Source organism: Marinobacter sp. 1-3A, assembly GCF_016597775.1.
In the GTDB taxonomy this organism is placed as follows: Bacteria; Pseudomonadota; Gammaproteobacteria; order Pseudomonadales; family Oleiphilaceae; genus Marinobacter; species Marinobacter xiaoshiensis.
On record NZ_VCGZ01000003.1, the window covers coordinates 346,029 to 403,438 of the forward strand.

General features: G+C 54.6%; 56 protein-coding genes and 1 tRNA gene (2 of these 57 cut by a window edge). 16 read left to right on the plus strand and 41 right to left on the minus strand.

The features are described 5' to 3' along the window. Window positions 1-714: the 5' portion of an SDR family oxidoreductase gene (locus tag FE848_RS06740; protein ID WP_200202019.1), read on the minus strand. Its footprint begins 165 nt before the window's first position; the window shows 714 of its 879 coding nt (coding positions 1-714); it begins with the start codon at window positions 712-714; its stop codon lies off the left edge, out of view. Window positions 715-879: 165 nt separating this feature from the next. Between FE848_RS06740 and FE848_RS06745 the strand changes: the two genes are divergently transcribed. Then, window positions 880-1,236: a hypothetical protein gene (locus tag FE848_RS06745; RefSeq protein WP_200202118.1), complete on the plus strand. Its 357-nt coding sequence runs from the start codon at window positions 880-882 to the stop codon at window positions 1,234-1,236. Window positions 1,237-1,241: 5 nt separating this feature from the next. On the opposite strand, the gene alr is transcribed toward FE848_RS06745, so the two are convergent. The 8 genes from alr to rnr form a co-directional block, all read right to left on the minus strand. Then, window positions 1,242-2,318: an alanine racemase gene (gene alr, locus FE848_RS06750; RefSeq protein WP_200202020.1), complete on the minus strand. Its 1,077-nt coding sequence runs from the start codon at window positions 2,316-2,318 to the stop codon at window positions 1,242-1,244. After that, a complete protein-coding gene (gene dnaB, locus FE848_RS06755; RefSeq protein WP_200202021.1) occupies window positions 2,318-3,724 on the minus strand; it encodes a replicative DNA helicase in 1,407 nt (468 codons plus the stop codon). The genes alr and dnaB overlap by 1 nt, the downstream gene beginning before the upstream one ends. A 231-nt stretch (window positions 3,725-3,955) precedes the next feature. Further along, a complete protein-coding gene (gene rplI, locus FE848_RS06760; protein ID WP_200202022.1) occupies window positions 3,956-4,402 on the minus strand; it encodes a 50S ribosomal protein L9 in 447 nt (148 codons plus the stop codon). 20 nt (window positions 4,403-4,422) lie between these two features. Continuing rightward, a complete protein-coding gene (locus FE848_RS06765; protein ID WP_200202023.1) occupies window positions 4,423-5,289 on the minus strand; it encodes a hypothetical protein in 867 nt (288 codons plus the stop codon). A gap of 25 nt (window positions 5,290-5,314) precedes the next feature. Continuing rightward, on the minus strand, window positions 5,315-5,545 hold the full coding sequence (gene rpsR / locus FE848_RS06770; RefSeq protein ID WP_007154918.1) for a 30S ribosomal protein S18: 231 nt from the start codon (window positions 5,543-5,545) through the stop codon (window positions 5,315-5,317). A gap of 25 nt (window positions 5,546-5,570) precedes the next feature. Further along, complete coding sequence (gene rpsF / locus FE848_RS06775) at window positions 5,571-6,014, minus strand: 30S ribosomal protein S6 (protein ID WP_200202024.1); 444 nt, start codon at window positions 6,012-6,014, stop codon at window positions 5,571-5,573. Between the two features lie 231 nt (window positions 6,015-6,245). Next, window positions 6,246-6,983 carry a 23S rRNA (guanosine(2251)-2'-O)-methyltransferase RlmB gene (gene rlmB, locus FE848_RS06780; protein WP_200202025.1) on the minus strand — a complete coding sequence of 246 codons (738 nt, stop codon included), beginning with the start codon at window positions 6,981-6,983 and terminating at the stop codon, window positions 6,246-6,248. A 15-nt stretch (window positions 6,984-6,998) separates the two neighbouring features. Continuing rightward, on the minus strand, window positions 6,999-9,503 hold the full coding sequence (gene rnr, locus FE848_RS06785; RefSeq protein WP_200202026.1) for a ribonuclease R: 2,505 nt from the start codon (window positions 9,501-9,503) through the stop codon (window positions 6,999-7,001). Between the two features lie 254 nt (window positions 9,504-9,757). Here rnr and FE848_RS06790 point away from each other — a divergent pair. Beyond that, window positions 9,758-9,844, plus strand: a tRNA-Leu gene (locus FE848_RS06790). 585 nt (window positions 9,845-10,429) lie between these two features. On the opposite strand, the gene FE848_RS06795 is transcribed toward FE848_RS06790, so the two are convergent. The 5 genes from FE848_RS06795 to mpl form a co-directional block, all read right to left on the minus strand. Beyond that, complete coding sequence (locus tag FE848_RS06795; RefSeq protein ID WP_200202027.1) at window positions 10,430-11,065, minus strand: hypothetical protein; 636 nt, start codon at window positions 11,063-11,065, stop codon at window positions 10,430-10,432. Window positions 11,066-11,302: 237 nt separating this feature from the next. Then, complete coding sequence (locus FE848_RS06800) at window positions 11,303-13,183, minus strand: hypothetical protein (protein WP_200202119.1); 1,881 nt, start codon at window positions 13,181-13,183, stop codon at window positions 11,303-11,305. Window positions 13,184-13,327: 144 nt separating this feature from the next. Further along, window positions 13,328-14,467: an acyl-CoA dehydrogenase family protein gene (locus FE848_RS06805; protein ID WP_200202028.1), complete on the minus strand. Its 1,140-nt coding sequence runs from the start codon at window positions 14,465-14,467 to the stop codon at window positions 13,328-13,330. Between the two features lie 85 nt (window positions 14,468-14,552). After that, window positions 14,553-15,224 carry a flavin prenyltransferase UbiX gene (locus tag FE848_RS06810; RefSeq protein WP_200202120.1) on the minus strand — a complete coding sequence of 224 codons (672 nt, stop codon included), beginning with the start codon at window positions 15,222-15,224 and terminating at the stop codon, window positions 14,553-14,555. A gap of 36 nt (window positions 15,225-15,260) precedes the next feature. Beyond that, window positions 15,261-16,655 carry a UDP-N-acetylmuramate:L-alanyl-gamma-D-glutamyl-meso-diaminopimelate ligase gene (gene mpl / locus FE848_RS06815; protein WP_200202029.1) on the minus strand — a complete coding sequence of 465 codons (1,395 nt, stop codon included), beginning with the start codon at window positions 16,653-16,655 and terminating at the stop codon, window positions 15,261-15,263. 155 nt (window positions 16,656-16,810) lie between these two features. Between mpl and FE848_RS06820 the strand changes: the two genes are divergently transcribed. Further along, entirely contained in the window at window positions 16,811-18,073 is a 1,263-nt protein-coding gene (locus tag FE848_RS06820; protein ID WP_200202030.1) for a 6-phosphofructokinase, read from the plus strand. 119 nt (window positions 18,074-18,192) lie between these two features. Here FE848_RS06820 and FE848_RS06825 read toward each other — a convergent pair whose 3' ends face one another. Both FE848_RS06825 and FE848_RS06830 read right to left on the minus strand, forming a co-directional pair. Next, window positions 18,193-18,651 carry an SRPBCC family protein gene (locus FE848_RS06825; protein ID WP_200202031.1) on the minus strand — a complete coding sequence of 153 codons (459 nt, stop codon included), beginning with the start codon at window positions 18,649-18,651 and terminating at the stop codon, window positions 18,193-18,195. 38 nt (window positions 18,652-18,689) lie between these two features. Continuing rightward, on the minus strand, window positions 18,690-18,932 hold the full coding sequence (locus tag FE848_RS06830; protein WP_200202032.1) for a GrxA family glutaredoxin: 243 nt from the start codon (window positions 18,930-18,932) through the stop codon (window positions 18,690-18,692). A gap of 196 nt (window positions 18,933-19,128) precedes the next feature. Between FE848_RS06830 and FE848_RS06835 the strand changes: the two genes are divergently transcribed. Then, window positions 19,129-19,572: a YqaA family protein gene (locus FE848_RS06835; RefSeq protein WP_200202121.1), complete on the plus strand. Its 444-nt coding sequence runs from the start codon at window positions 19,129-19,131 to the stop codon at window positions 19,570-19,572. Here the strand turns inward: FE848_RS06835 and FE848_RS06840 are convergent. Continuing rightward, entirely contained in the window at window positions 19,512-20,957 is a 1,446-nt protein-coding gene (locus FE848_RS06840; protein WP_200202033.1) for an ABC1 kinase family protein, read from the minus strand. The genes FE848_RS06835 and FE848_RS06840 overlap by 61 nt on opposite strands. Window positions 20,958-21,299: 342 nt before the next feature. Between FE848_RS06840 and FE848_RS06845 the strand changes: the two genes are divergently transcribed. After that, the gene (locus FE848_RS06845; protein ID WP_200202034.1) at window positions 21,300-22,394 is read left to right on the plus strand and encodes a GGDEF domain-containing protein; all 1,095 of its coding nucleotides are present in this window, start codon (window positions 21,300-21,302) and stop codon (window positions 22,392-22,394) included. On the opposite strand, the gene lipB is transcribed toward FE848_RS06845, so the two are convergent. The 10 genes from lipB to FE848_RS06895 all read right to left on the minus strand — a co-directional run bounded on the left by lipB (window position 22,373) and on the right by FE848_RS06895 (window position 31,444). Beyond that, window positions 22,373-23,032: a lipoyl(octanoyl) transferase LipB gene (gene lipB, locus FE848_RS06850; RefSeq protein WP_200202035.1), complete on the minus strand. Its 660-nt coding sequence runs from the start codon at window positions 23,030-23,032 to the stop codon at window positions 22,373-22,375. The two genes, FE848_RS06845 and lipB, sit on opposite strands and share 22 nt — an antisense overlap. 5 nt (window positions 23,033-23,037) lie before the next feature. Further along, window positions 23,038-23,307, minus strand: coding sequence for a YbeD family protein (locus FE848_RS06855; RefSeq protein WP_200202036.1), 270 nt, complete (start codon window positions 23,305-23,307; stop codon window positions 23,038-23,040). A gap of 29 nt (window positions 23,308-23,336) precedes the next feature. Continuing rightward, window positions 23,337-24,518 (minus strand): D-alanyl-D-alanine carboxypeptidase family protein, encoded by a 1,182-nt coding sequence (locus FE848_RS06860; RefSeq protein WP_200202037.1) that lies wholly within the window; start codon window positions 24,516-24,518, stop codon window positions 23,337-23,339. Window positions 24,519-24,565: 47 nt separating this feature from the next. Next, complete coding sequence (locus FE848_RS06865; protein ID WP_200202038.1) at window positions 24,566-25,489, minus strand: septal ring lytic transglycosylase RlpA family protein; 924 nt, start codon at window positions 25,487-25,489, stop codon at window positions 24,566-24,568. 101 nt (window positions 25,490-25,590) lie between these two features. Continuing rightward, window positions 25,591-26,733, minus strand: coding sequence for a rod shape-determining protein RodA (rodA, locus tag FE848_RS06870; RefSeq protein WP_200202039.1), 1,143 nt, complete (start codon window positions 26,731-26,733; stop codon window positions 25,591-25,593). After that, window positions 26,733-28,628, minus strand: a complete 1,896-nt coding sequence (gene mrdA / locus FE848_RS06875; RefSeq protein ID WP_200202040.1) for a penicillin-binding protein 2 — start codon at window positions 28,626-28,628, stop codon at window positions 26,733-26,735. Before mrdA ends, rodA begins: the two co-directional genes overlap by 1 nt. A 9-nt stretch (window positions 28,629-28,637) precedes the next feature. Next, on the minus strand, window positions 28,638-29,108 hold the full coding sequence (gene rlmH / locus FE848_RS06880) for a 23S rRNA (pseudouridine(1915)-N(3))-methyltransferase RlmH (RefSeq protein ID WP_200202041.1): 471 nt from the start codon (window positions 29,106-29,108) through the stop codon (window positions 28,638-28,640). A 2-nt stretch (window positions 29,109-29,110) separates the two neighbouring features. After that, complete coding sequence (gene rsfS / locus FE848_RS06885) at window positions 29,111-29,461, minus strand: ribosome silencing factor (RefSeq protein ID WP_200202042.1); 351 nt, start codon at window positions 29,459-29,461, stop codon at window positions 29,111-29,113. Between the two features lie 70 nt (window positions 29,462-29,531). Further along, entirely contained in the window at window positions 29,532-30,182 is a 651-nt protein-coding gene (gene nadD, locus FE848_RS06890) for a nicotinate-nucleotide adenylyltransferase (protein WP_200202043.1), read from the minus strand. 5 nt (window positions 30,183-30,187) lie between these two features. After that, window positions 30,188-31,444, minus strand: a complete 1,257-nt coding sequence (locus tag FE848_RS06895; RefSeq protein WP_200202044.1) for a glutamate-5-semialdehyde dehydrogenase — start codon at window positions 31,442-31,444, stop codon at window positions 30,188-30,190. 134 nt (window positions 31,445-31,578) lie between these two features. Here FE848_RS06895 and FE848_RS06900 point away from each other — a divergent pair, with 134 nt between their 5' ends. From FE848_RS06900 to FE848_RS06910, 3 genes are read left to right on the plus strand one after another with little or no spacing between them, the layout of a single operon-like run. Further along, window positions 31,579-32,595, plus strand: a complete 1,017-nt coding sequence (locus tag FE848_RS06900; protein ID WP_200202045.1) for a GGDEF domain-containing protein — start codon at window positions 31,579-31,581, stop codon at window positions 32,593-32,595. Beyond that, the gene (locus FE848_RS06905) at window positions 32,592-33,590 is read left to right on the plus strand and encodes a GGDEF domain-containing protein (protein WP_200202046.1); all 999 of its coding nucleotides are present in this window, start codon (window positions 32,592-32,594) and stop codon (window positions 33,588-33,590) included. Before FE848_RS06900 ends, FE848_RS06905 begins: the two co-directional genes overlap by 4 nt. Further along, window positions 33,587-35,038 (plus strand): bifunctional DedA family/phosphatase PAP2 family protein, encoded by a 1,452-nt coding sequence (locus tag FE848_RS06910; RefSeq protein ID WP_200202047.1) that lies wholly within the window; start codon window positions 33,587-33,589, stop codon window positions 35,036-35,038. Before FE848_RS06905 ends, FE848_RS06910 begins: the two co-directional genes overlap by 4 nt. A gap of 5 nt (window positions 35,039-35,043) precedes the next feature. Here the strand turns inward: FE848_RS06910 and FE848_RS06915 are convergent, their stop codons facing one another. Then, the gene (locus tag FE848_RS06915) at window positions 35,044-35,622 is read right to left on the minus strand and encodes an LON peptidase substrate-binding domain-containing protein (RefSeq protein ID WP_200202048.1); all 579 of its coding nucleotides are present in this window, start codon (window positions 35,620-35,622) and stop codon (window positions 35,044-35,046) included. Continuing rightward, entirely contained in the window at window positions 35,619-36,872 is a 1,254-nt protein-coding gene (locus tag FE848_RS06920) for an HDOD domain-containing protein (protein WP_200202049.1), read from the minus strand. Before FE848_RS06920 ends, FE848_RS06915 begins: the two co-directional genes overlap by 4 nt. Before the next feature lie 169 nt (window positions 36,873-37,041). Here FE848_RS06920 and ilvD point away from each other — a divergent pair, with 169 nt between their 5' ends. Beyond that, the gene (ilvD, locus tag FE848_RS06925; RefSeq protein ID WP_200202050.1) at window positions 37,042-38,877 is read left to right on the plus strand and encodes a dihydroxy-acid dehydratase; all 1,836 of its coding nucleotides are present in this window, start codon (window positions 37,042-37,044) and stop codon (window positions 38,875-38,877) included. Between the two features lie 83 nt (window positions 38,878-38,960). Here ilvD and FE848_RS06930 read toward each other — a convergent pair whose 3' ends face one another. Together FE848_RS06930 and FE848_RS06935 are read right to left on the minus strand one after the other, a co-directional pair. Further along, complete coding sequence (locus FE848_RS06930; RefSeq protein ID WP_200202051.1) at window positions 38,961-39,353, minus strand: peptidoglycan-binding domain-containing protein; 393 nt, start codon at window positions 39,351-39,353, stop codon at window positions 38,961-38,963. A gap of 123 nt (window positions 39,354-39,476) precedes the next feature. Beyond that, entirely contained in the window at window positions 39,477-40,556 is a 1,080-nt protein-coding gene (locus FE848_RS06935) for an AI-2E family transporter (RefSeq protein WP_200202052.1), read from the minus strand. A gap of 115 nt (window positions 40,557-40,671) precedes the next feature. On the opposite strand from FE848_RS06935, the gene FE848_RS06940 reads away from it, so the two are divergent. Both FE848_RS06940 and FE848_RS06945 read left to right on the plus strand, forming a co-directional pair. Beyond that, window positions 40,672-41,025, plus strand: coding sequence for a hypothetical protein (locus FE848_RS06940; RefSeq protein WP_200202053.1), 354 nt, complete (start codon window positions 40,672-40,674; stop codon window positions 41,023-41,025). 145 nt (window positions 41,026-41,170) lie between these two features. Further along, window positions 41,171-42,070 (plus strand): haloalkane dehalogenase, encoded by a 900-nt coding sequence (locus FE848_RS06945; RefSeq protein WP_200202054.1) that lies wholly within the window; start codon window positions 41,171-41,173, stop codon window positions 42,068-42,070. Between the two features lie 7 nt (window positions 42,071-42,077). On the opposite strand, the gene FE848_RS06950 is transcribed toward FE848_RS06945, so the two are convergent. Then, on the minus strand, window positions 42,078-42,866 hold the full coding sequence (locus FE848_RS06950) for an acyl-CoA thioesterase (RefSeq protein ID WP_200202055.1): 789 nt from the start codon (window positions 42,864-42,866) through the stop codon (window positions 42,078-42,080). 196 nt (window positions 42,867-43,062) lie between these two features. Here FE848_RS06950 and FE848_RS06955 point away from each other — a divergent pair, with 196 nt between their 5' ends. After that, a complete protein-coding gene (locus FE848_RS06955) occupies window positions 43,063-44,595 on the plus strand; it encodes a DEAD/DEAH box helicase (RefSeq protein WP_200202056.1) in 1,533 nt (510 codons plus the stop codon). Here FE848_RS06955 and FE848_RS06960 read toward each other — a convergent pair. The 4 genes from FE848_RS06960 to FE848_RS06975 form a co-directional block, all read right to left on the minus strand. After that, window positions 44,574-45,089: a dihydrofolate reductase gene (locus tag FE848_RS06960; RefSeq protein WP_200202057.1), complete on the minus strand. Its 516-nt coding sequence runs from the start codon at window positions 45,087-45,089 to the stop codon at window positions 44,574-44,576. The two genes, FE848_RS06955 and FE848_RS06960, sit on opposite strands and share 22 nt — an antisense overlap. 189 nt (window positions 45,090-45,278) lie before the next feature. Then, window positions 45,279-46,118, minus strand: a complete 840-nt coding sequence (locus FE848_RS06965) for a thymidylate synthase (RefSeq protein ID WP_200202058.1) — start codon at window positions 46,116-46,118, stop codon at window positions 45,279-45,281. Further along, on the minus strand, window positions 46,115-46,903 hold the full coding sequence (gene lgt, locus FE848_RS06970) for a prolipoprotein diacylglyceryl transferase (RefSeq protein ID WP_200202059.1): 789 nt from the start codon (window positions 46,901-46,903) through the stop codon (window positions 46,115-46,117). The genes FE848_RS06965 and lgt overlap by 4 nt, the downstream gene beginning before the upstream one ends. Window positions 46,904-46,913: 10 nt before the next feature. Then, window positions 46,914-47,711 carry a sulfite exporter TauE/SafE family protein gene (locus tag FE848_RS06975; RefSeq protein WP_200202060.1) on the minus strand — a complete coding sequence of 266 codons (798 nt, stop codon included), beginning with the start codon at window positions 47,709-47,711 and terminating at the stop codon, window positions 46,914-46,916. 103 nt (window positions 47,712-47,814) lie between these two features. On the opposite strand from FE848_RS06975, the gene FE848_RS06980 reads away from it, so the two are divergent. The 4 genes from FE848_RS06980 (at window position 47,815) to dxs (ending at window position 51,810) form a co-directional block, all read left to right on the plus strand. Next, on the plus strand, window positions 47,815-48,588 hold the full coding sequence (locus FE848_RS06980) for an NRDE family protein (protein WP_200202061.1): 774 nt from the start codon (window positions 47,815-47,817) through the stop codon (window positions 48,586-48,588). A 55-nt stretch (window positions 48,589-48,643) separates the two neighbouring features. After that, a complete protein-coding gene (locus tag FE848_RS06985) occupies window positions 48,644-48,898 on the plus strand; it encodes an exodeoxyribonuclease VII small subunit (protein ID WP_200202062.1) in 255 nt (84 codons plus the stop codon). Next, window positions 48,898-49,794, plus strand: a complete 897-nt coding sequence (gene ispA / locus FE848_RS06990; RefSeq protein ID WP_200202063.1) for a (2E,6E)-farnesyl diphosphate synthase — start codon at window positions 48,898-48,900, stop codon at window positions 49,792-49,794. The genes FE848_RS06985 and ispA overlap by 1 nt, the downstream gene beginning before the upstream one ends. Window positions 49,795-49,878: 84 nt before the next feature. Next, entirely contained in the window at window positions 49,879-51,810 is a 1,932-nt protein-coding gene (gene dxs / locus FE848_RS06995) for a 1-deoxy-D-xylulose-5-phosphate synthase (protein WP_200202064.1), read from the plus strand. 101 nt (window positions 51,811-51,911) lie between these two features. On the opposite strand, the gene ribA is transcribed toward dxs, so the two are convergent. The 5 genes from ribA to secA form a co-directional block, all read right to left on the minus strand. After that, window positions 51,912-52,526 carry a GTP cyclohydrolase II gene (ribA, locus tag FE848_RS07000; protein WP_200202065.1) on the minus strand — a complete coding sequence of 205 codons (615 nt, stop codon included), beginning with the start codon at window positions 52,524-52,526 and terminating at the stop codon, window positions 51,912-51,914. A 63-nt stretch (window positions 52,527-52,589) separates the two neighbouring features. Continuing rightward, window positions 52,590-53,072, minus strand: a complete 483-nt coding sequence (moaC, locus tag FE848_RS07005; protein ID WP_200202066.1) for a cyclic pyranopterin monophosphate synthase MoaC — start codon at window positions 53,070-53,072, stop codon at window positions 52,590-52,592. Window positions 53,073-53,179: 107 nt separating this feature from the next. Beyond that, window positions 53,180-54,163 carry a Nudix family hydrolase gene (locus FE848_RS07010; protein ID WP_200202067.1) on the minus strand — a complete coding sequence of 328 codons (984 nt, stop codon included), beginning with the start codon at window positions 54,161-54,163 and terminating at the stop codon, window positions 53,180-53,182. Between the two features lie 2 nt (window positions 54,164-54,165). After that, window positions 54,166-55,383 carry a bifunctional glutamate N-acetyltransferase/amino-acid acetyltransferase ArgJ gene (gene argJ / locus FE848_RS07015; RefSeq protein ID WP_200202068.1) on the minus strand — a complete coding sequence of 406 codons (1,218 nt, stop codon included), beginning with the start codon at window positions 55,381-55,383 and terminating at the stop codon, window positions 54,166-54,168. 121 nt (window positions 55,384-55,504) lie between these two features. Further along, window positions 55,505-57,410: the 3' portion of a preprotein translocase subunit SecA gene (secA, locus tag FE848_RS07020; RefSeq protein ID WP_200202069.1), read on the minus strand. It continues 827 nt past the right edge of the window; 1,906 of the gene's 2,733 nt are visible here — the last part of the coding sequence; the start codon falls outside the window, past its right edge; its stop codon occupies window positions 55,505-55,507.

Here is a 57,410-nt window from a genome sequence, read left to right on the forward strand (position 1 = left end):
CATCTCATCCACAACGTGAATATCTTCCGGAATACCCGGCAAGCCAGCAATGGCAAGTCCCAGCTCATACAGGCTGATTTCTTCGGCGCCAGCATACTGGTATGTCCCCCACACCTCTGCACCGCAATCTAGTTGCTGGATAACAGCGGTCATTACTCTGGCAAGGTCTTTCAGTGATACGGGCTGCCCAACACAGCGTCCTGGCAATGTCAGAGTCTCATTTGCCGCAGTGCTGGCTTGAACCTTGCGAATAAACCGACCCAGACTCCAGCCGGTGCGCAAAATGATGTGCCGGGGTAAAAGTGTGCGCAAGGCTTGCTCACACTCCCACTGCCAGCTGCCCAACTCATTCACCGGCTGACCAGGATTGGAGGCGATATAGCCACTTTGTTTACGACCATCAAAAACATAACACGATGATAACTGGAACAACGCCATGCCTTTGTCGCGGGCAAACTCCGCAATAGCCACCGGAAGTGAAAATGCTGCTTTATGGGTACCTTCGGGGTCGCACTCTGCAGCTTCCGGATCTGCCAGCCAGAGCGCATTGACAATAAGATCGGTGTCTTCCGGAATCCAGCGTTCCAGAGCACTGAGGTTAGCTCCCGCAGGATCACTGACGAGCAAAGGACTGACATGCAGAGAGGTTTCCCTGAGCCGCTCAAGCAGAACTTTCCCCAAAGGGCCGTAATCGTGAACAACAAGTACATGCACTAGGGTTCAATGCCTCCGGATATTACTGATATGACGGGCCAGATGCCCTTTATAGCCAATGGCTTCATTCTGCCGCTTCGTAGAATGATCGCATCTCACGATGCCGCCAGGCGACTCTGCACAGCACTGTCATCTTTATCAGAAGCATACAACACAGGGACTACCATGCTGAAACACCACAGCCATATTGTTGCCCCCATTCCCGACGAGTTGCGCACGCGCGCCCTCTATACAGTGGAAGAACTTCGCAGCCGGGGCAAAGCCGACAAAGAGGCCGTCGACAAGCTCTACAACTTGATCATAGATATGACCGACGCAGGCCTGGACTTTTTTTTCATCGAGCCTCTGCGGCGACTAAGAGCAAGCAAGATGATGTTAAGCATGGCAAAAGTTGGCATTAGCAGCATGCTTAAGGGCAGCAAGATGGTTGTCCACAAAGTACTTAAAAAACTGGATGACCGCAGCCTGGCCGCCATTCTGGATTTCATTGAAGAAATCATCCATGAGCCGGAAAATACCTGACCAGGTTACCGGGAAATCCTCGGAACCCGGCTGGTGAGGCCCGTCAAGAGCTCATAGGAGATAGTGCCAGCACAACTTGCGACCTCATCGATTCCAACAGTGCGACCCCAAAGTTCAACAGGATCTCCCACCATGGCCTCTGGCGCATTACTCAGATCCACCGCCAGCATATCCATCGAAACCCGACCAATCAGCCGGATACGACAGCCAGCAATGGCAGCAGGCGTGTCCGTTCCGGCATGGCGGGGATACCCATCTCCGTAGCCAACGGCAACCATACCCATTCGGGTGTCGCGCTCTGCAACCCAGGCAGCGCCATAACCAACGCTTTCACCTGCCTTAACAACCCGGGTAGTGATTAGCGGCGCCTCAAGGGTCATCACTGGTTCAAGACCAAGTTCGGGCCCCGTTTTCCCGACGATCGGTGAGCCACCATAGAGCATGATGCCAGGTCGACTCCAATCAAACAGCGGCTGACCGGGAATGAAATGGGCTGCAGAATTGCCAACACTTTTCATCATTGAGGGCCAAGGTGAAGTTGCCGCTTCAAAGTTCGCTGTCTGGGCTAGTGTCATTGTGCTCCCGGCATCGTCGGCACAGGCAAAATGGCTTACAAAGCCCAGCAACCTGGAGGTAGCTCCCATTTTTTCCAGCTTGGCCATAACGGCAGGCAGATCCTCTGCACGAAAGCCCAAACGGTTCATACCGGTATTTACTTTCAGCCAGAAGGCAGGCACAGCACCACCCTGCTCCATCCACGCAAGCTGGTGTTCACCATGCAGTACCGGCTCGAAGTTATTTTGTACGCAGTCCGCCAGGTCACCTGCCGCATGTACGCCCTGGAGTAACACTACAGGTTGAACCTGGCCTGCTGCCCGAATAGCCCAAGCTTCTTCAATACAAGCGACCGCGTACTTGGGCACAATATTCGCCAGTGCAGATGCGATCCTGGCGATGCCATGACCATACCCATCAGCCTTCACAACAGCCATAACTTCGGCACCGCCCGCAAGCTCGCAAGCTTTACGGTAGTTGGCACGCAAGGCATCAAGATCAATACGAGCGACGGTACTCCGTGGCATCAGTATTCTCCACCATAGTCCCCGTAGTCACCGCTAGCGAGGTCTTCAAATTTTGTGTATTTACCGATAAACGCAAGGCGTATGGTGCCAATAGGGCCATTACGCTGCTTGCCGATGATAATTTCGGCCACGCCCTTGTCTGGCGTATCTTCGTTGTACACCTCATCACGATAAACAAACATGATGACGTCTGCGTCCTGCTCAATCGCACCCGACTCACGCAAGTCAGAGTTAATCGGGCGTTTGTTGGGGCGCTGCTCAAGACTTCGGTTAAGCTGCGAAAGTGCGACCACCGGGCAACTAAGCTCTTTCGCTATGCCTTTCAGAGACCGGGAAATCTCGGAGATCTCCGCGGTCCGGCCTTCGGTGTTCCCTGGCACCCTCATCAACTGCAGATAATCCACCATAATCAGGCCAATTTTGCCTCCGTTCTCACGGGCAATACGGCGTGCGCGAGAGCGTAGCTCAGTAGGGCTAAGACCCGGCGTATCATCAATATACAAAGGTTTGTCTTTAAGCAGACTGACAGCAGAGGTAAGCCTTGGCCAATCATCTTCTTCCAGCTTTCCGCCGCGAACCTTGCTCTGGTCAATGCGGCCGAGAGAGGAAAGCATACGCATGGCCAGAGCATCTGCTGGCATCTCCATACTGAATACGAGAACCGGAGTACCGGTACTGATCAGTGCATTCTCGACGATGTTCATGGCGAAGGTGGTTTTACCCATAGAGGGTCGCCCCGCCACAATAATAAGATCGGCCGGCTGCATACCGGAGGTTTGCTCATCCAGATCCCGGAATCCGGTAGTAAGCCCTGTGGTTTGCTCACCGGATTCGAACAATTCTTCAATACGGCTCAGGGTTTTGGTCAGAATCGGGTTGATGGATTGGGGGCCCGAACCTTCCTTGACTCTGGACTCGGCAATCTGGAATACATTGCGCTCTGCCTCATCCAGAATCTCGCTGCTGTTGCGCCCTTGAGGGTTAAACGCTGAGTCTGAAATTGTGCCTGAAACTTCCACGAGCTGCCGAAGGATAGAGCGCTCCCGGACGATCTCTGCATAGGCTCGAATGTTGGCAGCACCCGGTGTTTTCTCTGCCAGCTCCGCGAGATAGGACAAGCCACCGGCATCTTCGATATCGCCAGCACGCTCCAGGAACTCAGCCAGAGTGACAACATCCAGCGGCTCGTTTTCGCTAGCCAGCCGCTCCACCGCGCCAAAGATAAGCCGATGGTCCTGACGATAAAAATCGGCAGCGGAGATTATCTCGGTAATTTCATCAAATCGCCGGTTATCCAGCATCAGACCACCCAGCACGGCCTGCTCCGCTTCAGCGGAATGAGGAGGCACCTTGATGCGGCTGGTTTCCGGATCGGTGATTGCAGGTTTCAGATTAGGCTTGGCCATGAACACATCTTCAGTTGAACATCACAGCCACGACAGTGTTTGTGGAAAGTCGCAGCAATGGAGGGGGTTACCGGAGTTAACAGCATACCAGAAAGCAACAGGCCCGAAAGCCGTATTAAACGGTTCGGGCCTGTTGGGTTGACCGCCTGCAAACTCCGAAAAGCTTACACCCGGCCACCAGCGTATTACAGAGACCGGGGCAAGCCCGGCACTGCTTCCGAAGAAGACAGCTTACTCAGCAACAACCGCCAGCTTAACAGTTACTTCAACATCAGAGTGCAGGTGAAGCTCGATTTCGTATTCGCCAGTTGACCGCAGCGGGCCTTCTGGCAAGCGAACTTCGCTCTTCTCTACTTCGGTACCTGCGGCAGTGATTACGTCAGCAATATCACGCACACCGATGGAGCCGAACAGCTTGCCTTCATCGCCTGCTTTGGAGGTTACTGTGAAGGATGCACCTTCCAGAGCCTCAGCGCGGGTCTGAGCTGCTGCCAGCTTCTCGGCTGCTGCTTTCTCAAGCTCGGCACGACGCTCTTCGAACGCCTTCACGTTTGCTTCAGTGGCAGGCGCAGCCTTGCCGTAAGGAAGCAGGTAATTACGGCCGTAACCGGACTTAACTTTTACCTTGTCGCCCAGGGTGCCAAGGTTTGCAACTTTCTCGAGCAGAATAACTTCCATCTCGTTAACCTCTTCGTGCTTTATTCAGCCGGCCCGGCAGGCTTTATTCGCCTCCGGATATCCAGCCAGCTATCCACAAAAGCCAGAACCACTAACAGAATCATCAGGCTTGGGCCCAGAAGCACCAGTGCAACGTAAAACATTGCAAGCCACTGGCCACTCAGATTTTTACGACCAACAATGCCATGAATCAGTGCCAGGCCCGCCAAAAACATCGGCGTTCCGGCTATCCAGACCAGCAACATAGCATTCAACCCGAGAAACGGGCCAACAACCATGGTGGCGATAAGAACCACAGCAACGGCGGGTGACAGCTTGAGGTCATGAAATTCCTTGCGGAAACCGCCAGGATTATATAACCCCGACTGCCACGACCTTGCCAGCATTGTCATGCCCACGCCGACTGCCAGATAACTACCGGCCATACTGGCGTTCATGGTGTCCCGAATAACCGTCTCAAGATCACTCCCAAGAGCACGGGCCACCTCAGCATTGTACTGCTCGTAAAAACTGACCCCGGTGCGAACGAGCTCGTCCATCAAACCGGGATACACCATGGGCAAGACAAGCCCCATGACGATCGCCAGAAAACTCCCTCCGAGAAGGGCTCTTTCCCAGGACAGGGTTGTTCTCAGCATTGATGCCATAAGCATCACCTGCAGTAGCACCGCCAGAGCTGTAGGATCGCCCCCGAACACACTCCAACCAAGAGCTGGAAGCAATGCCCAAAGGCCAATATTAAGCCCCTGACTGATGCCAAGCCTGAGAATAACCAGGCCAACAACCGCTGCGCCAATCCAGAACAACAAAGGTATTGCAGTAGTGACTGCTGCTACCCCGCTGGCCTGCAGGGGACCGCGCATTACAAATTGTGCCAGTGCACGCATGGTCCCAAGTCCTGTCTATCTGTTCTTAGTTATCGTGGCTATCCGAGTACGGCAGCAGTGCCAGGTAGCGGGCGCGCTTGATAGCGGTAGCCAGCTGACGCTGATAACGTGCTTTTGTGCCAGTAATACGGCTAGGCACGATTTTGCCGGTTTCAGTAATGTAGCCTTTCAGGGTGTCCAGATCCTTGTAATCGATCTCTTTAACACCTTCTGCCGTGAAGCGGCAGAATTTACGACGTCTGAAAAAACGAGCCATAACGTAACTCCTCAACTCCGGTTAATTACTCTTCTTCGTCCTGGGAATCCGCTGTCTGAGAATCGTCCTGGCTTTCGCCGTGACGGTCATCAGAAGATTCAGCTGAACGGCGCGGACGATCTTCTCCGCCGGAACGACGGTCCTCGCGGGACTCAGCGGCTTTCATCGGAGACATATCGGTAACAGCTTCATCGCGACGCAGAATCAGGTCACGGATGATGGCATCGTTGAACCGGAAGCTGTGAGTCAGCTCGTCCATTGCTGCCTGTGAACATTCAACGTTCATCAGCACATAGTGAGCCTTGTGAATCTTGTTGATCGGGTATGCCATGTGACGACGGCCCCAATCTTCCAAACGATCTACCTTGCCGCCATCTTCAGTGATGAGGCTGGTATAACGCTCGATCATCGCGGGCACCTGCTCGCTCTGATCCGGGTGTACCATAAATACGATTTCGTAGTGACGCATGAGTTCTCCCTACGGTTTAAACAGCTTTCGCTAATTCCCGGACTGACCAGGAAGCATGAAAGCAAGGAGGTGGCAGCCTGTGCCGCCGGTTTTTTTGCTCTATCAATAAGGCTTTAACAAAAAAGACTTGATCAAAAGCGAAGCCTTGCAAGCCTGATTAAAGGCAATACAAAACCTTCCCCCGGAAAAGGGGTCACGTATTCTAGGCGTACGCAGCCTTCTGTGCAAGAGTTAACCAAGGCGCTGGCGCAAAGCCTCATACAGACAAACACCAGTAGCAACGGAAACGTTAAGACTATCCACATGACCAAGCATGGGGATATTGACCAGTTGGTCGCAGTGCTCACGGGTGAGCCGGCGCATACCTTTGCCCTCTGCCCCCATCACCAGCGCCACCGGCCCCTTGAAGTCTGCTTGATACAGCGTGGCTTCAGCTTCGCCTGCGGTACCAATCAACCAAACCCCTTGATCCTGCAGCGTGCGCAGAAAACGCGCCAGATTAGTCACGCGTACAAAAGGTACTGTTTCCGCCGCACCACAAGCAACCTTTCGGGCGACAGCAGTCAACGAAGCGGACTTATCTTTGGGTACAATTACGGCCTGCACGCCCACTGCATCACAGGTGCGCATACACGCACCCAGATTATGGGGGTCGGTTACGCCGTCCAAAACCAGTAAAAACGGGGGCTTGTCGCTGGCTGCAAGCTGAGCCAGAAGATCACCCTCTGTCCATTCGCGACTTTCACTGACTGCGGCAACAACACCCTGATGAACGCCACCTACCCGCTCATCCAGCTCCCGACGATGTACAACGCCCCACTTCACCCCAAGCTCATCCAGAGTGTCAGTGATACTTTTTACGCGCTTATCCTGACGACCGGTCTGAATCCAGACCTGCTGCAACCTTCCTGGCTCACGCTTGAGAACTGCTTCAACCGCGTGCCAGCCAAATACAAATTCCTGGGACACTGATTCGAATTCCTGTTATTTGCCTGTCTTGCGGGGCTTGCGTGGTTTACTCACCCCATCTGGCTTCGCTGCACCTTTCCTGGGCTTTTTGCCCGCATCACGAGCAGCCTCTGCAACCAACTGCGCTTTCGCACTCGCAGGCTTGCTACTGCGCCCAGATTTACCGGATTTTGCACCAGTAGACGCTCCGCCACGACCACGACCCTTATCGGCCCGCTTGCCATCTTTACCGCGTGTCTCGCGCTTGGACACCCCCAAGGCATCGCGATCTGCTTGCCGACGCTTGGGCTCACTGACCAACTCCAGGTCGATCTTGCGATCTTCCATGCCAACCCGCATGACACGAACGCGCAACTCATCTCCCAGGCGGAAGCTGATAGCCGTGCGCTCACCAATCAGACGATGCTTGGCAGCGTCGTGTTGGAAATAGTCGCCATTGAGGGTAGAAACATGCACAAGGCCTTCAATGTATACGCCCGAAAGCTCGACAAAGAATCCGAAGGGCACAACAGCTGCAATCACCCCATCAAATTCCTCGCCCACGTGGTCGCTCAGGAACTCGCACTTGAGCCACGCCATAACATCGCGGGTAGCATCGTCAGCGCGCCGTTCTGTCATCGACACATGCTCGCCCAGCTGCTCCATTTTGGCGTAATCGTAGGGATACTCTACCAATGCAGCGTCGTGCACAGCCGGTGAAACCACATCCTTGGTCACCTCAGGATTGTGGATTCGGGATTTGATTGCTCTGTGCACAATCAAATCAGGGTAGCGGCGAATCGGCGAGGTAAAGTGAGCGTAGCTTGGAAAACCCAAACCAAAGTGGCCGCTTTCTTCCGGACTGTACACAGCCTGGCTCAGCGACCGCAACATAACGGTCTGGATGACGTTGGCATCCGGCCGATCCACGATCTGGGCCAGCAGCGCCTGGTAGTCAGCCGAACTCGGCTTGTCACTACCACCCAACTGCAGACCCAGCTCACCCAGGAACAAGCGTACCGAATTGAGGCGCTCCTCGGAGGGCCCGTCGTGTACCCGGTAAAGGGCTGGCATCTTGTGCTTCTTAAGGAAGCGTGCAGCCGCCACGTTAGCGCACAGCATGCTTTCTTCTACGATTTTGTGGGCGTCGTTACGATGCACCGGCACAATTTCTTCGATTTTTCGATTAGCATCAAAAACAATGCGGGTTTCGGTAGTTTCGAAGTCTATGGCCCCACGCTCTGTTCGTGCTTTGCGCAGCAACTTGTAGAGATCGTACAGATTATGCAGGTGCGGCAGCACATCCGCGTACTGGGCCGACAAGCGATAGCCCGGCTCTGTATCTGGCCGCTCCAGCATGTCACTGACCTTGTTATAGGTCAGCCGTGCATGGCTGCGCATAACCGCCTGATAAAAGGTGTACCCACTGATATTACCTGCAGCGCTGATGGTCATATCCGCCACCATGCAGAGCCGATCCACATCCGGATTCAGGGAGCACAAGCCATTGGACAGCTTCTCTGGAAGCATGGGCACCACATGATCCGGGAAGTACACAGAGTTGCCCCGGCGCAGCGCCTCCTCATCAAGCGGCGAGCCTGTGCGCACATAGTGAGACACATCAGCTATCGCTACTACGAGGCGATACCCCCCCTTGCCTCGGGGCTCACAGTAAATCGCATCATCGAAGTCCCGGGCGGTCTCATCATCAATGGTCACCAGACGCATATTGCGGATATCGACCCGATTCTTCTTATCCTTCTCTTCAACTTCAGCGGCAATAGCGGCGGCCTGAGCACCTACTTCGGTAGGCCAGTTATGGGGAATATCGTATGAGCGGATAGCCACGTCGATTTCCATCCCAGGCGCCATATGCTCACCCAAAACCTCGACAATCTTGCCGGTAGGCTGGGTACGCGCAGTAGGTTGGCGCAAGATATCAACAACCACATACTGACCATGAACCGCATCACCCACATGCTCTTTTGGCACCAACACTTCGTGATTGATGCGGGCGTTTTCTGGCACCACATAGGTAATGCCGCTTTCATTAAAGAAGCGCCCTACCGTTTGCTGCGTGCGATGTTCTATCACATCAACAATAACGCCTTCACGCCGGCCACGGTCGTCGACCCTGTCTACCCGGGCAGCTACCCGGTCGCCGTGAAACACCTGGCGCATTTGCCGAGCGGTGAGAAAAAGATCAGATCCGCCATCGTCCGGCACAAGAAAACCGAAGCCATCTTTGTGGCCAATAACCCGACCACTAACCAAATCGGCCTCTTCAATCGGCAGGTATGCATCACGCCGGTTACAGATAAGCTGTCCATCACGGCACATGGCAATCAAGCGTCGCCGGAGCGCTTCGATGCCTTCCGGGTCTGTCTGCCCAAGCTCGGAACACAATGTTTCGTGTGTTGCCGGCGCCCCCCGCTCTTTCAAGTGCGCAATTATGAATTCCCGACTTTGGATCGGGTTATCATATTTTTGAGCCTCACGACTGGCGTGGGGGTCTTTGTGTTTTTTATTCCTGGAAACCATTAAAATCCTTGCTCAATGCGGCGCCACAGCGGCACCCTTCATATACATTAACAACACAGTATACGTCGGCAGGCAGTAACTGCCTAACAACCCACCTTTAATACGCACAATTACTTGCCAAGCATTTACCAAAAAAATGTTTGACAGCTTAAGCGGGAATTACTAAAGTACGCGCCATTGGATGAGATGACACGTTCATCTTAGGCAGAAACGCCCAGTTTTCAACAAACTAACGGCAAATCTGCAAATCACCTGCCGAGGTGGTGAAATTGGTAGACACGCTAGCTTCAGGTGCTAGTGGGGGCAACCCCGTGGAGGTTCAAGTCCTCTCCTCGGCACCATCCTTACCCCCTTTAGGATGGTCGAATCAATACCTTACGAGCTTCGCAGAACAGGTGTACGTGTTATAAACGCCCAAATTTAACACACTGTTAAGCCATTCCTACCTCCCCAGCTCCGCAGCCACTAGTCAGCAAACCGCTACCGTCACCTCAACGCCTTCCAAGCCGCATGACGCCCAAGCATTGGCTAACGCCGGAACTGGCAACTGCTCATTGAATAGCCTTGCCAAACGGCAAACTCGCACCCAGCCTCGTAGCAGCCCTAATAATCGATTTTTGGCGAGGATGCAGCTCCACTAAACGAACGAGAACCGTGCGCCAGTATGCACGCAGTTTTCGGGCTAGAGAACCAGGAACCAAGGTCGTCACCGGCCAATGGATACGCTAATCATCGAGACGAGGAGCTTTACCTACAGGTACCTCCTTTTGCAAACTGGAGCACTGCAACAACAGAGGAAGATTGACCCTGCAGTCTATCCTATATATTGCACTCAGGTTTTTCTGACAAAAACCTTTCACGCCCCGAACAGTCGCCAACAAAAAAGCCCCTGCCGGGGCCTTCTACCATTAAAACCAATGGCTCTACTAGAAAACGTATCGGTAACCTAGTGAAAACAAGGAAATTCCGTCCGTATCCTGATAGTCAAAGCCTATCCGGTGATGCTCTTTAAGCCATCCATGAGCTCCCAACGAGACAACTGAATCAGAGTCTTCCTGATTGGAGCTAGCAACGCCACCACTGATTTCAAACTGGCTTGGCACTACCCATGCTCTAACACCAACGCCATAGATCGCAAAAGAGTCGTCGTCAGACACACAGTAGTTAAATTCACAAAACTCAATTTCGGCACGAGAGAAGCCAAGACTTGGAACCAGATCTACGCGATCACCCAGAGGAATTGGAACACTAAGGCCAAATGACACAGATGTTTGCGATATCTCTGAATTACGTCCATCGTTTGCGATTGCGTCGGCGCCCGCAAACAGGACTAGATTATCCAATACCTGGAGACTGCCACCGAATGCAAAAAAACCAAGGTCTTCGTAAACTTCACCCCCGAGGATAATCGAGTCGTCCAGCGTTGCTCTTCCCAGATTAATCCCAATCGAACTGTAGGCAAAATTGCTAGCGCCAACACCCTGCCCTCCTGACTGCGCGAGTACTTGCCCAGAAGTCATAACTGAAGCAGCTACTGCCGCCAACAAAATCTTCTTATTCATACTCGAAAAAATCCCTTTCATGTGTATTTAAACTGCACACACCATAAGGTAACGTCACGCATTGTCAATATAACTGCAATCAAATTGAGCACCATTAACGTGACCCTGCTGAAGACAAACAAAAACTTAGCATAACCTCGGCATAAGTAGCTTGTGCCCACAGCAGGTGCACAAGCGGCGAAACTCAGGTGCGCTCTTGATTCGCCAGCCAAAACCCCTCTCTTCAACAGCTACCAGTTAGTCCAGCAGCTCCACAAGATATTCAGAGAGGTTTTTGTAGTCGTACTCTATCCATGCATAGACGCCCGATGGCGAATCCTCGAACGATCGGCCGCAGGCCCGGTTAGGGCTGTAGCTTTTGAGATATGCCCTTTGAATGAGGTTTGGCGTACCACCAAGAGGCGTTTCGCTGGTTCTGGCGGGGTAATACATCGCCCACTCAAAACCACTATCAGCGCCGACATTGCCAAGCCCGGACATCTCTGGCGCCAGGAAGCCGTATCGTAAGGGCCGAACCTGGCCATCCCGGGTATCAAACTCAAAGGTAAGCCCGGTAAATGTGGCGGGCTGGGGCTCATAGCCGGAGAAAGCGTAGCTGTGAAACCCTGTGACTACATGTGCGGCTGTAGCAGGATCAACTTGCTCATCAATCGCGCAGCTTTGGAAGGCATCGCTGTATATCAGCGACTCCAATTCCACATTATCTTCCTTTAGCTGATACCCAGGAAAACCTTCAAGAGAATTGGCCAGCTTCGGCACCAGCGTTCGGGTAATTGTGCCGTTTTGCTGGGGTATTTTGGCCTCCAGCTCCACCATCTTTCCACCACTCAAGCTCCAGCTGTAAGTTACCTCGGGGTTTCCTCCCAGCTCTGTTGATCCGGGCTGAATGCCCTCGAGTTGGTGACAGGCTGTGCCGGTTTCAAACGCAGCCGTGCGTGCAGCCCAGTCAAACACCAGCCGCTCATCAACTCCGGGATTGTCGTAGGCAATTTTACTCTGAGGCGATAGCGACGCTGAAGGCAACCACTGGGTGCTTAGCTTGGCCATATACCCATTTACACTGATCAGTCTTGCAATTTCTTGCATCGAGGGAGCAAGGCATCCCTCTGCACTGATGGATTGAAGCCTCCCATCCTCGCTGTAATCAAACATCAGTTCTGCAGAAACCATTAAGTTCGAACTGTTTGTGGGGAGTTCATCCGTTTGTCTTGCCTGCGCATAAATGCGCTGACTGGTAAGCAACACAGGATCACTCAACTCCAGCGGCACCAAGGGCAAATCAAGCTCGTCGACATCCACGTTTGCGTAATTGCCTTGAGCGGCCGAATCTACAATAGAAACAACATCACCGGCATTCTGTAACAGGGAAACCCCAAGAAGAAAAGCACCCTGCGGGCTGAGGAATCGCTCGGTGCCATCGCTCCCTGGCTCAGCCAGTTTATCGTTATAGGCATCCGGGAACTGGCTGGCTGAAAAGCGCGCCATAGCTCGCGCATAGGCATGGGCGCGATCATCTTCGGCGAGCACATAGTCCCTCAGCAAATTAATGCCGGCAAAGCCAGATAGCGACGAACTCCCGGAACCCACTACTAGCCCCAGTGTAGTGAGGCTGCGATAACGTGCCAAGGTTGTCAAAGGCGTAATATTACGAACGCCAGGCGCGGCAGAAAGGATAAATGCGCGGGGAACCGGCATGTCTCCAGAGCGTGTCTGTTCCATGGTTTTGCCGGGCAGCGCCAGCGCATACAAAGGAAAAGCTCTTGGATCGATATTGGGGCCAACCCCTGGTTCCAACACAAGTTCCGAGATATCCAAAGAGAACTGGCCCCCTTCACCACTCATGGCGGTAGGCTCACCAGAAGACAGAGTAACCTTACGGCCGGATGCAAGCTCATACTCGATTGGCCCAGGCGTGTACTGGCTGTCGCCATCCATGTCCAGCCACACCCGGGCATTTTTCAGGTAACCGTCTATCACCCTTCCTGTATAGGGTGCCGGATCGCTGTATTGCACGCCGTCGAAATCGCGGCCATCTACAGGCAGCTCATCGGATTCCTTGCCGCAACCGGCAATGGCGAGAAAAAGTAGGGAAGCAGGCAGGAATATAAGGGGTTTCATCACGGCAACCGTTTATCCTTGTTAGAGGTTGTGCCGTTACTTTAGGGGATGTGGAGGCTGGAGACCTTGATAGGTTTGGCAATCTGTAAAGTTTAGTAACAAGAAACCCCCGGGAACTGGCCCCGGGGGTTTGCTCAATGCAGCTTAAAACGCGCGGGCAACGATCTCTTTCATAATTTCGTTGGTTCCGCCGTAGATACGCTGAACTCGCGCATCAGCCCATGCACGGGCAATCGGGTATTCCCACATGTATCCGTAACCACCGTGCAACTGAACACACTCATCCAGCACTTTGCACTGCAAGTCGGTGGTGTACTGCTTCAACATTGCAGCAGTAGGTATATCAAGTTTCTTCTCCAGGTGGAGCTCCAGGCAGCGGTCGGTGAACACTCGCGCAGCCGTAATTTCCGCTTTCATTTCTGCCATTTTGAAACGGGTATTCTGGAACTTGATCACTGGCTTACCGAAAGCTTTGCGCTCTTGCACGTAATCAAGCGTCCATTGCCAAGCGGCTTCTGCAGACGCAATAGCAGTGAGACCAATCTGCAAACGCTCTGCGGGAAGTTCTTGCATCAACTGGAAAAAGCCCTGACCTTCTCTCGACCCTAGCAGGTGAGTCTCGGGAATTTTAACGTCCTGGAAAAACAGCTCAGATGTATCCTGGGCCTTCATACCTACTTTGTTCAGGTTCTGGCCTTTCTCAAAGCCTTCCCAGGCAGATTCAACCAGGAACAGGCTGATACCTTTCGCGCCTTCTTTGGGATCCGTTTTGGCAACAACAATTACCAAGTCGGCCATTTGGCCATTGGTAATAAAGGTCTTGGAGCCATTCAGGACATAGTGATCGCCGTCCTTGATGGCTGTGGTTTTCACACCCTGCAGGTCGGAACCGGCGCCTGGCTCGGTCATGGCGATAGCCGTAATCATTTCACCAGAAGCCATTTTCGGCAGATATTGCTTTTTCTGTTCTTCGGAGCCGTGGTTCAGTATGTAGGGGGCAACAATATCGGAGTGCAGCGTCCAGCCAATACCTGAGAGCCCGGCACGGGAGACTTCTTCCATAATAACCGCGCTGTATCGGAAGTCAGCGCCAACACCGCCGTACTCTTCAGGCATGGTGGGGCACAAAAAACCCAGCTCGCCAGCTTTTTGCCATAGCTCGCGGCTGACCTGCCCATCTTTTTCCCACTGTTCGTGGTAGGGCGCGGCTTCTTGTTCAAGAAATTTCCGGACGGAATCCCGAAAGCCGTCAAGGTCTGCATCGAAGAGCGTACGTGGAATCATGGTAAACCTCAGTCAGTGAACAGTGTTGTAACTAGCGTTCACCAAGTCTCTTCTTGCAGGCAGGTTTGCTCAATGGTTAAAACCATCAATCCTGCTGGCCAAAACCATCGTTGCGACTCATTTTGGCGTTCACTCGAGCCTCACCCCAACGGGGCATCAGGTCTTGGGGCAAGCCCAGATGATCCAGAATTCGAGCCACGATAAAGTCCACGAGATCCTCTATCGATTCCGGGCGGTGGTAGAACCCGGGGCTGGCCGGCATGATCACCGCTCCCATTTGGGTCAGCTTCAGCATGTTTTCCAGATGCACTTGTGAGTATGGCGATTCACGGGTCACCAGAATCAGTTGGCGTCGTTCTTTAAGCGCCACATCGCCCGCGCGCTCAATCAGATTGTTACTGGCACCGGTGGCAAGTGCAGAGAGGGTTCCTGTACTGCATGGGCACACCACCAAAGGGGCTTTATCGCCAGACCCGGAGGCAGGAGGTGAAAACCAGTCTTCACGCCCAAACACCAACACTTGCCCCTGCTGGGCTGATGCGTATTCCGTCAGCACCTTTTGCATAGCTGACGGGCTTCCCGGCAGCTTCAGGTCGGTTTCAGTCGCAATAACAATTTGTGCCGCCTTGCTGACCATTACATGAACCCGGCAACCCGCTGCCACCAGGCATTGCAGCAAGCGCAGGCCATATTGGGCACCGGATGCTCCGGTGAACGCCAGGTTTATGGTCGGGGCTTTCGACACGCTCTCAGGCATGGGTTGGGTCAACGATATAACTCCTTCTGTGCCGGGTCAGCCATGAATACGTTCAAGCTCGGCTATGAGCTTACCGTGAATGCCACCAAAGCCACCGTTACTCATAATGACAATGTGGCAGGGGCTCGGCAGATCTGCCATTACACGCTCAATCAGCCCTTCTACGGTGGACTCTACAAGGTGTTTACTTGATTCCGGATTACCGGACTGCCAAACGGAGACCAGTTCCGGCAGCCAGTCCATAGTGTTCAGGTTGGCCCAATACACTTTATCTGCCAACGCAGCACTCGGCAGCAGCGTATGCTGGTGCACGCCCTGTTTCATAGTGTTGGAGCGGGGCTCGATGAGGGCGATAACCGGCTCCTCCCCCACCTGATTGCGCAATCCGTCCAGGGTGGTCTCTATGGCGGTTGGGTGGTGAGCGAAGTCGTCGTAAACTTTAACTCCACCAATATCCGCCAGCAGTTCCATACGCCGCTTTACGCCAGAGAAGCGACACAGCGCGGCCACGGCGTGATCGGGCGTTACCCCCACATGCTTTGCCGCAGCAATGGCTGCAAGGGCATTGCGAACGTTATGCATACCCGTTTGGCTCCACTTCACCACGGCAACGGGCTGCTCGTGATGAACCACCATAAATCGGCTGCCATCTTCTGATAGCAGCTCGGCACGCCAATCAACCGATGCAGCTGTTTCGCTCCCGATAGCCATATCCTGAACCGGGCTCCAGCACCCCATATCGAGAGCTTTATCCAGATGTTCATCCAGGCTTGGGCGAATAATCATGCCCTGGGAGGGTACAGTACGAACCAGATGATGAAACTGTCGCTCGATGGCCTCTACGTTTTCGAAGATATCGGCGTGATCAAACTCAAGGTTATTCAGTATCAGGGTATGGGGGCGGTAATGGACAAACTTGGAGCGCTTGTCGAAAAAGGCGCTGTCGTACTCATCGGCTTCAATTACAAAAAAGTCGCTATCGCCGAGACTCGCTGAAACCGGAAAATCTTTCGGCACGCCACCCACAAGATACCCGGGCGCAAACCCAGCCTGATCAAGAATCCAGAGGAGCATGGCTGTGGTGGTGGTTTTGCCGTGAGTACCGGCAACCGCCAACACCCAGCGATGCCGCAGAACTTCTCTCGCCAGCCACTCCGGGCCCGACATATAGTCGATATTACGGTTAAGTACCGCTTCTACCTCCGGGTTGCCTCGGGACATGGCGTTTCCAATCAGCACAAGGTCTGGCTTGGGCTCAAGGTGCTCCGGGCTGTAGCCTTCCATCAGGCTGATGCCCTGGGCCTCTAACTGGGTGCTCATGGGCGGATAAACGCCCTGATCGGAACCGGTCACTGTGTGGCCCAGCTCTCTTGCCAATACCGCAAGGCTGCCCATGAATGTGCCACAAATCCCCAGTATATGAATATGCATTCGCCGTCAGTCCTCTGCGTTGAAACCCGACAAGCCTCCCGTATCCTTTCAGTGCCGTCAAGCGCATTACTATCCGCACTTCCTGCCATGAAAATTGCGCGCATTTGACGTATCATCTGCACCATTGTCGAATCAACAGGAGACTCCACCCCGAGATGGCCATCAAGAACGCATTTTACGCTCAGTCTGGCGGTGTTACCGCTGTAATCAACGCGAGTGCCTGCGGGGTCATCCAGACCGCCCGTAAGCACTCGGACAAGATCGGCAAAGTGTTTGCAGGTCGCAACGGCATTCTGGGCGCGCTGTACGAAGAGCTGATCGATACCAGCCTCGAAAGTGATGAAGCCATTCAGGAGTTGATCCACACCCCGGGCGGTGCGTTCGGATCTTGCCGCCACAAGCTGAAGAACATCTCGGAAAACCGCCGGGAATACGAGCGCCTTATCGAAGTATTCCGCGCACATAACATCGGCTACTTCTTCTACAACGGTGGCGGTGATTCCCAGGACACCGCCTACAAAGTCTCACAAATTGGTGAAAAACTGGGCTACCCCATTACCTGCATCGGTGTTCCCAAAACAGTCGATAACGACCTGCCGTTTACTGACTGCTGCCCTGGCTTTGGCTCTGTAGCCAAGTACATCGCCACATCCACCCTGGAAGCCAGTCTGGACATCAAGTCCATGTGCGAAACCTCCACCAAGGTGTTCATCCTTGAAGTCATGGGCCGTCACGCAGGCTGGATCGCAGCCGCTGGTGGTCTGGCTGGTCAGGGCGAAGGCGAGCCGCCCCACATTATCCTGTTCCCTGAAATTCCGTTTAACCGCGAAGCCTTTCTGGAGCGGGTCGATTTCTGTGTTAAGGAATATGGTTACTGCGTGGTGGTTGCGTCAGAAGGTGCCCAGTACGAAGACGGCCGTTTCCTTGCAGATGCCGGCGCCAAAGATGCATTTGGTCACACTCAGCTTGGTGGCGTAGCGCCGGCACTGGCCAATATGGTCAGGCAGGCTCTGGGGCACAAGTACCACTGGGCGGTTGCGGATTATCTCCAGCGCAGTGCTCGGCACATTGCCTCTGCAACCGACGTTGAGCAGGCTTACGCCGTTGGCAAAGCGGCTGTAGAAATGGCTCTGGCAGGCAAACAGGCAGTTATGCCTACGATTGTTCGTGAGAAATCCAAACCTTACGTCTGGTCGATTGGTGAAGCCCCGCTTAGCGAAGTTGCTAACCAGGAAAAGAAGATGCCCATCCATTACATTACGGATGATGGATTTGGTATTACCCAGGACTGCCGCGACTACCTGCTACCTCTGATCGCAGGCGAGAATTTCCCTCCGTTTGACAACGGCCTGCCGCGGGTGGCGAAACTCAAAAACACCCTTGCAGAAAAGAAGCTGAAAACCGATTTCAAGCTCTGATTGATTAAAGCAACTACAGTGCTGATCAGCACCCTGTTAGCCGGGTCCTGATCAGCAATTCTGCGCCTCACTGGCTCTTTCGGGCCTCATGCCTTTACAGTAACTTCGACACACCTGCTCTAGTGCGCGGCCAACCGGTTCCGGATGATTCGAACCGTATCGATGTCTGCCGCGATATATGCCTGCTGAACAAAAAGATCATAAGGCAGTTCATCCCCGATCTCGTCAAGATATCGAGCACAATAGCTGAAACGTACGAACAAAGACTGCGGCTCTGGCTCTTCTATTGTCATTGTGAGACTTCCACCGGCAACCGTGGCCGTTGGTATAATTTCATAATGTACAAACTGGCCTTCATTAAAGGTAACCAGATCATCAACAACCAGGCCGGGCAGCTCAAGGCTCCGTTTCAGGCGTTTATCGGTTTGCCAATCGAGCTCGAACTCGCCAAGGCCAATCACAAAATGTTGGGGCGCCTCTGCACGCATGACCAAGCCTTCCCACAATTGCTTCCGGGTCAGGTTGGGGATGGACGAATCCTTCAGGTCATTAACTTGAACCACATGCTCAAATTCCATACTGCGCTCCTTACCTGCCAGATAGATTCTACAAACGACTAAGCCTCCAGTTGCCGCACGTAGCTTGCAAAATCATCGTATCCGCCTATGTATCTGTCCCCCACCAAAATCTGCGGCACGGTGTGTACAGCTCGCCCAATTTTGTCGGCAATGTCTTCTTTGGTCATGCCATGCTCGATCATATCCACCCAGGTGTACGGCATATTGCGAGACTCACACAGACTCCTTGCACGCACGCAAAACCCGCAACTTGAACGGCCGTAAATCGTTACCTGTTCCATAAACGCCTCCAAAATAGATACCCCGGAAGGATTCCCGGGCGGTTATAAGGGGTGTAAATAAACTTGAATTCATGATGACATGATTGAGGAAAATTAAAAAATTGAAGCTCTAAATAGCCGCTATAGTAACGGTTCATACTTAGTGCCGCCTCGTGGGGCAAAAGACCCAAACACCCATCACCGTAAGGACAACTCTGTGGTTTACCTGACGTTATTTCTGACCTCGTTTGCAGCGGCTACTCTGTTGCCTGCCTACTCGGAGATACTGACTGGCACCCTGGTTGTTCAGGGCTATCCCATGTGGTGGCTGTGGTTCTGGGCCACGCTGGGCAATACGTTGGGGTCTGTGGTGAACGGCATCATCGGCAGGCAGGTAGACCGCTTCAAGCACAAGCGCTGGTTCCCCTTGAGTGAAACGCAACTGCACAAAGCAAGAAACAGTTTTAACCGCTACGGCCAGTGGTCTTTGCTACTGGGCTGGCTACCTCTGGGCGGCGACGCGCTGACGCTTGTTGGCGGCATCATGCGCGTGCCCTGGCTCAACTTCATTGTGCTTGTGGGTATAGGCAAAGGCGTGCGTTACGCCTTTGTGATCTGGCTGGTTGCAGAAGCATCAGGCATATCATCACCTTCGCCATAAAGGTATTTGCGTAACAAGGGCTCGCCGTTGAACTCCGAGTGCAGCACAGCAATAAAGGTATACACCCCAATGAGCTTTCGGTTGAGGAATACAAACTCTCTGGGTGGCACGCGGAAATAACGGCTTATGGCTGAACGTGCAGCCTGTCGCGCAACTCTTGACGGCAAGTCGCTTTGCTTCCAACGATACTGGCCCTTCTCGTTAACCGCGTAGTGAGGCCAGCTTGCATGGTCGCTGGACAAGGGCTCCAGAACCGACATGCACACCTCGCCAAACTTCTCCAACACATCCTTCGGCCAGTCAGTGTTCATGAAACGCAGTTTTACGCCCCCATCGATCACTGCATCCAGATCGTTCTCATAAGATGCACGGATCATCTGGATAACCGGGTCAAGAAACTCGCTTGAGTAAGACTGCACAGCACCAAAGTCCAACAGCACTATGCGATCATGCTCCACACCATTGCCATCTTCTCCGGCAATGCGAATACGGTAGTTTCCGAAATTGGGGTCGGTCTGGATCTCACCCCACACGAACAGCTCCCGAAAGAAGAGCTCAAGCGCGGCTTCTCCGAGCGCACTGCGGCGCTCCAGTGACAACTCCCGAACAACGCCAGCACTTACGGAATGCCCATGCTCATAGGTTGAGGCAATAACCTGCGCACCTGAATACTCCGGCAACACCCGGGGAACCACAAACCGGGGGTCATTCTTGAGCATCTGGCGAAATTTCTCTGTGGTGCGAGCCTCAAGATGATAATCAACTTCCCGGTGCATCATCTGTCGCACCTCTTCCAGCCAGTCCTCAAACTCTGGCCCGAAGCTCACCAACCTAGCCACTCTGAGTAACTGAGCCACCGCATTCAGATCGCTATCAACCGCATCGGCGACACCCGGATACTGGACTTTGAGCACCAGCTCCAGGCCATCACTTCGCCGCAATGCACGGTGCACCTGCCCCAGAGATGCGGCCCCAATAGGTTCGGGGTCTATCTCAAGCTCAGCAAATTTATCACTGCCCAGCTCGGCTTTGAGAACCCGCTCGATGGCAGACCACTCCAGCGAGGTAGTCTGATCTTCCAGGGTGTGTAGGGCTTCAGTGACCTCTTCAGGCAGAAAATGCTCACCATAAAGCGCCATCACCTGACCGATTTTAACCACACTGCCTTTCAGTTTTCCCAGCTCCTCCACCAGAAGATGGGCTTGCTTGGATAACATGGCACGGTGGCGCTCATCCCGCTTATCCTTGCTGCTGAACCAGTTCGTTGCCATGTGCGAGGCCACCCGCGTGCCGGCGAAAAGCCCGGCGCGAGTCAAACTCAACCGACGTTCAAAGCTGCCGGTCTTGATACGGGAGACTGAATTACCTGAGCGTCTGGATGACATGTAAGACCTGTCCGGATCTGAAAATTTACCCACCCTGCAAGAACCCTTCACTTGTACTCTAAACGTAACAGCAGCAGGTGGCTCATGTCATTATACGGATACTTCTGCTACCTGACCTCTCCACTGCGACCCATGCTCAGCGGCTTACCGGCCATTGCTCGCCTCTGCCTGCCGGTTTATACCTGCTCTGATGCCCACACAGCCAGGCTACCGGGGAACAGTTTGTTGTCATCCTCTGGCTGTTTTTACGGTATTACACAACTTCTGCCCAGAATACCGTTTACTATTGGATGGATGCGGAATCAAAATAACTGATAATTATCAAAAGAACCTGCTCACACTATGTCGAAAATTGCTCCTGAGCTTCCCGCAAATGGGCGCTCTCAGCTTCAGGTATCGGGTGAAATTCCAGTTCCGGTTCTGATCAACTGGCTGAGTATCTCTGCAGTGCCATTGCTGGCCTTTTTTGCCTCCCGTTCTGTCGAGCAAGGTGAGCACCTCGCGGCTGGCCTGCTGATAGCATTTGCCATTCTGATGACAATCAATTTGCTGATTTACGCTGCGTTCCGCCACAAAACCTTTCAGCGTCGCGCGTTTATTGGCCTGACAACCACGGTGTTTATCTATGTGTCGGTCAGCGCGTTAGAGAATGGCTCGGCGATTATCTGGCTCTTTGCCTACCCACCCATCATTTTTTACATCAGCGATGCGCGGTTTGGTGTTGGCGCCTGTCTATTCGGATTTACGGGGGTTACGCTGCTGTTCTTCAGCCCGCTTGCTGACCAATTACTGAATCTGCCCTATAGCACCAGCTTCCGGATTACCATGGTTGTAGCCCTCGGCTTTGAAATGATCACCTGCTACATCCTTGATCAGAGCCGGCGACGGAGCAAACTTGGTTTGTTGGCGCTGGCCCGAGAGTTCGAGTACGCCGCCAAGCATGACACACTCACCGGCCTTGCAAACCGCAGGGAGGCCTTGGCTCAACTGGAAGTGGAATACGAACGCTATCTTCGTACCAACCGGCCATTTGCCGTGTTGTTAGCAGATATTGACCTGTTCAAAAGTGTAAACGATACCCACGGACACCATGTAGGCGATGAGCTGATTGTGTTGGTTGCAAACACACTGCATGAGGAGGCCCGGAAACTGGACACCACCGCTCGTTGGGGAGGTGAGGAATACCTGGTGCTACTGCCGGAAACCAATGCAGACGGTGCAGTGCAGATTGCCAACAGGATTCGTGAGGCAATCGCCGAGAAAGCTGTGATGGTGGCGCAGACAGCAGTCCACTGCACTGCCAGTATTGGCGTAGCAAGCATCGAGGGGGCGGAATCTGTCGACAAACTTCTCCAGCATGCAGACGAAGCCTTGTACCGTGCAAAAGCCCTCGGCCGCAACCGTGTTTGTATGTATCAGATTGACGGGCCTGCCTGATCATCCCAGCCGTTTCGATAACTTACTACAGAGTCGCCCAACCCTGAAACAAGTTGGGCTACCAACAGCTGCTCAACAGCATCAATAGACGCTGAGGTAAAGTCACTGGTTTGGCACATGGCCAGTCCCGCATACCCGCAGGGGTTGATCCTGCCAAATGGCTCCATGTCCATATCGACATTCAGCGCAAGACCGTGGAACGAACATCCACGGCGAACCCGCAATCCCAGGGAAGCAATTTTTGCATCACCCACATAAACACCTGGCGCATCTGGCCGGGGCTCTGCGGCAATATCAAGCTCAGCAAGCGTGCGTACTATGCCCTGCTCAATAATGTCGACCAGCCCCCTCACCCCTATCTTGCGACGGGTAAGCCCAATCATCAGGTAAATCACCAGTTGACCAGGTCCGTGATAGGTCACCTGTCCACCACGGTCTACTTGAATCACCGTGATATCACCCGGCGCCAGGATATGCTCGGCCTTGCCAGCCTGGCCCTGGGTGTAGACCCGAGGATGCTCCAGACACCAAAGCTCATCATTGGTGTCGTCACCCCTTTCTGCCGTGAAGCTTTTCATGGCTTCCCAGGTTTCCAGATAGGGCTGCTGGCCCAAAGACCTGACAATGAGTTCAGGCATGGTGCTTACAACACCATGTGAACACGGCCGCTGGCCTTGAGGTCCTCAAACAAGGCCTTTAGCTGCGGCTCGCCAGTAGCCAGAATATTCAGCCGTACCGAGCAGAACCGACCTTCCCTGCTGTCTTTAACAGAGACATCTTCTTCCTTGATTCCCGGAGCGTGCTGCTGAACAACCGCTACGACAAACTCTTTGAAATCCGGTGCGGCATCGCCAATCACCTTGATACCGTAATCACAGGGAAACTCTATTTTTGGCGCTTTCGGCTCGCTCATGCCGTTTTTCTCCCGGGCTCAACTGGCCCTTACTGGAATAACTGAACAAAAAACAACTTGATGGCGTCCCAGATTCGCTTGAACAAACCGCCTTCAGGAACCTCCGTCAGAGCAAGCACTGGCTGATCAATCAGCACTTCCCCATTAAAGGACACTTTCACCCGACCGAGCTCATCACCGGCACGAACCGGTGCCTTGATCACTGAATCAAGATCCACACTGGACTCAAGGCTGTCACGGGATCCGCGAGGAATGGTCACGTAGGCATCTTCAAGCATGCCCACGGAAAGCTTGTCAGATTGACCGCCCCACACCTTGGCCTCAATCAGCTCCTGCCCCGCCCGGAACAAGCGCTCACTTTCATAGTAGCGAAACCCGTAGTTCAGCATTTTCTGGATTTCCTGGGATCGCGCCTCAGAGCTGCTGGTTCCCATCACTGTTGCAATAAAGCGCGTGTTGTTGCGCTTGGCTGAAGCAACAAGACAGTACCCTGCCTCTTCGGTATGGCCGGTTTTGAGGCCATCAACACTATCGTCGCGCCATAGCAGGCTGTTACGGTTGGGTTGACGGATATTGTTGTACGTAAAGTGCTTCTCCGCGTAGATCGGGTAGTTTTCCGGGTAATCATTGATAATCGCACGCGCCAGAACAGCCAGGTCATAGGCGGTAGAAAAGTGATCTGCGGCAGGCAGGCCGGTAGCATTCTGAAAGTGGGTGTCCTTCATACCCAGAAGTTGAGCCTGCTGATTCATAATATCTACGAAAGCGCCCTCACTGCCGGCAACAAATTCCGCCAGGGCTACCGAAGCATCGTTGCCTGACTGAATAATTACGCCTTTGAGAAGGTCTTCTACGGAAACACTGGTGCCCTCTTTAACAAACGTACGGGAGCCCTCTGTTTTCCATGCTTTTACGCTGATAGGAACCATGTCGGACATGCTGATCCGGCCTTCGTCCAGCTCGCGCTCAACAATGTACGCTGTCATCATCTTTGTCAGACTGGCCGGCGGCAAGCGCTCGTTGCTGTTCTCTTCCATGATGATGCGACCACTTTTCGGGTCCATCAGCACGTAGGAACTACCAGCAATTTGCGGCGGTGAAGGAATCAGCACGGTCTGGGAAATTGCTTTGCCTGAAACCGTAAGCATCAGCACAAACGTAAGGAGTGCTGAAGCAAAAGAGAGTGAGCGGAAAACTGATTTTAATGCCATGGGTCCATTCGTTCGTCGTTAAGTGTGTTTTATAAGTGATCTGACGCTCAGTCAGAGTCTGTCAGCACAATTGATTGCGCAAATCCTTCAGTTTCCAAAAGGCGCTGCGTCTTTCGCGCACTGCCTTCATCCTGAAAAGGCCCAACCTGAACCCGGTGAAAGCGCCCTGAAGCAGTATCTACTGCACGTACTCGCACAGAGTTACTCCCCAAGGAGCTACCAAGTCTATCCACGGCGCGGGTCTGTAGTTTTTCTGCCGGGTCGCGGCTGCTGAAGGAGCCAAGCTGAACAAACAGCCCGCCGCCCTGGCCGTCAAATGCGCTGTTCGCAGTTTGCGTTTGCACCGGCCGCTTCACCTGCTGCCCATCCAGCGCGAAAGGCTGACCAGCAAGAAACATGCTGCCGTCGGGCTTCACGGTAATCGATGCGACTTCTACACGGGCGGTTCCGCGTGACTGATAACCCAGCTTTTTAGCCGCTGCGTAAGACAAATCAATGAGGCGATCACCGTGGAACGGCCCACGGTCATTAACCCGCACAATCACAGACTGCCCGTTATCCAGATTAGTCACTTTTGCGTAACCCGGTATCCGCAGAGATTTATGGGCTGCGGACATCTGGTACATATCAAAGGTTTCACCATTAGACGTTTTGTGACCGTGGAACTTTTCGCCATACCAGCTTGCGGTGCCGCGAGCGACATAGCCGTCATTACTGTCCATTACCGTGTAGTGTTTGCCCCAAACTGTGTAGGGAGATTTGTTCCCGGCCCTTACCGGGGCCTGATATACGGGCACTGCATCTGACAAGCCAGAGGCATCAAAGTTTCCCGTGGGTGCCCGGTCTTGAGTAATGGTGTAGCGTGATGAATGGTCGGTACCGGCCGGTGCAGGCGTCGGAGCCGATGCGCAGCCGGCAAGCGCCAGAGCCGCCAAGCCCAACAACCATAACCCTGCGCTATGTGGTATCACTGTACAGATGCCCTCTGAAATATGCGCTGCTGAATGGAAAATACAGCTCTTGCGACCATTGTAACGGGTTCGCGCCCCGTATCACCATTACCGGCCTGACATCAGGCCGTGATCATCCGGCGATGGGTGTGTATGGACATCAGAATGCCAAACGCCGCCATCAGGGTAACGGTTGATGTTCCACCATAAGACACAAGCGGCAAAGGCACCCCTACAACCGGTAGCAGGCCACTTACCATGCCCACGTTAACGAACACATAAATAAAGAAGGTCATGGTCAGCGCACCCGCAACAAGGCGACTGAATGAATCCTGGGCAGTCACAGCGATAAAGAGGCACCGCAAAATAATCAGGAAGTACACGCTGAGTAGTATCAGAATCCCTACAAACCCGAACTCCTCTGCCAGTACCGCCACTATAAAATCAGTATGGCTTTCCGGAAGAAACTCAAGGTGCGACTGAGTGCCCTGAAGCCAACCTTTGCCATCCAGGCCGCCAGAGCCGATGGCGGTTTTGGACTGGATAATATTCCAACCTGCACCCAGCGGATCACTCTGGGGATCAAGCAGTGTCAAGACACGCTGCTTCTGGTACTCGCGCATTCCGAAAAACCACATTACTGGCGCAGCTACAGACACCATTGCCAAAAATGCGCCTATGAGTTTCCAGCTCATACCGGCAAAAAACACAACAAACAGACCCGCCATACCCACAAGAAGCGAAGTCCCGAGATCGGGCTGCCTCACAATCAGAAGCATCGGGAGCAGGACAATAGCCAGCCCGACACCAATGCGTGACAGCTTCGGCGGCAAGAAGTGCCGCGACAGATACCAGGCGGCCATTATGGGGACAACAAGCTTCATCAGCTCCGATGGCTGAAACCTGGGCAATCCCGGCAACGCTAACCAACGCTGTGCACCTTTCGCCCCAACCCCCACAAATAGCACAGCAACCAGGCCCGCTAGGCCAAGTACGTAAAGCCAAGGTGCCCAACGCCTGAATACAGAGGGATCAAGCTGGGCGAAAACCAACATCACAACAAATGCGACGGCAAAGCGCACGCCCTGGGCCTTTACGACATCCAGATTTCGGTCGGCGCCGCTGTACAACACGAAAAAGCCGCAGGAAATCAGGACAATGAGCAAGAAAAGCAGAATAGGATCCAGATGCAGTGCAGACCATAAACCTCTCGGGCGACCAAGGGGGTTGCTGGCTGTTGAACTGAACACTTCCCGGGGGGCCATCAAGGAGCCTCTCTTTGCGAATCAGTTTTGCTGACCAGAGAACCTGCAGCGGCAGAAAACTCCAATATCCAGGCATCGAACAGGGCCCGAGCTACAGGAGCTGCTGTGCTGCTTCCTCCGCCGCCGTTTTCAACAATCACAGCGACAGCAATCTGTGGCTTTTTAACCGGTGCAAAGCCAACAAACAGTGCGTGGTCGCGTAACCGCTCCCGCACCTCTTCGGCGTCATACTCTTCATCTTCTGCAAGACTGAACACCTGGGCGGTACCGGTTTTTCCAGCCATGCGGTAGGGGGCACCACGGCCGGCAGCGCGGGCAGTGCCCTTCACTCCATGCATAACTTCGGCCATGGTCTCAGCAATAAACTCCCAGTCACTCGGGTCCTTGAGTTTCAACGGCTCGTGGGTTTCCGACGGTAAAAACTCTTCAACGGATCGGTCACCCTGGATGTCTTTGAGCAACCGCGGTTCTACCCACTCGCCGCGATTGGCAATCAACGCGGTTGCTGTGGCCAGCTGCAGTGGCGTAGACAACATAAACCCCTGACCAATACCGAGATTAACAGTGTCTCCCGGATACCAGGGTTCATTACGCGTGGCGCGCTTCCAATCCGGGGACGGCAGAATTCCGCTCAATGCGCCGGACACGTCCAGAGTTGCATCCTCGCCAAAGCCAAAGCGGGCCAAATAGTTGACCATGGTATCCACGCCCATTTCCACAGCCGCTTCATAAAAGTAAACGTCACAGGACTGCGCCATCGCGTAGGTCAGATCAACCCAACCGTGCCCGCCTCGCTTCCAGTCCCGCCAACGCCGCCCAGAGGAGTTGATCTGAAAGTGCCCCGGGTCCCAAATGGTGTGATCTCTTGTTACTGCGCCACTATCGAGTGCCGCAATCGCCAACATGGGCTTGAGCGTTGATCCCGGGGGGTATTGCCCCCTCAGAGCCCGATTGAACAAAGGTTTGTCATTACTCTCACTCAGCTCCCGATAATCTGGCACGCTGATTCCAGTCACAAACTTGTTGGCATCGAAACCCGGCACGCTGGCCAGCGCCAATATCCCGCCTGTGGCAGGCTCAATGGCAACGATTGCTCCCCGGCGTCCGTCAAGGAGTTCGTGAGCCCGCGCCTGCAAACGCAAATCCAGATGCAGTTTGAGATCCTCACCGGGCACCGGATTTTCGCGTTCCAGCACTCTCAGAGTACGACCTCGGGCGTTGGTTTCTACATGCTGGTAACCAACCCTGCCGTGCAGCAGTTCTTCATAAAATCGCTCGACACCAGACTTGCCAATGTAGTTGGTGCCGGCGTAATTAACCGGGTCAATCCGCTGCAATTCATCACGATTGATCCGGCCAACGAAACCCAGAGCGTGGGCAGTCAGCTCACTGTGCGGGTAATATCTAACCAGCTCCGCCTCCACCTCTACCCCAGGCAACTCGTGTCGGTGCACAGCCAGGCGGGCAATCTCGTCTTCGTTAAGGTCGTAGCGCAGTGGAATTTCCTGAAATGGACGGCGAGGCTCGCGCAAGCGGCGCTGAAACCGTTCCAGATCCTCATCGGAAATATCAAGAATACCGACAAGCTGCTCCAGTGCGGCATCAATCTCGCCAACCCGTTCAGGCACTACGGTCACGCTAAAAACGGGGCGATTTTCTGCCAGCAAAACCTGGTTGCGATCATAAACAAGACCACGGGGAGGCGGCACAGACTGGACCTGCACACGGTTTTTATCAGAGAGGGTGGTGTAAATATCATGCTCGACAATCTGGAGCTGATACATACGGGCGACAAGCACCGACAAAAGGAAGAATACGAGCGCCAGCATAACAGTGACGCGACGCTGGAACAGTCTGCGCTCGGCGGCAGTATCCTTGAATTCACCCCACGGCATGGATGTTTCCTAAGCCCGGTGGTACGGGTGGTTACGGGTAATCGACCAGGCTCTGTACAGCTGTTCTGCCAACAGAATCCGAACAAGAGGATGAGGTAAAGTGAGAGGGGACAGCGACCATTGCTGATCTGCGCGCTGACGGCAAGGCTCGGCCAAACCATCTGGCCCACCAACAAGAAAACTCAGATCCCTTCCGTCTTGCTGCCAGCTTTCCAACTGGCTGGCCAGCTTTTCCGTAGTCCAGGGGCGCCCTGTCACTTCCAGCGCGACCACCCTGTCCTTGGAACCGGTAGCGGCCAGAATTGCGTCGCTTTCGCGCTGCATCAACCGGGGAATATCAGGGTTTTTGCCACGATGAGGCATGGCAATTTCTACCAACTCAAGGGGCATTTCCGGAGGCATACGACGAGCATAGTCGTCGTAGCCCTTACTGACCCAGTCGGGCATTTTTTGCCCCACACAGATCAGGCGCAGCCGCATGATTACTCGCTGCCCTCAGCCTCGACATCCGGCGCGTCACGCCAGAAGCGCTCCAGATCATAAAATTCACGTGTGGCGGGGAGCATCAGGTGTACAACCACGTCCCCCATATCCACCAGAATCCAGTCGCTGCCGCCACCACCTTCCACACTGTTGACTCGAACGCCCTTCTCTTTGGCGTCAAGAACAACCGAATCCGCAAGGGATTTAACGTGGCGATTGGATGTTCCGGATGCCAGAACCATAAAATCGGTAACGCTGGTACGGTCCCGCACATCAACAACGCTGATGTCTTTTGCTTTCACGTCTTCAAGTGCATTCACTATCAGATCTTTGAGTTGCTCTGCCTGCATAATTACCCTGTAGTCCGGGTGCCGGCCGGAATGGCCACCCGAAAAGTCATTTTCGATCGCGATTGTAGCACTAAAAGTTCTTTGCGGGGCATGCCCCGTAAAGCCCCATACTCTGAATCTCCGCCAAGACTGCATCCGGAGCCAGATAACGGGGTGACAGGCCACGACCAATCCGGTCACGGATGCCGGTTGCTGAAATATCCAGCCAGGGCGGATTCAGGTTAAGAATCTTCCCGGAGGCACTGCTGTATAGATCTTCGGCGTTACCAACACTGCGCTCCTCCAGCAGCCTGGCAGGCTCACCTTTCGGATCCAACACTATGCCCGGGCGCTGCACAACAATAATGTGAGCCAACTCAGGAATTGCCCACCACTCATTCCAGCGATCAAGGCCGGCAAAGGCATCGGTACCTACAACCATGGCTAGCGGCACCTTGGCACCCAACTCTTTGCGAAGTTGGCGCAAGGTATCCGCCGTGAAGGAAGCGCCTCCCCGGCGCAGTTCGCGATCGTCAACGCTTAAGCGCGGCTCCCCGGCAATCGCCAACTCAAGCAGGCGCAGCCTTTGCTCGGCTGTTGCGCCAGTATCACCCTTATGCGGTGGAATATGGCAGGGCATCAAACTTACAGGCACGCCTCGAAGCCGCTCGCCAACCTCCAGCGCAAGGCGCAAATGCCCATGATGTATCGGATCGAAGGTTCCGCCATAAATTACATGCATCTGCATCAGGCCCGAATGTGCCCATCGCCGAACACCACGTATTTTTGCGAGGTCAAACCTTCAAGCCCAACCGGCCCACGGGCGTGTATCTTGTCGGTGGAGATGCCAATCTCAGCGCCAAGGCCATACTCAAAGCCATCCGCAAAACGGGTGGAGGCATTGACCATCACCGAGCTTGAATCCACCTCGGTGATAAAACGCCGGGCACGGGTGTAGTTCTCTGTAATGATACTGTCAGTATGCTGAGAGCTGTAACGGTTGATATGCGCAATGGCACCATCCAACCCATCCACCACACGAATGGCCAGAACGGGCGCAAGATATTCCTCTTCCCAGTCTGCCTCTGTGGCCGCGTTTATATCCGGAAGGATTTCACGGGTCTGCTGGCATCCTCGCAGCTCCACACCCTTTTCAATAAAAGCAGAGCTCAACAGCGGCAGCATATCGGCAGCAATTTCTGTGTCCACCAGCAGGGTTTCCATTGTGTTGCATGTGCCGTAGCGGTGCGTTTTCGCATTAATTGCCACATTCAAAGCTTTTTCTGGGTCAGCATGGCTGTCGATATACACATGGCAAACGCCATCAAGATGCTTGATAACGGGCACCCGCGCGTCCCGGCTGATGCGTTCAATCAGGCCTTTACCGCCCCTGGGCACAATCACATCCACATAGTCCGGCATGGTAATCAGCTCACCAACCGCCGCTCGATCTGTCGTTTTGACAACCTGAACAGCTGTTTCCGGCAAGCCGGCATCTGCAAGCCCCCGGGCCAAACACAAGGCAATGGCCTGGTTGGAATGGATAGATTCGGAACCACCGCGCAAAATCGTGGCGTTGCCAGACTTCAAGCATAAGCTGGCAGCCTCAACCGTCACATTAGGCCGGGATTCGTAGATAATGCCGATAACACCCAAGGGCACACGCATCTTGCCCACTTGAATGCCGGATGGGCGATAGGTCATGTCGGTAATTGCACCAATGGGGTCAGGCAAGGAAGCAACCTGCCGCAGACCTTCAATCATGGCATCAACCCGTGCTGGCGTAAGTTCAAGCCTGTCCAGCATGGCAGCATCCAGACCACTCTCTTTCCCGGAGACAAGATCACGAGCATTTGCCTCAGCCAGCTCACTGCGCGCCGCATGCAGCGCGTCAGCGGTTGCCAGGAGCGCCCGGTTTCGCACTTCGGTGGTAGACCGGGCAACGAGTGTCGCCGCTGCCCGGGCTTGCTGCCCGACTTCGGTCATATAAGCTGCAATATCCATCCCTTTACCTTATGTATTTTTTGCCAGAATTCAGTAATTAGAGCCTAACTTTACCTTTCCCGTTTCAAGTACGCACCCCAAACAGATATTATACCGTTGCGGTACAACGGGAACCCCGAAAAAGGACGAATACCATGGCCCAGACGGCCGATAAGTTTTTGCTGAACCGGTTATCACGCGCCAGCCTCGCCGTTTTTGTGGCCATTGCTGTTTTGTGCGCCTTACTGGGCGAGCCGCTTACCGCGGCAAGCGCCGCAGCTGCGGCCGGCGTTATCATCAGCGGGCGCAGCTTTCACCCTGGCCGAGGCACCCCCCCATGGCCAATGCTTCAAAGGCTGTTTTTTGTAGCTCTTATACTCCTGTTGATGACCAGCTTCTGGACAGGTCCTTGGGCTCTCAGCCACTGGCTCTACGGGCTGCCGCTGGTTGTATTTGCCCTTATGCCCCGCGGCATCGCGGCTATCATAACCTTGGTAATAGTGGTACTTGCGGTGATAGCCGCCCATTGGGCAGAAGGCATAGCTGACCGACATCAGATGATCAGCGCACTCCTGCTTACGGTACTCCTTTCTGCCGTGTTGATATTCCTGCGAGAGTATAAAACTCGCCAACTGGCGCCTCTGAGGCGCACCGATGAGCTAACTCAAGCCGCCAGCCGGGAATATCTGTCTGCCGATCTGCATAAAGAAATTCAGCGAAGCGAGCGCGAGGGCACAGACATGTCGGTCATTCTGATCGGCCTAGACGCCCATACCAGCGACAACGACCCTGACGAAGACATTCGTTCGATTCTTCCAAGAATTGGCCGCTTTCTGCACTCTCAACTACGGGATTTCGATACCTACTACCGGGCAGCAGACCTGCAGTTTCTGGTGATATTGCCGGGCATAGCCACTCAAGAGGCCATCCTCAGGGCGGAATCAATCCGCAAAGGCCTGGGAAAACTGCTGGAAACCCACGGTATGAACCTGACAGTCAGTACCGGTATCGCCGGGCTGAACATTGGCGACAATGCCGACAGCCTGCAGCAGAGCGCCGCGAACGCTCTACGCCGCGCACAGCAACAAGGCGGCAACCGGACTCAGGCATACAGCACATGGTCACCAGCCACACCCCCAACCCAGCCCCGTGCGGAGGGATCTGCGCCATGACAGAAACCCGGCTGAGAACCTGGACTCACAGCATTGGCTATGGCACTGCCACTCTGTTTATATTTACTCTGGCACTGCAAAACCTTCGATACGGTTTTTACGAGCTCTTCTACCTAGCTGCCGGCATGGCTGCCCTTACCCTTGGCGGACTGGCTTACACGCTCCTGAGTCGCCGGCGCCAACTCTCGGCACCGGGCCACCTGATTATTCTTGCAACTCTGAACAGCGGTCTTCTGGCAGCCATGTTTGTCATCGGCAGCACCAGCATTACCCACTGGGCCATGCCACTGTTGCTGCTCAACCTGTTGATATTGCCCCTTCGCCACGCGCTGATGCTTTCTCTGCTTCTGCTGATACCCATGTCTATCCTGCTACTTGTAAAACAGCCGGCAGCGGATGCAATCACCGCCGTCAGCGGCTTGCTCATCGTACTGACGGTTGCTGCACTCTATATATGGCAGTACGACCACATGGCTCAATCTGCCGAGGATCTTGCCATTACTGACCCGGTTACTGGCGCTCACAATGCCCGCTTTCTTGACGAAACCCTGCAAAAAGAAATAAGCCGGGCCATTGCTACCGGCCATAACCTGTCTGTGATAAACCTCACCATTGATCATGCCGATGAGGCCACTCAACTCTATGGGGAGCCAGGCATGCAAGCGCTGTTTTGCAACATGACCCAGCACCTTTTCGGCGTAATCCGCGCTGGCGACACGCTCTACACACTGAATGATTCCGAATTTTTCCTGATTTTGCCTTTCACGCCGGAAGAAGGTGTGCGCGTTATTGCGGAACGTATCCGGCGCACAATCTCTGAAAATGAGTGGCCGGTGACAGGCAAAGCCACAGTGAGCCTGGGCTGCACCACCCGGGGGAGCAGCGACACCCGCACCGATACACTCCGCAAACGTGCCCATCAGGCAATGCTTGAAGCCCGTAAGCGCGGGGCTGACACGGCATGGTTCAGCCCGGGAGAGACGCTCCGTACATGAGCAGCGCCTGGCTTTCGGACCTGACTGCGTGGCTTAGCGCCAACCCCGGCTGGCTATCTTTGGCCCTGTTCAGCACCGCATTTATAGAATCCCTGGCGATCGCCGGCATTCTGGTGCCCGGCGTTGCCTTCCTGTTCACCATCTCGGTTATGGCAGCCCAGATAGACATGCCTCTTATGACCGTGCTGGCCTGGGCCTGGTTAGGTGCGGTCAGCGGCGACACTGTAAGTTTTGCAATTGGCAGGTTATTTCAGGGGCGTCTGGCAAGTGTATGGCCACTAAGCCGCTACCCGGAACACATCAGAAAAGCCGAAATCTTCTTTCATTTACATGGCGGGAAAAGCGTTATTATCGGGCGTTTTGTTGGGCCCTTGCGCCCCATAATACCCCTCGTTGCGGGTGCTCTATTGATGCCTTGGCGCCGTTTTCTGGCTTTCAACATCGGATCAGCCATTGGCTGGGCGCCGGCCTATATTTTGCCGGGCTATCTTGTGGGTGGCGCACTGGCCAGTGAACTACAGCCGCCAGCGCATGTTTATTTGGTGACAGGCATTAGCCTGGCAACGCTGGCAGCCATCTACCTGGTTATCTTCCGTTTTCAGCTGGGCCTTGGCGACAATAGCCGCCTTTACTTGTGGCTTCAGAGAAAGATGGCACAGTATGAAACAACCCACCGTTTCTGGCGTCTCTATTCCAATGAGCGCCCGGCCAAAGAAAGCGAATTCCCTCTGGCCTCACTGATGCTTGCATTTGGTGCATTTGCCCTGTTTATCCTCTGGAGCCAACTGGCAACCATGACCGACGTGATCAAACCGTTCGATCAATTGGCGATGCTGTGGTTCAGTGAATTGCGCCAACCTTTGCTGGATGCACCCGCCATTGCAGCCACACTCCTGGGAGACCCTCCCGTTCTTATCGCTGCAGCCCTGCTGGCATGCCTTGCATTAGCCTTCAGGGGCCACTATGCAGCCGCTGTGCATATATTTTCAGCAGCAATTCTGACGATTTTTCTGGTTTGGGGGCTGAAACACGCCATTGGTTCCGTGCGCCCGGATCAGGTTATGAACCCGCCATCATCAGGCGCCTTTCCCAGCGGCCATACCACGGGCATCACGGTGCTTGTCACTATGCTGGCCAGCTTTATAGCGGCAGAAACACACACCCGGAAACGCTGGCAAACCTACATACTGTTTTCACTGCCACTGATCCCTGTCGCCATTAGCCGGCTCTACCTGGGTGTACACTGGTTCAGCGATATTGTCGGGGGGCTGTTACTCGGGTTGGCGATCACTGGCGCAACAAGAGCCAGCTTCAGCCGATTTGACCGGGTGCCTATTTCTCTGGATGTATTCAGCGTATCGGCAGCACTAGCCTGGTTGTCGTTTTGCGGGAGCTACATATGGCTCATGTGGTCTGAAGCCATACACCATTACACGCCGGCTCTTTGACGCCTTCAGCCCTCGTCAAGAGCATCCAGCAACTCCTGCAGACGGGCGAGTCGCGCCAATGGATCCTGCATTTCCAAAAGCTGCTGCTTGTCCTGTTTATCCAAAGGCAGCAGCTCCGTCAATCGCCAACTAACATCGCGGGCATCCTCATAATCGACACTCATCCCCAACTCTTCAATCACGGGGTGTCGAAACAAAGCGCGCAGTACAGATGGCAACTCGTGGAATACAGTGGGTATATCTGCCCGGGACTCGGCAGGCAAAAACTCCATCTCACCCAGGTGCAGCCCATCATCCTGTTGCCAGAAATCCGTGATGGACACCTTTGAATCGCCTTCAACGGTGATTCCCAGCAACCCGTTGTCCAGCTTTTTGAAATCGACAATGCGCACATAGGTGCCTGTTTCATAGAAGGATGCCGTGCGGCCGGCTTCATTGCCATTGCGCAGCAGGCTGATAACAAAGCCTTTATCCTCTTTCATGCAACGGCTCAGCATATCAATGTATCGAGGCTCGAACAGTTGCAAGGGGATTCTTCCACCAGGCAAGACAACGGAATTGAGAGGGAAAACCGGTGCCTTCATCGAATCGACAACAACTGTTGGACTTCATCAACCCGGGCTCGCGCCTCGGTGAGAAGTTCCAGACTGCGGGATGCATTCAGTTCAAGGTTGCCCAGCCTGCGATAGGCCGGCACTTCGTCAAATGCGGGCAAACCTTCATTCTGGCTTGATCCGATCATGGCGTGCAGTTGCGCCACAATGACAACATCAACCAACTGCGGCTCGGCCTCGCGGCTCTCGTAGGCCCAGTCTTCTGCATGACGCACAGCCTCTACGAAGGCCGGCGGAAATGACCAGCTTCCCAGCACGGCAGTACCCACGTCAGCCCGCAGCTCACTGATGGCATTCTTCAGATTGGTATCGTCCGCAAACAGATTTACGTGATGTTCTGCCTGGACCAGAACGGGCACCACACCTATATCGTGAAGCAAGCCCGCCAGTAGCGCCTCTTCCGGATTCAATCGGGTTGCGTGATCCGCCAAAACCCAGCAAAGCGCTGCCACCTCACGGGAATGTCGCCAGAGCTTTTCCATTTCCTTTTGCAATGACGGGTGCCGGCTTTTGAACACTTCCCGCATGGAAAACACGGTCACCAGCTGGCGTGTTGTCCGCATACCCAGGCGAACCACCGTCTCACGCACGTTGCGCACATCGCTAAAACCACGATAAAGAGGGCTGTTACAGGCTCGCACCAATTTGGCCGCCATGGCCGGATCAGCTGACACTGCAGTGGCCACCTCATCCGCTGTGGAGTCATCCCGGTCTACCAGACGCCGCACCTTCCAGGCCACATCGGGAACGCTAGGCAGTTTAAGCTGGTTAGAGCGAAGCTCTGCGTAAAACTCCATCAAAAGATGGTGCTCCTCACTCTCACCACCATGACTCTCGCCAGAATCCATCTCTACCTGAGCCACAGGCGCAGAACGCAACAACTGGTTGAGCACATCCTGCTCCACCACAAGAAACTCACAAGGTTTAACCGCGGTCACGTCGTACATTCTTGGTTGCAGCCTGGCGATGGGGTTCAACGCCTGATCGGTTTCAGCTTCAATAACCGATTTGCGTCCATCCACAGACTCCAGTTCAACTTTTCCGGTTACCAGAAAATAATCAAGGCCATCGCGCACACCACGCTCCAGCACTCGCTGGCCAGGACCATGAGTCCTGCGCTCAGCACGACTGGCCAACACCACCAACTGATCGTCTGTTAGCCGGTTCAGCGGCTGAAATTCCTTCAGGCGGCGCAGCGGCAGGCTTTCCTGGCTAGCCATAGATAATCTCCTAAGTTGACTAAAAGCGGGGCAACAGCGTTTTATAACATCTGTTAGCGATTGTAACCATGACGCCGCAAAACAGCCATGCGCCTGTAGTCTAATCTGGTATCCTTTGTATCTGCATCTGCAATCACCACTTTTTCATACAAAGAGAGATCAGAACACCATGCCTCAGTATCGTTCGCGGACTTCCACCGCAGGCCGCAACATGGCCGGCGCCCGCGCCCTCTGGCGCGCCACCGGCATGAAAGATGATGATTTCGGCAAGCCGATTATTGCCGTTGTTAACTCCTTCACCCAATTTGTGCCCGGACACGTACACCTCAAGGATCTGGGGCAACTCGTATGCCGCGAAATTGAGGCTGCGGGTGGCGTTGCCAAAGAATTCAACACCATCGCGGTGGATGACGGCATCGCCATGGGCCACGACGGCATGCTTTACTCCCTGCCCTCCCGGGAGATCATTGCCGATTCGGTTGAATACATGGTGAATGCCCACTGCGCCGACGCAATGGTGTGCATCTCCAATTGCGACAAAATCACCCCGGGCATGATCATGGCAGCCATGCGCCTGAATATCCCGGCCATTTTCGTATCTGGCGGTCCGATGGAAGCCGGCAAAACCAAGCTATCTGAACACAAGCTGGACCTGGTGGACGCAATGGTGATTGCCGCCGACCCGACAGCCGACGATGAAAAGGTTGCAGAGTACGAGCGCTCCGCTTGCCCCACGTGCGGCTCCTGTTCCGGTATGTTTACCGCCAACTCCATGAACTGCCTGGCCGAAGCCATTGGCCTGGCACTGCCAGGCAACGGCTCTATGCTGGCAACCCACGCCGACCGTGAACAGCTGTTCCTGAAAGCCGGCCGCCAGATTGTGGAGAATACCAAGCGTTATTACGAACAGGACGACGCAAGCGTTCTGCCTCGCAGCATCGCCTCCATGGCCGCATTCGAAAACGCCATGGTCATGGATATCGCCATGGGAGGGTCTACTAACACGATTCTGCATTTGCTGGCAGCGGCTCAGGAAGGCGGGGTTCCGTTTACTCTTAACGAGATTGACCAGCTTTCCCGCAAGGTTCCGCAGCTGTGCAAAGTGGCACCCAACTCACCTAAATACCACATGGAAGACGTGCACCGTGCAGGTGGCATTATGGGGATTCTTGGCGAGCTGGAGCGCGGCGGCCTGATCAACACCGATCTACCAACCGTACACAGCAAAACCATGAAAGAAGCCCTCGAAACCTGGGACATCATGCGCTCCCCGACCCCCGAGGTTGTTGAGTTCTATAAAGCAGGGCCGGCCGGAATTCCTACCCAGACTGCCTTTAGCCAAAGCACACGCTGGCCCAGCCTGGATGGCGACCGTGAAGCCGGCTGCATCCGCTCCGTTGAACACGCCTACAGTGCGGAGGGCGGCTTGGCCGTTCTGTATGGCAACATTGCCGTTGACGGTTGTGTCGTGAAAACCGCTGGCGTGGATGAAAGCATTTTTGTCTTCGAAGGCAAGGCGAAAGTGTTCGAAAGCCAGGACGCTGCGGTGGCAGGTATTCTGGGAGACCAGGTCAAAGCCGGTGATGTCGTCATTATTCGCTACGAAGGCCCCAAGGGCGGCCCGGGCATGCAGGAAATGCTCTACCCCACAAGCTACCTGAAATCCAAAGGGCTGGGTAAGGACTGTGCACTGCTCACCGACGGGCGTTTCTCCGGTGGCACCTCCGGGCTTTCCATCGGGCATGCATCACCCGAAGCTGCTGCAGGTGGCGCGATAGGGCTTATCGAAGACGGCGATACCATCCTGATCGATATTCCGGCGCGATCCATCAATGTGCAGCTGGACCAGCAGGAACTGGACCGTCGTCGCGAAGCCCGCGATGCCAAAGGCTGGAAACCTGAACAACCCCGCGACCGCGCTGTATCCGCAGCTCTGAAAGCCTACGCACTGTTAGCAACCAGCGCTGACAAAGGTGCCGTAAGAGATCTGGAAAAGCTCGGCTGATCCCAAGCCTTACACATAAAAGCCCGCGCAGAACTTGCTGTCTGCGCGGGCTTTTATGTTTTGATGTGCTTGCTGTGACAGCCTTAGAACAGTGACCAGCCGCCATCTTCCTCTTCTTCAATAACTTCCTCTTCAACCGGCTCCGGGTTGCTTGGCGCTGCTGCCTTGGCTTTTGCCGGCGTCGACACGGTCGTATTAGCGGCAACATTAACGCTGATCATTCCCAGCGCTTTTTTTGTTGCCTCATCCAGAATGCCGGTAGCCTGAAGCCCATTTTCCTTCTGAAAGCGAGACAGTTCAGACCGGGTGTTGGTATCCATTCCAGGGTCTACATTAGTAATATTGTACCCAGCGCCGTGAAGGGCGTTCTTGAGCGCAACCGTTTCATCAGCGAACGCGGCGGGCGCGAAACCCAGCATAACGGTTGTACCAACTGCAACGACAAAGCGGCCCACTCGGGTAGTCGTGTATTTCATGATACTCACCTGCTTTACTCCTGATACCTTAACGATATCCGTTTCTTTCTTGTTATGTGGTGCCAATCTCCACAGGCTGAGGCGAACGGATAAAAGCCTAACATACTTTTGTCTCATGTCGCCTTAACCGACCTCGTCCCCTGTGGTTTCGACCCGTTGGGCCTCCTCACTGAACTCGCGAATAAATATTCCCCAAAATGCCATGAACAAGGCTGCAACCAAAGGCCCCATAACAAAGCCGTTAATGCCAAACATGGCCAAGCCACCCAGTGTGGACAGCAGCACAATATAATCCGGTAGCTTTGTATCCCGACCCACCATAATCGGACGTAAAACGTTATCCGCAAGTCCTATCACGACCACACCGAATATCGTAAGCACCACGGCGTGAACGATGTCACCCACAGCAGCAAGGTAAATTGCCGCAGGCACCCACACCAAAGCGGCGCCTACTGCTGGCAGTAGTGAAAAGATGGCCATGACCACACCCCACAACAAGGCGCCACTAATGCCAAGAATCCAGAAAATAATGCCGCCGAGCGCACCCTGAATAATAGCAATCAACAGGTTGCCTTTAACCGTCGCCCGCGTGACTTCAGCAAACTTGGCAAACAGCAACCGCTCACGCTCATCGCCCAGAGGAAGTGCACGTATCATCAGCTCTATCAGCTTGCTCCCATCACGGAGCAGAAAGAACGACAAGTACATCATCAGAGCCAACCCGAGGAAAAACTGAAAGGTATTCTGGCCAATACCCAGCGCTTGCTTTGCAAGAAACTGGCTACCACCCACGAACAGACTAACCACCCGGTCCCGGATTTCGCTGAAGTTGACATCAAACTGCGCAAGGAAAGTCTGTATGCCCGGGAAAGATTTGCTCACCTGATCAATATATTCGCCAGGCTTGATATTGCCGTCCTGAATTTGTTGATAAATCCCCAGCCCTTCACTCACCAGAGAAGTCACCAGCAACAATACCGGTATAACCACGATCAGCATGCACACCGTCAGGGTTATCAACGCATTTATATTTGGCCTGTCACCAAGCCGCCGCACCAGAAAGACCTGAAACGGATGAAAGATCAACGCAATGGCGATTGCCCAGAATATGGGCCCGACAAAAGGCTTCATGAGCAACACGAAGGCAAGTGTTACACCGACCAACATGGCAAGAAAAGTTCGTGTCTCAAGTTTTGCGTACATAATTCCGTTTTATCCCTTGCAGATTCAGTCGAATAATAGCCTAACATGACCTCATGGCCACCGGAGCATGCTTCAGGGTATAGTGGACTGTTGTTGATCAACTATTAAACAGGTCATGGTGTTGGAACTGGAAACCTTTACCACGGAAACGGCTCTGGACGCCGCAGCAGAACTGCGCCGGGTGCTCGCTGCCAGAACGCATCGCAGAAAAGTGCTGGGCCAGGAAGTCATAGTGCCGGGGCAACTGGGCGAAGCTCTTCAACTGCCGCGCATTATCAACCGCCTTCAGAGCAAGCAACAACGGTTCCGGGACCAGGGGCTGGATGATTTCCAGGAACTCTGGCCAACGCTTTCTGCAGCAACCCGTAAAAAAGTGCTCAACGCCATCGGCTGGTATGACCCCAAAAACCTCAGTTGGGAAGACAAGCGCTCCAATCGCCGCCCTGTAGTGGCCCCGGACAACTCCTGATTCAAAGCCACAACGCACTGTTACGCAACTCAAACACAGCAACTTGTGAACTGACTTATCCTAGTGATTGAAGATTGTTGAACAGGCTCTGGATTAGCAAAGCCGGCAACGATCACGCAACCAATCAGTCAGGACAGTCGATGGCATGCGTATTCTGAGAACCGATGAGAGCCGTTTCGCAGGTCTTCCGGATTACCCGTTCACCCCCAATTATATGGATGTAGAGCCCGGCCTCCGCATGCATTACGTTGACGAAGGCCCAACTGGCGCCTCGCCTGTTCTGATGCTCCACGGAGAGCCATCCTGGTCATACCTGTACCGCCACATGATCCCTATTGTCGCGGCTGAAGGCCACCGGGTGCTGGCACCAGATCTGATAGGCTTCGGAAAATCCGACAAGCCGGCATCTGTTGACGACTACAGCTACGATCGCCATCTGGCATGGCTCACCCACTGGATGGAAGCTCTGGATCTCCAGAATATCACCCTGGTTTGCCAAAATTGGGGTTCACTTCTGGGCCTGCGCCTTGCTGCTGCACTACCAAACCGGTTCCAGCGCATCATTGTGGGTAATGGCATGTTGCCGACCGGAGAAACCCGCGCGCCCGCAGCGTTCAGCGTATGGAAAGCCTTTGCCACCCACAGCCCCTGGTTTCCCATTGGCCGAATTGTACAATTGGGCACCGAACGAACCTTGAACAAACACGAGTTAGCAGCCTACGAAGCACCCTTCCCTTCAGCAGAATATAAAGCAGGGGCGCGAGCATTCCCGAAACTGGTACCTTTATCGCCCGGGGATCCGGCAAGCAGCGCCAATAAGGCCGCGTGGAAAGTGCTGGAAAAATGGCGGAAGCCATTCATCACCTGTTTCAGCAGTGGCGACCCCATCACCCGAGGCGGAGACCGCTACATGCAGCGCCGCATCCCCGGCGCACTGGGGCAGCCTCACATTACCCTGAGCGGCGGACACTACCTGCAGGAAGACTCGCCCGAAGATTTTGCACGAATGATAATTGATGCATTAAAGGCGGAATTGGCGGCCTGAGCTACCATTAACCAAAAACAGCCACCGTTTGGCGGCTCAGTGCCAACAATTCGCCACGAGGTGTCCATATCCGGGCTTCGCAATGGCAATAGCCATCTCCTGACTGATCAATCGTCGCCTTGTACAAAAGCCAGTCGTCGGCTTTCAGAGCCGGCCGGGGATGGATAATATCCAATGCCCAGGATAGAGAACTAGCTGGTACGGCCGATTTAAAATGCTGGAGAATCGCCGGGGGCCAGGCATCAACCAGGGCGACAATATGAGCGTCTGTAAGCTCTGCAGGCTCCTCCCGAAAGCGCATCCACCCTCCCATTTCTCGCCCGCCCACACCACTGAACGGCATGCCTCCGTATGCCCAGCGCATCTCTATGTGACTTATAAAACCTGGGGTTACGCCTTCGATGAAAGGCAGTTCCTGACAGCCTTCAACCGGCTTCGCGTCCGGAGCGGATTCCCCCTCAAGCTGCACAATCGATTCCCGGTCGCCTGCAAAAGCACCAATGCACACCACACGAGGTTCTCCGTTCTGAATAATTCGCCCTTCTACCTGAATAACCGCTCTTCCCTCACGTAGTATTTGGATATCGAAAACGGCTGGTACCTCTGCCTCTACCGGCCCGACAAAAGATACGCTCATGGACCTCATTGGCCGGCCATCTACCACCGCATGCTCCATGCGATCAAAAACCAGGGCAGCCACCAGACCACCAAACGTTGCGCGCCCTTGGGTCCAGGTTGCAGGCATTACCAGTTCTTTGCCGGCACGGCCAGCAGCAATCAGTTCATCAAAGGTCATAGCGCTTCCCTGTTAGCAACCTATCAGTCAAAATGAAAGCCTGCACAAAACGCGAAAACAATGCAATGGCAGTGCCCCGGCAACTACCTACAGAGCGTGATGGATTTCACGTATTAAATCAGACTAAAAGCGGTTATAATATCGCCACATATGCATTGCCCGGCAATGCTTTACCTTCCGAATACCGAGTAAATCAATGTCTGAATTGTCCTTTGCCGAACTGGGGCTTGATCCAGCCGTACTTGAAGCTGTATCTGCTATTGGCTACGAAACCCCAACGCCCATCCAGGCCCAGTGCATCCCTGCACTGCTCGCTGGCAAACATCTACTGGGCGTTGCCCAGACCGGCACGGGTAAAACCGCCGCCTTCGCATTACCGCTGCTAAGCCGGGTTGATGCATCTGTAACTGAACCTCAAATTCTGGTTCTGGCCCCTACCCGGGAGCTGGCTATCCAGGTGGCGGAGGCTTTTACCTCTTACGCTGCAAAATTTCGCAATTTCCACGTACTGCCAATTTACGGCGGCCAGGACTTTTATCCTCAGATCAAGGGTCTCAAGCGTGGTGCGCAGGTTATTGTCGGCACACCAGGCCGTATGCTCGACCACCTGCGCAAAGGTACCCTGCGTCTGGAGAACCTGAAGGCACTGGTACTGGATGAAGCCGACGAAATGCTGCGCATGGGCTTCATTGATGACGTGGAAGCCATTCTGGCCAAAACACCAGCCAACTGTCAGCGTGCACTGTTCTCAGCCACCATGCCTCCGCAGATCAAAAAGGTTGCTCAAACCTACTTGCGCGATGCTGTGGAAGTAAAAATCGAGAGCGAAACCCGCACAGTTGAGCGTATTTCCCAGTATTTCCTGCCGGTTTATGCAGAGCGAAAGCTCGACGCTCTGACCCGCATTCTGGAAGTGGAGCCAACCGAAGGTGCCATTATCTTTGTACGCACCAAGGCTGAAACCACACTGCTGGCCGAGAAGCTCAGTGCCCGCGGGCATGCAGTGGCACCCCTGAACGGCGATCTGAACCAACGTCAGCGCGAGCAGACTGTTGAAGATCTGAAGCGTGGCAAGAAAGATATTATCGTTGCAACGGACGTTGCCGCTCGTGGCCTGGACGTGCCCAGAATCACTCACGTTATAAACTATGATGTGCCCTATGACACCGAAGCCTACATCCACCGGGTGGGTCGTACCGGCCGCGCCGGTCGCGTAGGCAAGGCTATTCTTCTGGTCACTCCACGTGAGCGGAGCTGGTTGCGCACACTTGAGCGCGCCACCAACTCGCCTATGATGGCTTATGAACTGCCCTCGCCGGTTGAACTGAAGAAAATGCGCGAAGAGCAGTTTGAAACCCAGCTATTGGGCTATGCTGAAGACAAAAAGCTCGCCAAGTCCATGGCACTGCTGGATGAGATCGCTGAGCGCAACGAGATGGATATTGCCATGGTTGCGGGTGCTTTGGCGTGCTGGATGGAGGCAATGCAGCCTGGTTTGCTACCCTTGGAACAACCAGAAGCGCTGCCGGTAGTGTCTGCTTCTGCACCTGCTCGCCGTGATCGCAAAGGTGGCGGTGGTCGCCCGGGTGAATTCCGCAAGGGACCACCTAAAGGTGGTTACAAAGGACGCGGTGGCCCTGGCGGTGCCGGCGCTCGTGGCAAGCCACCCGGTAAAGGCGGCAAGCCTGCAGGTAAGCGGCCTCCCCGTCAGTCTGACGCCAAGCGCTGATAGACGACGAAGCTGTAGTCGTAAGGATTGTTATCGGACGCGGAGAAATCCTCCCGTCCGATTTCTTCCCACTCATCCCAGTTCACTTCCGGGAAGTACGCATCGCCATCCACCTCGGCGTGCACCTGAGTAATATAAATGCGGTCTACCATGGGTAGCGCTTCCGCATAGATTTGCCCTCCCCCGATCACCATTACCTCATCGACACCGTCCAACTCTGCTTGTGCTTCGGCTTTTATCAGCGCGTCATTCAGTGATTTTGAGCTTACCGTTCCTACGGGTGCTTCCCAATCTGGATTGCGGGAGATGACGACGTTCATCCGGCCCGGCAGTGGTCTGCCAATGGAATCCCAGGTTTTGCGCCCCATTATGATGGGCTTGCCCATGGTGGCCTGTTTGAAGTACTTGAGATCACCCGGCAGATACCATGGCAGATTGTTGTTCCGGCCAATAACGCGGTTTCGGGACATGGCAACAATCAAAGCTTTTCGCATTTCTTTTCCTCTCGAATTCGTACACCTACATTTGGACCGGGCGAGCGGGAAGGGCATTCCGAAAATGTGCGGAGCCATGGATGGCGGAGCCAAGCGTACACGGACGTATTCACAGCGTTTTTCGGAATGCCCTTCCCGCTCGTCCGCCCCCCAGGTTTACGGTCAGATTTTTAAAGGCACGCGCCGAGCTTAAATAGCTATAGGTGCTTTGATGCCGGGGTAAGGGTCGTAGCCTTCGAACTCGAAGTCTTCCAGTTCGTAGTCAAAAATTGAATCTGGCTTACGCTTGATAACCAGCTTAGGCAGGGCCTTTGGCTCGCGCTTTAGCTGCTCGAAAACGATGTCATCGGTGAGGTGATTTTGATACAGATGACAGTCGCCAAAGGTATGCACAAACTCGCCAACTTCCAGTTCACACTGCTGCGCAATCATATGCGTTAACAAGGCGTATGACGCAATGTTGAAGGGTACGCCCAAAAAAAGATCTGCACTACGCTGATAAAGCTGGCAAGAGAGCTTGCCGTCGAGCACGTAGAACTGGAACAGGCAGTGGCAGGGTGCCAGTGCCATCAGGCCTTTCTCGGCGTTTTCCTGAGGTCCAATAGATTCATCCGGAAGCTCGGCCGGGTTCCAGGCGGATACGATCAGGCGACGGGAGTTTGGCTTTTTGCGGATCTGGTCGATTACTTCGCTGATCTGGTCGACTACCCGTCCGTCCGGGCACTCCCAGCTTCGCCACTGCTTGCCGTAAATCGGGCCAAGGTCGCCATTTTCCAGCGCCCACTCGTTCCAGATGGAGACTTTGCGTTCTTTCAGCCAGTTGTTGTCTGTGGAGCCTTTCAGGAACCAGAGCAACTCGTAAATGATACTGCGCAGGTGAACTTTTTTGGTGGTAACCAGAGGAAAACCTTCCTGGAGGTTAAACCGGATCTGGCGTCCGAAAACAGAGCGGGTACCAACGCCGGTACGGTCGCCTTTGTCGAACCCATTATCAACCACATCACGCATCAGATCGAGATAGGCTTTCATTCCGCGTTTCTCCGATAAGCAATAAACATCAAGGCCATGCCAGCCAAAAGCATTGGGAGGGAAAGCACCTGCCCCATGGTGAGCCAATCAAACGCCAGGTACCCTAATTGCGCATCTGGCTGGCGCACAAACTCAACCAGGAAGCGGAAAATACCGTAGCAAATCAGAAACAACCCTGACACTGCCATTCTTGGGCGCGGTTTTGCAGAGAACCACCAGAGGATGATAAAAAACAGCACCCCTTCAAGGGCAAACTGGTAAAGCTGGGAAGGGTGGCGGGCCAGCGCATCCGGGGCCTGACGGAATACCATGCCCCAAGGCATATCCGTGGGTTTGCCCCATAGCTCACCGTTGATAAAGTTACCGATTCGCCCAGCCCCAAGGCCTACTGGCACCAAGGGTGCAACAAAATCCGCAAGGTGCCAGAACCCGGTTCCTATCTTGCGGCCGTACCACCAGATGGCGAACATGACACCCAGCAACCCGCCGTGGAAGGACATTCCACCTTCCCATACCCGCAGGAGCCAAAGAGGGTCTGCCAGGAAGGCATCAAAATTGTAGAAAATGACGTAACCAAAACGCCCACCCAGGATAACCCCCAAAGCAAGGTAAAACAGAAGGTCGCCCATCTGCTCTTCAGTAATCGGCGACCAGGGCTTGCGTGTGCGCAGCCTGCCCAACCACCAGCCTGCGAGAAAGCCAACCAGATAGGTCAGCCCGTACCAGTGAATCTTGAGCGGCCCGATGGCGATGGCTACGGGGTCTATCTGTGGATGCTGAAGCATCAATAACCTCTCAACTCAAAAGAAAACGTAAGCCAACCAGCAATAGCAAGATGGCAAACACGCGTTTCAGAACCCTGGCATTAAGCCGGTGTGCCAGGTTAGCTCCCACACGCGCAAACAACACACTGGTGAGAATAATTCCGATAAAAGCCGGCAAGTAGATAAAGCCAAGGCTGTATTCCGGCAAGGCCGGCTGATTCCATCCTGTCCAGGCATTACCAAGCGCTCCAGCAATGGCAATGGGCAGCCCGCACGCAGCAGAGGTACCTACCGCCTGCTGCATCCGGACGTTGCTCCAACTGAGATAAGGAACAGTGAGAGTGCCTCCGCCGATACCAAAAATGGCAGAGGCCCAGCCAATGCCAGCACCAGCCGCCGTAAGGCCAGGCTTGCCTGCAACATTTCTGCCCGGCGCAGGATTTACATCGAGCAGCATTTTAAGGCCCACGAGGATGACAAAGACGCCAATAATTAGTTCCAGTACAGCACCACTCAACAGGGCCGCTGTCCAGGCACCAAGAAGCGCCCCGACTATAATGCCAAAGGCCATCGGCCGGAATATATCCCAGCGGATAGCCCCGTGGCCGTGGTGCGAGCGAATGGAGCTGAGAGATGTGAATACGATGGTCGCAAGTGAGGTTCCAACGGCCATATGTGCCGCAATTTCCAGACTAAAGCCTTGAGCCCCGAAACTGAAAATCAGCACAGGCACAATAATAAGGCCGCCGCCAATTCCAAAAAGGCCTGCAAGGGTGCCCGCAAAGGCGCCGAGTATCAGATAGATGGCAAATACGGACAACAGGGACATACACACTCACACATCCGGGAAAACAAGGCTGGTATGATACACATCGGCCGTGGCAACTTCACCACAAGCATCACCCCTATCACCTACTGGAGAGCAACGTCGCATGTGCCTGATCGCATTTTCTCTTGGCCAGAGCGCCCGATTTCCGCTGGTGGTAGCCGCTAACCGTGATGAGTTTTTTCGCAGACCCACCGCACCTATGGACTGGTGGACAACAGATGCTGGCAACCGAGTGCTCTCCGGCCGGGATTTGCAATCCGGCGGCACCTGGCTGGCCGTGTCCCCGGAAGGGCTGGTCACCGCGGTAACGAATGTCCGAGAAGGGTCGCCAGAAGCCGGCAGTATAAGCCGTGGAGAGCTACCCCTCAGGGCGCTTGCAGAATCAGAAGTGCAACTGCAAAACAGCCTGAAAGGCACATCATCCTGCTACTCAGGGTTCAATCTGGTTCGCCTCGGTGAGAGCTCTGGCTGGTACTACAGCAACCGCGATGCTCACCCGGGCCGCAACATTTACCGTGGCACTTATGGTCTGAGCAATCACCTGCTCCAAACACCTTGGCCCAAGCTTTTGCGCCTCAGGGAAGCGGTTGGCCACACAGTTAAATCTGCTGACAGGAACACAGACACTCTGCACAAAGAGCTTACCAGCCTGCTGCAAGACACCACGCCCGCGCCAGACCACCTGCTCCCGAACTCAGGCGTACACCGTGATACCGAGCGCTTTCTTTCATCTCCATTTATAACCGGCACAGAATACGGCACCCGCGCCACTACCGTAATCAGCATCTCCAACACCGGCGAAATCCATGTGAGTGAGCAAAGCTGGGCACCTGAAGGGCATCCTGTGGAATACCGGGAGTTCCACTGGCAGCGATAGCGCTCAGCCTCTGATATAATCCGCGAAATTCGTCCACCCGATCGGAGGGCCGCAGATGGCCGGTCAACAAGACGCTACATCCATTGCCGACTTTGAAAAGTCTCTTGATGAGCTGGAAACACTTGTTCGCAACCTCGAACAGGGGGAGTTATCTCTCGAGCAATCCCTGACGGCCTTCGAGCGCGGCGTGAAGCTTACCCGCGCTTGTCAGCAGGCCCTCAAAGGCGCTGAGCAGCGAGTTGAACAACTGGTGCAGAATGATGACGGCACCCTGGAAACCCGCCCTTTTTCTCCGGACGACGCCGACTGATGCCTAACGGAACCCTGCCGACCATGGATTACCTTGAAACCTGCCGCAGCCGTGTGGATGCTGAGCTGGACCGCCTCATTGCATCCGGGTCGACCTCTAAGCGACTTCAGGAAGCCATGCGCTACAGTGTTCTGGGCGGAGGTAAACGTATACGCCCGGCGTTAAGTCTGGCCGCTGCAAGCGCTTTGGGACAGGATATGGAGATCGCTCTGGTGCCCGCCTGTGCGGTCGAGTTGATCCACGCTTATTCACTTGTTCATGACGACCTTCCAGCCATGGACAACGACGAACTGCGCCGGGGCCGGCCCACTGCCCATATTGCTTTTGATGAGGCTACAGCTATTCTTGCCGGCGATGCCCTGCAGGCATTGGCGTTTGAGTGGCTGGCAGAAGCGCCCGGGATAGAAGCTCCAGCACGGCTTGCCATGATTCAGGAACTGGCCCACGCAAGTGGCCATAGTGGTATGGTCGGAGGCCAGGCTATTGACCTTGAATCTGTCGGCAAGAGCCTGACACTGGCACAACTTGAAAATATGCACCGACATAAAACCGGTGCATTAATTGAAGCCAGCGTTCGCATTGGTGCGCTGACCGCCCCTGATGTCAGCAAACGCTCACTGGAAGCCCTGACAACCTACGCCAAAGCGCTCGGGTTGGCGTTCCAGGTTCAGGATGACCTCCTGGACATTGAAGGCGATACTGAAATCATCGGTAAGCCTCAGGGCTCCGATATCGCCCGCGCCAAGCCGACTTATCCGGCACTGCTTGGGCTGGACGGAGCGCGGCAGCACCTCTCCTCTTTGCTGAACAGTGCCCTTCAGAGCCTGCAGGACTTCGGGCCGGAAGCCGACCCTCTCAGAGCCATGGCGGATTACGTAGTGGCAAGAACTCACTGAACCTGCTGACATATGTGAAATAGGCCTCCCTGTTCCCTTATAATGCCAGCCAGTTATCGAACATCCCGGAAAAGACCCGTACAGATGCAGGACACTTATATTTTCAAGGAAATCCCGTCACAGCGACCCAACACACCGTTGCTGGACCGGATTGACGTACCCGCCCAACTGCGGGAGCTGCCGTCTGATCAGCTGACCCAGTTTGCGAGAGAGCTACGGGCCTTCCTGCTGTGGTCTGTCGGGCAGACCGGTGGCCATTTTGGCGCCGGGCTGGGCGTGCTCGAACTCACGGTAGCCTTACACTATGTTTTCAACACACCGGAAGACCGACTGGTGTGGGATGTTGGCCACCAGGCCTACCCACACAAGATCCTGACCGGCCGCCGTGAGCAAATGGGCAGCATCCGGCGCAAAGACGGCCTTGCCGGTTTCCCCAAACGTGCGGAAAGCGTGTACGACACCTTTGGTGTGGGCCATTCCAGCACCTCCATCAGCGCAGCCTTGGGCATGGCCATCGCCGCCCGACAGCAGGACACTGGCCGCAAAAGCATTGCCGTAATCGGTGATGGCGCCATGACAGCAGGCATGGCTTTTGAGGCACTGAACCACGCTGGGCACCTGCGCGCCGATATGCTGGTGATCCTGAACGATAACGACATGTCGATTTCGCGCAATGTCGGAGGTCTATCCAACTATTTCGCCAAATTGCTATCAAGCCGTACCTACAACCAGGTTCGCGACAGCAGCAAAAAAGTTCTTCAGGGTGCACCCCACCTGATGGCCCTGGCAAAGAAAACCGAAGAGCACTTCAAAGGCATGATTGTGCCGGGCACGCTGTTTGAAGAACTGGGTTTCAACTACATCGGGCCTATTGATGGCCACGACCTGCCCTTACTGGTTGAGACGCTGGAAAATATCCGCGAGCTTGAGGGGCCTCAGTTCCTCCACGTGGTAACGACCAAGGGCAAGGGCTTTGCCCCGGCGGAAGCCGACCCCATTGGCTACCACGCTATAAACAAAATTGAACCTGTACCCGCCAGCAAGCCAGAGCCAGTCAAATCTGTCGCGACGACGCAAAAGTATGCGAACGTTTTCGGCCAGTGGCTGTGTGATGCGGCTGAACTGGATGATCGTGTGAGCGGTATTACCCCCGCCATGTGCGAAGGCTCGGATTTGCTGGCGTTCTCTGAACGCTTCCCGGACCGATATTTCGATGTCGCCATTGCGGAACAGCATGCCGTAACGCTAGCAGCGGGCATGGCCTGCGATGGCGCAAAACCGGTGGTTGCAATCTACTCGACGTTTTTACAACGCGGCTACGATCAGCTGATTCACGATGTGGCCATCCAGAATCTGGATGTACTGTTCGCTATCGACCGGGCGGGTCTGGTCGGTGAAGACGGGCCGACCCACGCAGGCGCGTTTGATATCAGCTACCTGCGCTGCATACCGAATATGGTGTTGATGACGCCATCGGACGAGAACGAAACCCGTCAACTGCTTCAGACTGGCCTGATGTTTGATGGCCCAGCAGCTGTGCGCTACCCGCGCGGAACCGGGCCAGGTGCAGAGATCCAGAAAGAACTTACCCCACTGGCAATCGGCAAGGGACGCAAGGTTCGCGAAGGCAGCGGCATCGCTATTCTCAACTTTGGCACGCTACTCACACCGGCTCTGGAAGCCGCCGAAAAGCTGGGGGCAACCGTGGCCGACATGCGCTTCGTCAAGCCTTTGGACGAGGCGCTGGTTCTGGAACTCGCAGAACAACACGACCTGCTGGTTACTCTCGAAGAGAATGCCATTGCCGGCGGCGCAGGGAGTGCTGTTACGGAGTTTCTGAACAGCCAGGAGGTTTCCATGCCGGTGCTTCAACTCGGGTTGCCAGACAGCTTTATTGATCACGGCAAACACGAAGAACTGCTCAAGGATTGCGGGTTGGATGCCAATGGCATATTCGCCGCCATAAGCACGCGCATGGAACGCCTGCAGCACCAAAGGCTCAAAGCGGTCAAATAACACCGCCAGCCAGAAGTCTTCTTACCAATACGCAAAAAGCCCGCTTATTTAATAAGGCGGGCTTTTTTGTGTCTGCCAGAAGTACCAGGCCAAAACTGGAATTATAGCTGGGGGTCATCGTCCTGATGGGTTTCCAGCCAATGCCCAAGCTTACTTTGCTTGGTGTCGAGATAATGCTCGTTATGAGGATTGCGACCAACATGCAAGGGAACGCGCTCGGTTACTGCAATGCCATAAGAGGTCAGTGCTTTGACCTTGCGAGGATTATTCGTCATCAGGCGCAGGCTTTTGATACCCAGATGTTCCAGCATATCCTTGCACATGCTGTAATCGCGCAAGTCTGCGGCAAAACCCAGGCGCTCGTTTGCCTCAACGGTATCTGCGCCCTGATCCTGCAGACGGTAGGCGCGGATTTTATTCAGCAAGCCGATACCCCGGCCTTCCTGACGCAAATACATCAGAATACCGCGGCCTTCACGAGCAATGCTGCGTAACGCCTCTTCAAGCTGATAACCACAGTCGCAACGCATGCTGTACAACGCATCGCCTGTAAGGCATTCAGAGTGCGTGCGGGCCAGCATGGGCTCGTCGCCGTCCAGCGACCCCAGGGTCAGGGCAACATGCTCCTTTCCCGTGTCCGGTTCTTCAAAGCCATGCATATCGAATACCCCGAAAGGGGTCGGCAACCGGCAGGTCTCGATGTAACGAACAGCCACAGTGCTTCCTCGTGGTTCAATAAATCTGGGCGCGTATTCTATCACGGGCGCGCCCATCAGGCATCAGTGGTCGTCGGCAATCCAATGCCCACTGCGACCGCCCTTCTTCTCCAACAAACGCACCTTGCCAATTTCCATACCCTTGTCGACGGCCTTGCACATATCGTACAGAGTCAGGGCTGCGATACTGGCGGCTGTCAGGGCTTCCATTTCCACACCGGTCTGGCCGGCTAGCTTGCACCTGGTCAGTATATGCACCGATGCGCCGTCTGCTCCCGCAGTAAGCTCCACCTTCACTGAGGTGAGGTTCAGGGCGTGGCACAAGGGAATCAGATCGTGGGTTCGTTTGGCGGCCATTATTCCGGCAATACGGGCGACGGCCAGCACATCACCTTTCGGGTGCTCCCCGTCGATGATCATCCGGAGGGTTTCTGCCGCCATATGAATGGTCGCTTCGGCGCGCGCTTCACGCTCCGTTACGGCTTTCTCCGTAACGTCCACCATGCGGGCTTCACCCTTGTCGTCAAGATGCGTCAGTTTACTCACGGTGTCTCCCGGGTTTCAGTTTCAGTAAGTGGTGAGCAGGTTGCACTAAAATAAAGTATCAAGGGCCGGAGCATACCAGAGATGTAGGACAGCGCGGCGAATCCAGGTCAACCCTGAGGCCACCAGTACCGGATCCCGGCGATACCTTGAGCGCCTGCCTGCTGAGCTTCATCAAGATCTTCTGGCTGCAGCCCTCCCAGCCCGAAAACCGGAATGGGTGCGTTTGCGACCAGATCACGGAATCCCGCCCAGCCCAGTACGGGAGCGCCCGGGTGCGTCTCTGTGGGCTTTACCGGGCCAAGCGTCACATAGTCTGCCCCAATCGCCACTGCATGATCTATCTCACGGGCGTTGTGGCAGGAAACCCCAAGCCATACCCCATCAGGCACAGGCCTTGCCTCAAGTTTTTGGGCCTCTCGCCACGGCAGGTGCAGCCCAGCCGCATCGGGGGTGTCATCGAATGCTGCAGGCGAGCCATGCACCAAAAGGCCGGCTCCAGCTCGCTCGCACAGCTCCAGTGCAGTTTCAGCAACAGAAGCATAGCTCTCTGAATCCAAAGCTGGCGCTCTCAACATAATCAACGCCGAACGATCCTGCTCTGACAAGCGCTCAAGGGCCCTGCCCAGTAGTTGACCAGGATCGGCATCAGGACTGAACTCGCCGGTTAACGCCAGCAAGCAAGGGAGTTGCAGCGCCCGGATAATTGGCCGGTTAGCTGCCGGAAAATCCTCATCCCGCAGGCTTTCAGGGCGAACCCACTCTATGGGCTGCCCTTCACGGCCATGAGCGTCACCCTCGGCCTGATCCGTTCGCCAAACATCCAGAAAGACCCGCTTGTCGCCGTAGTCGTGGCGGATACCAATCACTGGTCGCAAGGAGCCCTCCGGTATGTGTAAACCGGTTTCTTCGGCAATCTCCCGAACCAAGGCAGCCTGTACCGTTTCATCCGGCTCAACTTTGCCACCGGGAAATTCAAGCAAACCACCTTGATGGACATGGTCCGGGCGGCGGGCAATAAGTACACACCCATCACGAACGATGACGCCAACGGCCACGTGGATCTCCCGAACACCAACGTCTGTTTTGGCCATGCTCAGCTGCGATAATCTGCGTTGATGGTGACATAGTCATGGGAGAAATCGCAGGTCCAGACGGTTTCCCTTATGTCGCCCCGTTTAAGGTTGATAGCAATCGTAATCTCCTCCTGATCCATTACTGCCTGACCCCGCTCCTCGGAATAATCCTCAGCACGTCCACCGTCTCTCACAAGACATACATCTCCGAGGTGGATTTCCAGGGCATTAACGTCCAGATCCACTACTCCAGCCCGGCCTACGGCCGCCAGAATGCGCCCCCAGTTGGGGTCTGATGCAAACAGCGCGGTCTTCACCAGAGGTGAGTGAGCGACTGTATAGGCCACATCCAGGGCCTCCTGCTGGGCGGCTGCACCACTAACCTGAATGGTAATGAACTTGGTGGCGCCTTCACCGTCACGCACGATGGCGTGGGCGAGATCCATGTAGATATCTTTTAGCGCAGCCTTGAGCGCCGGCAGATGCGGGCTGTCGAGGGTAATTTCAGGGCCGGAGTACTGGCCGCTGGCGATGAGCGTACAGGCATCGTTGGTGGAGGTGTCACCATCAATAGTGATTCGATTGAAGGATTGCTCCCCCAGTTCTGATGCCAAAGCCTGCAACGCATCTTGCGCAATACGCGCATCGGTGGCGATAAAGCCCAGCATGGTCGCCATATTGGGGCGAATCATACCAGCGCCCTTGCTGATGCCGGAAATAGACACTGTGTGGCCGCCCAGATCAAACTGAACCGACGCACCCTTCGGCCGCGTGTCTGTGGTCATTATACCGCTCGCCGCTTCCGCCCAGCGATTGTCCGCCGTGCTGCCCAAGGCTTCTGGCAGAGCGCCCACAATCTTCTGAACCGGCAATGGCTCACCAATCACCCCTGTTGAATAAGGCAGTACCTCTGCAGCAGTGACTCCGGCATGCTCTGCCAAGGCCTGACAACAAGCAAGCGCATCATCCATGCCACGGGCACCTGTACCCGCATTGGCATTACCTGTGTTGATCAAAAGGTAACGCGGGGCTTTTTCAGCCAGATGTTTGCGACTCAAGGTTACCGGGGCTGCGCAGAACTGGTTGCGGGTAAACAAGCCGGCAACACGGCTTCCCGGTGCCAACTCAAACACCACAATGTCCTTGCGTCCAGGCTTCTTGATGCCCGCGCTGGCAATACCCACCTTGACACCTGCTACGGGAAAAAACTCGGGTAAGGTTCCTGGTCCAACCGCCATCCTGCCGCTCCTTTTTATAATGCTACTAGTATGAATAGGTCTGAAAACGAAAAACCCGCAGTCTGCCAGTTAACTGGCCGATTGCGGGCTCCGTACTTTACTTCCTGTCTGTGCAGGGTGGTCAGCTTACCTTGCCACAGCACTGTTTGAATTTCTTGCCGGATCCGCATGGGCAGGGCTCGTTACGGCCCACTTTACGCTCCTGGCGCACAAAGGTTTCTGGCGCACCCTGATCTTCATCCCTTCGCTCGCCTTCGCCCTGCGCTGTCGCACTGGATTCATCGTGACGCAGGCGTGCCCGTGCCAGCTCCTGCTCGAGTTCTTCCTTGCGGCGACGCTCAACCTCTTCCATTTCTTCCCGGCTCTGAACCCGAACATGACACAGCACACGGGTTACATCGCGCTTCATGGTTTCCAGCATGGTTTCAAACAGATTAAACGCTTCGCGCTTGTATTCCTGCTTGGGGTTCTTCTGAGCATAGCCACGCAAGTGGATGCCGCGCCGCAGGTGATCCATGTTGGAAAGATGTTCTTTCCACAAGGTATCCAGGACCTGCAGGAACACCTGCTTTTCAAACCTGCGCATGGACTCTGCGCCAGCAATCTCTTCCTTCGCCCGGTATGCTGCAACGATTTCGTCCAGAATTTTCTGGCGCAGGTTGTCTTCGTATAGTTTCTTGTCCTCTTCCAGCCATGCCTGAACAGGCAAGTCGATAGACATTTCAGACTGTAACTGCGCTTCCAGCCCGGCCACATCCCACTGCTCTGGCATGCTCTGGGGCGGAATATGCTCGCTGACCAGCGAATCAACAACATCCGCACGGATGGTATCAACCATTTCGGAGACATCCTCTGAGGACATCACTTCGTTACGCTGATCGTAAATAACCGTACGCTGATCGTTCGCTACATCGTCATACTCAAGCAGCGTTTTACGCATATCGAAGTTACGACCCTCGACCTTGCGTTGGGATTTCTCAATGGCGTTGGTAACCATTCGATGCTCAATGGCCTCGCCTTTCTTCATTCCCATAGCCTGCATCAGGCTTTTGACCCGATCCGGCGCAAAGATACGCATCAGGTTGTCTTCCAGAGACAGGAAGAAACGGGAAGAACCCGGGTCACCCTGACGCCCGGCACGGCCGCGTAACTGGTTGTCTATACGGCGGGATTCGTGGCGCTCGGTGCCCACAATGTGCAGACCACCCGCTTCCAGAACCTGATTGTGGCGCTCTGTCCACTCAGCCTTGAGGCGAGCAACCTCTTCTTCAGTGGGATTATCCAGGGCAGCAACCTCGTGCTCCCAGTTACCACCCAGTACAATATCCGTGCCCCGTCCAGCCATGTTGGTAGCGATGGTCACAGCACCCGGCCGCCCTGCCTGGGCGATGATCTGCGCCTCTGACTCATGCTGCTTGGCGTTAAGGATCTTGTGCTCAATGCGCGCCTTTTTCAGCAGCATGGAGAGTAATTCAGAGGCTTCGATGGAAGCGGTACCAACCAGGATTGGCCGTCCCTCCGCTGTCACATCTTTGATTTCATCAATGATGGCGTGGAATTTTTCATCCTGGGTGAGATAAACAAGGTCGTTGTAATCAATTCTCTGAATCGGCTTGTTGGGCGGTATCACCACCACGTCAAGACCGTAAATCTGGCGGAATTCAAAGGCTTCGGTATCTGCAGTACCCGTCATGCCGCCGAGTTTTTCATACAACCGGAAATAGTTCTGGAATGTTGTTGAAGCCAGCGTCTGGCTTTCGGCCTGAATTTTCAGACCTTCTTTAGCCTCTATCGCCTGATGCAGCCCTTCACTCCAGCGACGACCGGGCATAGTGCGCCCTGTATGCTCGTCAACAATAACAACCTGGCCACCCTGAACAATGTAATCTACATCCTTCTGGAACAAGTGATGGGCACGAAGCGCTGAGTGCACGTGGTGCAGCAAGCTCAGGTTGGCCGCTGAGTAGAGGCTCTCACCTTCTTCCAGTAGCTGGCGACCCAGCAGAAGTTCTTCAACCCGCTCGTGG

Bases quoted from the DNA above. Each gene is read 5' to 3' on its own strand.
- FE848_RS06745 (WP_200202118.1), top strand. From the start codon at position 880: ATGCTGAAACACCACAGCCATATTGTTGCCCCCATTCCCGACGAGTTG.
- alr (WP_200202020.1), bottom strand. From the start codon at position 2,318: ATGCCACGGAGTACCGTCGCTCGTATTGATCTTGATGCCTTGCGTGCC.
- dnaB (WP_200202021.1), bottom strand. From the start codon at position 3,724: ATGGCCAAGCCTAATCTGAAACCTGCAATCACCGATCCGGAAACCAGC.
- rplI (WP_200202022.1), bottom strand. From the start codon at position 4,402: ATGGAAGTTATTCTGCTCGAGAAAGTTGCAAACCTTGGCACCCTGGGC.
- FE848_RS06765 (WP_200202023.1), bottom strand. From the start codon at position 5,289: ATGCGTGCACTGGCACAATTTGTAATGCGCGGTCCCCTGCAGGCCAGC.
- rpsR (WP_007154918.1), bottom strand. From the start codon at position 5,545: ATGGCTCGTTTTTTCAGACGTCGTAAATTCTGCCGCTTCACGGCAGAA.
- rpsF (WP_200202024.1), bottom strand. From the start codon at position 6,014: ATGCGTCACTACGAAATCGTATTTATGGTACACCCGGATCAGAGCGAG.
- rnr (WP_200202026.1), bottom strand. From the start codon at position 9,503: ATGGTTTCCAGGAATAAAAAACACAAAGACCCCCACGCCAGTCGTGAG.
- FE848_RS06795 (WP_200202027.1), bottom strand. From the start codon at position 11,065: ATGAATAAGAAGATTTTGTTGGCGGCAGTAGCTGCTTCAGTTATGACT.
- FE848_RS06800 (WP_200202119.1), bottom strand. From the start codon at position 13,183: ATGAAACCCCTTATATTCCTGCCTGCTTCCCTACTTTTTCTCGCCATT.
- FE848_RS06805 (WP_200202028.1), bottom strand. From the start codon at position 14,467: ATGATTCCACGTACGCTCTTCGATGCAGACCTTGACGGCTTTCGGGAT.
- FE848_RS06810 (WP_200202120.1), bottom strand. From the start codon at position 15,224: ATGCCTGAGAGCGTGTCGAAAGCCCCGACCATAAACCTGGCGTTCACC.
- mpl (WP_200202029.1), bottom strand. From the start codon at position 16,655: ATGCATATTCATATACTGGGGATTTGTGGCACATTCATGGGCAGCCTT.
- FE848_RS06820 (WP_200202030.1), top strand. From the start codon at position 16,811: ATGGCCATCAAGAACGCATTTTACGCTCAGTCTGGCGGTGTTACCGCT.
- FE848_RS06825 (WP_200202031.1), bottom strand. From the start codon at position 18,651: ATGGAATTTGAGCATGTGGTTCAAGTTAATGACCTGAAGGATTCGTCC.
- FE848_RS06830 (WP_200202032.1), bottom strand. From the start codon at position 18,932: ATGGAACAGGTAACGATTTACGGCCGTTCAAGTTGCGGGTTTTGCGTG.
- FE848_RS06840 (WP_200202033.1), bottom strand. From the start codon at position 20,957: ATGTCATCCAGACGCTCAGGTAATTCAGTCTCCCGTATCAAGACCGGC.
- FE848_RS06845 (WP_200202034.1), top strand. From the start codon at position 21,300: ATGTCGAAAATTGCTCCTGAGCTTCCCGCAAATGGGCGCTCTCAGCTT.
- lipB (WP_200202035.1), bottom strand. From the start codon at position 23,032: ATGCCTGAACTCATTGTCAGGTCTTTGGGCCAGCAGCCCTATCTGGAA.
- FE848_RS06855 (WP_200202036.1), bottom strand. From the start codon at position 23,307: ATGAGCGAGCCGAAAGCGCCAAAAATAGAGTTTCCCTGTGATTACGGT.
- FE848_RS06860 (WP_200202037.1), bottom strand. From the start codon at position 24,518: ATGGCATTAAAATCAGTTTTCCGCTCACTCTCTTTTGCTTCAGCACTC.
- rodA (WP_200202039.1), bottom strand. From the start codon at position 26,733: ATGGCCCCCCGGGAAGTGTTCAGTTCAACAGCCAGCAACCCCCTTGGT.
- mrdA (WP_200202040.1), bottom strand. From the start codon at position 28,628: ATGCCGTGGGGTGAATTCAAGGATACTGCCGCCGAGCGCAGACTGTTC.
- rlmH (WP_200202041.1), bottom strand. From the start codon at position 29,108: ATGCGGCTGCGCCTGATCTGTGTGGGGCAAAAAATGCCCGACTGGGTC.
- rsfS (WP_200202042.1), bottom strand. From the start codon at position 29,461: ATGCAGGCAGAGCAACTCAAAGATCTGATAGTGAATGCACTTGAAGAC.
- nadD (WP_200202043.1), bottom strand. From the start codon at position 30,182: ATGCATGTAATTTATGGCGGAACCTTCGATCCGATACATCATGGGCAT.
- FE848_RS06895 (WP_200202044.1), bottom strand. From the start codon at position 31,444: ATGGATATTGCAGCTTATATGACCGAAGTCGGGCAGCAAGCCCGGGCA.
- FE848_RS06900 (WP_200202045.1), top strand. From the start codon at position 31,579: ATGGCCCAGACGGCCGATAAGTTTTTGCTGAACCGGTTATCACGCGCC.
- FE848_RS06905 (WP_200202046.1), top strand. From the start codon at position 32,592: ATGACAGAAACCCGGCTGAGAACCTGGACTCACAGCATTGGCTATGGC.
- FE848_RS06910 (WP_200202047.1), top strand. From the start codon at position 33,587: ATGAGCAGCGCCTGGCTTTCGGACCTGACTGCGTGGCTTAGCGCCAAC.
- FE848_RS06915 (WP_200202048.1), bottom strand. From the start codon at position 35,622: ATGAAGGCACCGGTTTTCCCTCTCAATTCCGTTGTCTTGCCTGGTGGA.
- FE848_RS06920 (WP_200202049.1), bottom strand. From the start codon at position 36,872: ATGGCTAGCCAGGAAAGCCTGCCGCTGCGCCGCCTGAAGGAATTTCAG.
- ilvD (WP_200202050.1), top strand. From the start codon at position 37,042: ATGCCTCAGTATCGTTCGCGGACTTCCACCGCAGGCCGCAACATGGCC.
- FE848_RS06930 (WP_200202051.1), bottom strand. From the start codon at position 39,353: ATGAAATACACGACTACCCGAGTGGGCCGCTTTGTCGTTGCAGTTGGT.
- FE848_RS06935 (WP_200202052.1), bottom strand. From the start codon at position 40,556: ATGTACGCAAAACTTGAGACACGAACTTTTCTTGCCATGTTGGTCGGT.
- FE848_RS06940 (WP_200202053.1), top strand. From the start codon at position 40,672: ATGGTGTTGGAACTGGAAACCTTTACCACGGAAACGGCTCTGGACGCC.
- FE848_RS06945 (WP_200202054.1), top strand. From the start codon at position 41,171: ATGCGTATTCTGAGAACCGATGAGAGCCGTTTCGCAGGTCTTCCGGAT.
- FE848_RS06950 (WP_200202055.1), bottom strand. From the start codon at position 42,866: ATGACCTTTGATGAACTGATTGCTGCTGGCCGTGCCGGCAAAGAACTG.
- FE848_RS06955 (WP_200202056.1), top strand. From the start codon at position 43,063: ATGTCTGAATTGTCCTTTGCCGAACTGGGGCTTGATCCAGCCGTACTT.
- FE848_RS06960 (WP_200202057.1), bottom strand. From the start codon at position 45,089: ATGCGAAAAGCTTTGATTGTTGCCATGTCCCGAAACCGCGTTATTGGC.
- FE848_RS06965 (WP_200202058.1), bottom strand. From the start codon at position 46,118: ATGAAAGCCTATCTCGATCTGATGCGTGATGTGGTTGATAATGGGTTC.
- lgt (WP_200202059.1), bottom strand. From the start codon at position 46,903: ATGCTTCAGCATCCACAGATAGACCCCGTAGCCATCGCCATCGGGCCG.
- FE848_RS06975 (WP_200202060.1), bottom strand. From the start codon at position 47,711: ATGTCCCTGTTGTCCGTATTTGCCATCTATCTGATACTCGGCGCCTTT.
- FE848_RS06980 (WP_200202061.1), top strand. From the start codon at position 47,815: ATGTGCCTGATCGCATTTTCTCTTGGCCAGAGCGCCCGATTTCCGCTG.
- FE848_RS06985 (WP_200202062.1), top strand. From the start codon at position 48,644: ATGGCCGGTCAACAAGACGCTACATCCATTGCCGACTTTGAAAAGTCT.
- ispA (WP_200202063.1), top strand. From the start codon at position 48,898: ATGCCTAACGGAACCCTGCCGACCATGGATTACCTTGAAACCTGCCGC.
- dxs (WP_200202064.1), top strand. From the start codon at position 49,879: ATGCAGGACACTTATATTTTCAAGGAAATCCCGTCACAGCGACCCAAC.
- FE848_RS07010 (WP_200202067.1), bottom strand. From the start codon at position 54,163: ATGGCCAAAACAGACGTTGGTGTTCGGGAGATCCACGTGGCCGTTGGC.
- argJ (WP_200202068.1), bottom strand. From the start codon at position 55,383: ATGGCGGTTGGACCAGGAACCTTACCCGAGTTTTTTCCCGTAGCAGGT.